At 41.1% G+C, this 57,156-nt stretch carries 62 protein-coding genes (2 of these 62 cut by a window edge); 37 read left to right on the top strand and 25 right to left on the bottom strand.

From position 1 onward, the window contains the following. Together GPM24_RS16470 and GPM24_RS16475 are read left to right on the top strand one after the other, a co-directional pair. Positions 1-1,269 carry the 3' end of an efflux RND transporter permease subunit gene (locus tag GPM24_RS16470; RefSeq protein WP_158828146.1) on the top strand. The gene continues 1,998 nt to the left of window position 1, outside the view, so 1,269 of the gene's 3,267 nt are visible here — the last part of the coding sequence; its start codon lies beyond the left edge, outside the window; it ends in the stop codon at positions 1,267-1,269. A gap of 61 nt (positions 1,270-1,330) precedes the next feature. Further along, complete coding sequence (locus GPM24_RS16475; RefSeq protein ID WP_158828148.1) at positions 1,331-2,491, top strand: efflux RND transporter periplasmic adaptor subunit; 1,161 nt, start codon at positions 1,331-1,333, stop codon at positions 2,489-2,491. A gap of 132 nt (positions 2,492-2,623) precedes the next feature. Here GPM24_RS16475 and GPM24_RS16480 read toward each other — a convergent pair whose 3' ends face one another. The 4 genes from GPM24_RS16480 to rpsA form a co-directional block, all read right to left on the bottom strand. After that, entirely contained in the window at positions 2,624-2,905 is a 282-nt protein-coding gene (locus GPM24_RS16480; RefSeq protein ID WP_158828150.1) for a hypothetical protein, read from the bottom strand. An 11-nt stretch (positions 2,906-2,916) separates the two neighbouring features. Beyond that, a complete protein-coding gene (locus GPM24_RS16485; RefSeq protein WP_158828152.1) occupies positions 2,917-3,840 on the bottom strand; it encodes an aspartate carbamoyltransferase catalytic subunit in 924 nt (307 codons plus the stop codon). 72 nt (positions 3,841-3,912) lie between these two features. Continuing rightward, a complete protein-coding gene (gene pyrR / locus GPM24_RS16490) occupies positions 3,913-4,455 on the bottom strand; it encodes a bifunctional pyr operon transcriptional regulator/uracil phosphoribosyltransferase PyrR (RefSeq protein ID WP_158828642.1) in 543 nt (180 codons plus the stop codon). A gap of 181 nt (positions 4,456-4,636) precedes the next feature. Then, positions 4,637-6,583: a 30S ribosomal protein S1 gene (gene rpsA, locus GPM24_RS16495; RefSeq protein WP_158828154.1), complete on the bottom strand. Its 1,947-nt coding sequence runs from the start codon at positions 6,581-6,583 to the stop codon at positions 4,637-4,639. Positions 6,584-6,886: 303 nt separating this feature from the next. On the opposite strand from rpsA, the gene GPM24_RS16500 reads away from it, so the two are divergent. The 4 genes from GPM24_RS16500 (at position 6,887) to GPM24_RS16515 (ending at position 12,419) form a co-directional block, all read left to right on the top strand. Next, on the top strand, positions 6,887-8,149 hold the full coding sequence (locus tag GPM24_RS16500; RefSeq protein WP_158828156.1) for an MFS transporter: 1,263 nt from the start codon (positions 6,887-6,889) through the stop codon (positions 8,147-8,149). Between the two features lie 557 nt (positions 8,150-8,706). Beyond that, positions 8,707-9,087 (top strand): PH domain-containing protein, encoded by a 381-nt coding sequence (locus GPM24_RS16505; protein WP_158828158.1) that lies wholly within the window; start codon positions 8,707-8,709, stop codon positions 9,085-9,087. 236 nt (positions 9,088-9,323) lie between these two features. Next, positions 9,324-11,933: a DNA mismatch repair protein MutS gene (mutS, locus tag GPM24_RS16510; protein WP_158828160.1), complete on the top strand. Its 2,610-nt coding sequence runs from the start codon at positions 9,324-9,326 to the stop codon at positions 11,931-11,933. Between the two features lie 93 nt (positions 11,934-12,026). After that, positions 12,027-12,419 (top strand): group III truncated hemoglobin, encoded by a 393-nt coding sequence (locus tag GPM24_RS16515; protein WP_158828162.1) that lies wholly within the window; start codon positions 12,027-12,029, stop codon positions 12,417-12,419. Here GPM24_RS16515 and GPM24_RS16520 read toward each other — a convergent pair whose 3' ends face one another. From GPM24_RS16520 to epsC, 3 genes are all read right to left on the bottom strand, one after another. Further along, positions 12,420-14,522, bottom strand: coding sequence for a PAS domain-containing sensor histidine kinase (locus tag GPM24_RS16520; protein ID WP_158828165.1), 2,103 nt, complete (start codon positions 14,520-14,522; stop codon positions 12,420-12,422). A gap of 137 nt (positions 14,523-14,659) precedes the next feature. Then, a complete protein-coding gene (cysM, locus tag GPM24_RS16525; protein ID WP_158828167.1) occupies positions 14,660-15,532 on the bottom strand; it encodes a cysteine synthase CysM in 873 nt (290 codons plus the stop codon). A gap of 8 nt (positions 15,533-15,540) precedes the next feature. Beyond that, on the bottom strand, positions 15,541-16,353 hold the full coding sequence (epsC, locus tag GPM24_RS16530; RefSeq protein WP_158828169.1) for a serine O-acetyltransferase EpsC: 813 nt from the start codon (positions 16,351-16,353) through the stop codon (positions 15,541-15,543). 207 nt (positions 16,354-16,560) lie between these two features. Here epsC and GPM24_RS16535 point away from each other — a divergent pair, with 207 nt between their 5' ends. The 5 genes from GPM24_RS16535 (at position 16,561) to GPM24_RS16555 (ending at position 19,521) form a co-directional block, all read left to right on the top strand. Further along, on the top strand, positions 16,561-17,124 hold the full coding sequence (locus tag GPM24_RS16535; protein WP_158828171.1) for an acyl-CoA thioesterase: 564 nt from the start codon (positions 16,561-16,563) through the stop codon (positions 17,122-17,124). A gap of 63 nt (positions 17,125-17,187) precedes the next feature. Next, positions 17,188-17,667 (top strand): hypothetical protein, encoded by a 480-nt coding sequence (locus GPM24_RS16540; RefSeq protein ID WP_158828173.1) that lies wholly within the window; start codon positions 17,188-17,190, stop codon positions 17,665-17,667. A 58-nt stretch (positions 17,668-17,725) separates the two neighbouring features. Beyond that, positions 17,726-18,226, top strand: a complete 501-nt coding sequence (locus GPM24_RS16545) for a DinB family protein (RefSeq protein WP_158828175.1) — start codon at positions 17,726-17,728, stop codon at positions 18,224-18,226. A gap of 146 nt (positions 18,227-18,372) precedes the next feature. Next, positions 18,373-18,942, top strand: a complete 570-nt coding sequence (locus tag GPM24_RS16550; protein ID WP_158828177.1) for an NUDIX hydrolase — start codon at positions 18,373-18,375, stop codon at positions 18,940-18,942. A 33-nt stretch (positions 18,943-18,975) separates the two neighbouring features. Next, on the top strand, positions 18,976-19,521 hold the full coding sequence (locus tag GPM24_RS16555; protein WP_158828179.1) for an RNA 2'-phosphotransferase: 546 nt from the start codon (positions 18,976-18,978) through the stop codon (positions 19,519-19,521). 87 nt (positions 19,522-19,608) lie between these two features. Here the strand turns inward: GPM24_RS16555 and GPM24_RS16560 are convergent, their stop codons facing one another. The 4 genes from GPM24_RS16560 to GPM24_RS16575 form a co-directional block, all read right to left on the bottom strand. Continuing rightward, a complete protein-coding gene (locus GPM24_RS16560; protein WP_158828181.1) occupies positions 19,609-20,349 on the bottom strand; it encodes a pseudouridine synthase in 741 nt (246 codons plus the stop codon). Between the two features lie 454 nt (positions 20,350-20,803). After that, complete coding sequence (locus GPM24_RS16565) at positions 20,804-21,184, bottom strand: single-stranded DNA-binding protein (protein WP_158828183.1); 381 nt, start codon at positions 21,182-21,184, stop codon at positions 20,804-20,806. Between the two features lie 140 nt (positions 21,185-21,324). Further along, positions 21,325-21,708, bottom strand: coding sequence for a response regulator (locus tag GPM24_RS16570; RefSeq protein ID WP_158828185.1), 384 nt, complete (start codon positions 21,706-21,708; stop codon positions 21,325-21,327). A gap of 269 nt (positions 21,709-21,977) precedes the next feature. Further along, positions 21,978-22,634, bottom strand: a complete 657-nt coding sequence (locus GPM24_RS16575) for a response regulator transcription factor (RefSeq protein ID WP_158828188.1) — start codon at positions 22,632-22,634, stop codon at positions 21,978-21,980. A gap of 532 nt (positions 22,635-23,166) precedes the next feature. On the opposite strand from GPM24_RS16575, the gene GPM24_RS16580 reads away from it, so the two are divergent. The 3 genes from GPM24_RS16580 (at position 23,167) to GPM24_RS16590 (ending at position 24,481) form a co-directional block, all read left to right on the top strand. Continuing rightward, positions 23,167-23,532 (top strand): response regulator, encoded by a 366-nt coding sequence (locus tag GPM24_RS16580; protein ID WP_158828190.1) that lies wholly within the window; start codon positions 23,167-23,169, stop codon positions 23,530-23,532. Positions 23,533-23,818: 286 nt separating this feature from the next. Beyond that, the gene (locus GPM24_RS16585) at positions 23,819-23,968 is read left to right on the top strand and encodes a hypothetical protein (RefSeq protein ID WP_158828192.1); all 150 of its coding nucleotides are present in this window, start codon (positions 23,819-23,821) and stop codon (positions 23,966-23,968) included. Positions 23,969-24,127: 159 nt separating this feature from the next. Next, a complete protein-coding gene (locus GPM24_RS16590; protein WP_158828194.1) occupies positions 24,128-24,481 on the top strand; it encodes a PleD family two-component system response regulator in 354 nt (117 codons plus the stop codon). A 16-nt stretch (positions 24,482-24,497) separates the two neighbouring features. Here GPM24_RS16590 and GPM24_RS16595 read toward each other — a convergent pair whose 3' ends face one another. After that, complete coding sequence (locus GPM24_RS16595; RefSeq protein ID WP_158828196.1) at positions 24,498-24,719, bottom strand: PspC domain-containing protein; 222 nt, start codon at positions 24,717-24,719, stop codon at positions 24,498-24,500. 1 nt (position 24,720) lies between these two features. Further along, on the bottom strand, positions 24,721-26,007 hold the full coding sequence (locus GPM24_RS16600; protein ID WP_158828198.1) for a DUF2851 family protein: 1,287 nt from the start codon (positions 26,005-26,007) through the stop codon (positions 24,721-24,723). Between the two features lie 285 nt (positions 26,008-26,292). On the opposite strand from GPM24_RS16600, the gene GPM24_RS16605 reads away from it, so the two are divergent. The 7 genes from GPM24_RS16605 to GPM24_RS16635 all read left to right on the top strand — a co-directional run bounded on the left by GPM24_RS16605 (position 26,293) and on the right by GPM24_RS16635 (position 32,610). Continuing rightward, the gene (locus tag GPM24_RS16605; RefSeq protein WP_158828200.1) at positions 26,293-27,420 is read left to right on the top strand and encodes a GAF domain-containing protein; all 1,128 of its coding nucleotides are present in this window, start codon (positions 26,293-26,295) and stop codon (positions 27,418-27,420) included. 72 nt (positions 27,421-27,492) lie between these two features. Then, positions 27,493-28,803: an MFS transporter gene (locus tag GPM24_RS16610; RefSeq protein ID WP_158828202.1), complete on the top strand. Its 1,311-nt coding sequence runs from the start codon at positions 27,493-27,495 to the stop codon at positions 28,801-28,803. Positions 28,804-28,954: 151 nt separating this feature from the next. Beyond that, the gene (locus GPM24_RS16615) at positions 28,955-29,383 is read left to right on the top strand and encodes a helix-turn-helix domain-containing protein (RefSeq protein ID WP_158828204.1); all 429 of its coding nucleotides are present in this window, start codon (positions 28,955-28,957) and stop codon (positions 29,381-29,383) included. A gap of 70 nt (positions 29,384-29,453) precedes the next feature. Further along, positions 29,454-30,215, top strand: coding sequence for an SDR family NAD(P)-dependent oxidoreductase (locus GPM24_RS16620; RefSeq protein WP_158828206.1), 762 nt, complete (start codon positions 29,454-29,456; stop codon positions 30,213-30,215). Between the two features lie 92 nt (positions 30,216-30,307). Further along, positions 30,308-31,645 carry an argininosuccinate lyase gene (gene argH / locus GPM24_RS16625; protein ID WP_158828208.1) on the top strand — a complete coding sequence of 446 codons (1,338 nt, stop codon included), beginning with the start codon at positions 30,308-30,310 and terminating at the stop codon, positions 31,643-31,645. A gap of 11 nt (positions 31,646-31,656) precedes the next feature. Beyond that, positions 31,657-31,860 carry a YwbE family protein gene (locus tag GPM24_RS16630; protein ID WP_158828643.1) on the top strand — a complete coding sequence of 68 codons (204 nt, stop codon included), beginning with the start codon at positions 31,657-31,659 and terminating at the stop codon, positions 31,858-31,860. Between the two features lie 48 nt (positions 31,861-31,908). After that, complete coding sequence (locus GPM24_RS16635; protein WP_158828210.1) at positions 31,909-32,610, top strand: DUF1345 domain-containing protein; 702 nt, start codon at positions 31,909-31,911, stop codon at positions 32,608-32,610. A 28-nt stretch (positions 32,611-32,638) separates the two neighbouring features. Here the strand turns inward: GPM24_RS16635 and GPM24_RS16640 are convergent, their stop codons facing one another. From GPM24_RS16640 to GPM24_RS16655, 4 genes are read right to left on the bottom strand one after another with little or no spacing between them, the layout of a single operon-like run. Beyond that, positions 32,639-33,160, bottom strand: a complete 522-nt coding sequence (locus tag GPM24_RS16640) for a GNAT family N-acetyltransferase (RefSeq protein ID WP_158828211.1) — start codon at positions 33,158-33,160, stop codon at positions 32,639-32,641. Positions 33,161-33,183: 23 nt separating this feature from the next. Next, the gene (locus GPM24_RS16645) at positions 33,184-33,774 is read right to left on the bottom strand and encodes a hypothetical protein (protein WP_158828224.1); all 591 of its coding nucleotides are present in this window, start codon (positions 33,772-33,774) and stop codon (positions 33,184-33,186) included. Further along, on the bottom strand, positions 33,761-34,258 hold the full coding sequence (locus GPM24_RS16650; RefSeq protein WP_158828226.1) for an RNA polymerase sigma factor: 498 nt from the start codon (positions 34,256-34,258) through the stop codon (positions 33,761-33,763). The genes GPM24_RS16645 and GPM24_RS16650 overlap by 14 nt, the downstream gene beginning before the upstream one ends. Positions 34,259-34,304: 46 nt before the next feature. Then, positions 34,305-34,829, bottom strand: coding sequence for a hypothetical protein (locus GPM24_RS16655; protein WP_158828228.1), 525 nt, complete (start codon positions 34,827-34,829; stop codon positions 34,305-34,307). Positions 34,830-34,891: 62 nt separating this feature from the next. Between GPM24_RS16655 and GPM24_RS16660 the strand changes: the two genes are divergently transcribed. The 4 genes from GPM24_RS16660 to rpmA all read left to right on the top strand — a co-directional run bounded on the left by GPM24_RS16660 (position 34,892) and on the right by rpmA (position 37,747). Beyond that, positions 34,892-36,265: a dicarboxylate/amino acid:cation symporter gene (locus GPM24_RS16660; RefSeq protein WP_158828230.1), complete on the top strand. Its 1,374-nt coding sequence runs from the start codon at positions 34,892-34,894 to the stop codon at positions 36,263-36,265. 87 nt (positions 36,266-36,352) lie between these two features. Next, positions 36,353-36,868, top strand: a complete 516-nt coding sequence (locus tag GPM24_RS16665) for a hypothetical protein (RefSeq protein WP_158828233.1) — start codon at positions 36,353-36,355, stop codon at positions 36,866-36,868. A gap of 101 nt (positions 36,869-36,969) precedes the next feature. Then, positions 36,970-37,278, top strand: coding sequence for a 50S ribosomal protein L21 (rplU, locus tag GPM24_RS16670; RefSeq protein WP_158828235.1), 309 nt, complete (start codon positions 36,970-36,972; stop codon positions 37,276-37,278). A gap of 52 nt (positions 37,279-37,330) precedes the next feature. Then, the gene (rpmA, locus tag GPM24_RS16675) at positions 37,331-37,747 is read left to right on the top strand and encodes a 50S ribosomal protein L27 (RefSeq protein WP_158828237.1); all 417 of its coding nucleotides are present in this window, start codon (positions 37,331-37,333) and stop codon (positions 37,745-37,747) included. 58 nt (positions 37,748-37,805) lie between these two features. Here rpmA and GPM24_RS16680 read toward each other — a convergent pair whose 3' ends face one another. From GPM24_RS16680 to GPM24_RS16700, 5 genes are all read right to left on the bottom strand, one after another. After that, a complete protein-coding gene (locus GPM24_RS16680; protein WP_158828239.1) occupies positions 37,806-38,216 on the bottom strand; it encodes an energy transducer TonB family protein in 411 nt (136 codons plus the stop codon). 22 nt (positions 38,217-38,238) lie between these two features. Further along, positions 38,239-39,213: a polyprenyl synthetase family protein gene (locus GPM24_RS16685; RefSeq protein ID WP_158828241.1), complete on the bottom strand. Its 975-nt coding sequence runs from the start codon at positions 39,211-39,213 to the stop codon at positions 38,239-38,241. Positions 39,214-39,241: 28 nt separating this feature from the next. Beyond that, a complete protein-coding gene (gene rnr / locus GPM24_RS16690) occupies positions 39,242-41,380 on the bottom strand; it encodes a ribonuclease R (RefSeq protein ID WP_158828243.1) in 2,139 nt (712 codons plus the stop codon). A gap of 129 nt (positions 41,381-41,509) precedes the next feature. Then, positions 41,510-43,243, bottom strand: a complete 1,734-nt coding sequence (locus tag GPM24_RS16695; protein WP_158828244.1) for an ABC transporter ATP-binding protein — start codon at positions 43,241-43,243, stop codon at positions 41,510-41,512. A gap of 79 nt (positions 43,244-43,322) precedes the next feature. Then, the gene (locus GPM24_RS16700) at positions 43,323-44,027 is read right to left on the bottom strand and encodes a 3'-5' exonuclease (RefSeq protein ID WP_158828245.1); all 705 of its coding nucleotides are present in this window, start codon (positions 44,025-44,027) and stop codon (positions 43,323-43,325) included. A 222-nt stretch (positions 44,028-44,249) separates the two neighbouring features. Here GPM24_RS16700 and GPM24_RS16705 point away from each other — a divergent pair, with 222 nt between their 5' ends. Then, positions 44,250-44,975 (top strand): glycosyltransferase family 2 protein, encoded by a 726-nt coding sequence (locus GPM24_RS16705; protein ID WP_158828246.1) that lies wholly within the window; start codon positions 44,250-44,252, stop codon positions 44,973-44,975. A gap of 15 nt (positions 44,976-44,990) precedes the next feature. Here GPM24_RS16705 and GPM24_RS16710 read toward each other — a convergent pair whose 3' ends face one another. Next, on the bottom strand, positions 44,991-45,776 hold the full coding sequence (locus tag GPM24_RS16710) for a helix-turn-helix domain-containing protein (RefSeq protein WP_158828247.1): 786 nt from the start codon (positions 45,774-45,776) through the stop codon (positions 44,991-44,993). 130 nt (positions 45,777-45,906) lie between these two features. Between GPM24_RS16710 and GPM24_RS16715 the strand changes: the two genes are divergently transcribed. The 4 genes from GPM24_RS16715 to GPM24_RS16730 all read left to right on the top strand — a co-directional run bounded on the left by GPM24_RS16715 (position 45,907) and on the right by GPM24_RS16730 (position 50,838). Continuing rightward, positions 45,907-47,211: a TolC family protein gene (locus GPM24_RS16715; protein WP_233268884.1), complete on the top strand. Its 1,305-nt coding sequence runs from the start codon at positions 45,907-45,909 to the stop codon at positions 47,209-47,211. A gap of 6 nt (positions 47,212-47,217) precedes the next feature. Further along, complete coding sequence (locus GPM24_RS16720; protein WP_158828249.1) at positions 47,218-48,300, top strand: HlyD family secretion protein; 1,083 nt, start codon at positions 47,218-47,220, stop codon at positions 48,298-48,300. Beyond that, positions 48,290-49,888 carry an MFS transporter gene (locus GPM24_RS16725; RefSeq protein WP_158828250.1) on the top strand — a complete coding sequence of 533 codons (1,599 nt, stop codon included), beginning with the start codon at positions 48,290-48,292 and terminating at the stop codon, positions 49,886-49,888. The genes GPM24_RS16720 and GPM24_RS16725 overlap by 11 nt, the downstream gene beginning before the upstream one ends. Positions 49,889-49,971: 83 nt before the next feature. Beyond that, positions 49,972-50,838, top strand: a complete 867-nt coding sequence (locus tag GPM24_RS16730; protein WP_158828251.1) for a DMT family transporter — start codon at positions 49,972-49,974, stop codon at positions 50,836-50,838. Here the strand turns inward: GPM24_RS16730 and GPM24_RS16735 are convergent. Together GPM24_RS16735 and GPM24_RS16740 are read right to left on the bottom strand one after the other, a co-directional pair. Then, on the bottom strand, positions 50,835-51,083 hold the full coding sequence (locus GPM24_RS16735) for a hypothetical protein (protein ID WP_158828252.1): 249 nt from the start codon (positions 51,081-51,083) through the stop codon (positions 50,835-50,837). The genes GPM24_RS16730 and GPM24_RS16735 overlap by 4 nt on opposite strands. Beyond that, positions 51,080-51,790 carry a DUF3291 domain-containing protein gene (locus GPM24_RS16740; protein WP_158828253.1) on the bottom strand — a complete coding sequence of 237 codons (711 nt, stop codon included), beginning with the start codon at positions 51,788-51,790 and terminating at the stop codon, positions 51,080-51,082. The genes GPM24_RS16735 and GPM24_RS16740 overlap by 4 nt, the downstream gene beginning before the upstream one ends. Before the next feature lie 75 nt (positions 51,791-51,865). Here GPM24_RS16740 and GPM24_RS16745 point away from each other — a divergent pair, with 75 nt between their 5' ends. The 7 genes from GPM24_RS16745 to GPM24_RS16775 all read left to right on the top strand — a co-directional run. Then, on the top strand, positions 51,866-52,342 hold the full coding sequence (locus tag GPM24_RS16745; RefSeq protein WP_158828254.1) for a free L-methionine (R)-S-oxide reductase MsrC: 477 nt from the start codon (positions 51,866-51,868) through the stop codon (positions 52,340-52,342). Between the two features lie 203 nt (positions 52,343-52,545). Beyond that, positions 52,546-53,001, top strand: a complete 456-nt coding sequence (locus GPM24_RS16750; protein ID WP_158828255.1) for a hypothetical protein — start codon at positions 52,546-52,548, stop codon at positions 52,999-53,001. Then, positions 52,988-53,590 carry a DNA-3-methyladenine glycosylase gene (locus GPM24_RS16755; RefSeq protein WP_158828256.1) on the top strand — a complete coding sequence of 201 codons (603 nt, stop codon included), beginning with the start codon at positions 52,988-52,990 and terminating at the stop codon, positions 53,588-53,590. Before GPM24_RS16750 ends, GPM24_RS16755 begins: the two co-directional genes overlap by 14 nt. A 62-nt stretch (positions 53,591-53,652) precedes the next feature. Next, the gene (locus tag GPM24_RS16760; RefSeq protein WP_158828257.1) at positions 53,653-54,159 is read left to right on the top strand and encodes a pyridoxamine 5'-phosphate oxidase family protein; all 507 of its coding nucleotides are present in this window, start codon (positions 53,653-53,655) and stop codon (positions 54,157-54,159) included. A 63-nt stretch (positions 54,160-54,222) separates the two neighbouring features. Beyond that, a complete protein-coding gene (kynU, locus tag GPM24_RS16765) occupies positions 54,223-55,506 on the top strand; it encodes a kynureninase (RefSeq protein ID WP_158828258.1) in 1,284 nt (427 codons plus the stop codon). A gap of 3 nt (positions 55,507-55,509) precedes the next feature. Beyond that, the gene (locus GPM24_RS16770; RefSeq protein ID WP_158828259.1) at positions 55,510-56,370 is read left to right on the top strand and encodes a bestrophin family protein; all 861 of its coding nucleotides are present in this window, start codon (positions 55,510-55,512) and stop codon (positions 56,368-56,370) included. A gap of 17 nt (positions 56,371-56,387) precedes the next feature. Continuing rightward, on the top strand, positions 56,388-57,156 hold the 5' portion of the coding sequence (locus GPM24_RS16775) for a histone deacetylase family protein (protein ID WP_158828260.1). Its footprint extends 134 nt past the window's final position; only the first 769 of its 903 coding nucleotides appear in the window; the start codon lies at positions 56,388-56,390; its stop codon lies beyond the right edge, outside the window.

Here is a 57,156-nt window from a genome sequence, read left to right on the forward strand (position 1 = left end):
TTCAGAATTAGAATGCGCAAAGCTTTGCCTAACGTTAAGCTGTCTTTTGAGCCGATTGAATTAACCGATAAAATTTTGAGCCAGGGATCGCCTACACCAATAGAAATAGCTATATCTGGTAAAAATAAAAAGCAAAATGTAGTTTATGCCTTTAAGGTACTTGAAAAGTTAAAGAAGATAGATTACCTACGCGATGCACAGATAGCCCAATCATTCCGTTACCCTGCGGTAAATATTTATATTGACAGGGTGCGTGCAGCGCAACTGGGCGTTGGCTTGAGTGATATTTCTCGTTCGCTTACGGCATCTACATCATCATCACGCTTTACTGAAAAGAACGTTTGGCTGGATGAAAAAGTTGGCCTGAGTTATAGTGTGCAAGTACAAGTGCCCGAATATCAAATGGCAAGTGTAAACGATATCAAAGAAATTCCAATTACAGCTAATCAGCGCCGCCCCGTGCTAGGCGACGTTGCAGATGTTAAGGTAGATACCACCTATGGGGAAAACGATAATATCGGTGCCATCCCAACTATTTCAGTAACAGCTAACCTGCACAAAAAAGATTTGGGTACGGCAACTGATGATGTAAGAGAAGCCATCAAATCGTTAGGTGAATTGCCGAGGGGCTTAACTATTGAGCCACGTGGCTTGGGCCAAACGCTAACCGATACTTTAGGTAGCTTACAATCTGGATTGATGATCGCCATTTTGGTGATATACCTCATGCTGGCGGCTAACTTCCAATCATTTAAAATGTCGTTTGTGGTATTATCAACTGTTCCGGCCGTAATTTTTGGTTCGCTGTTATTAGTAATGGCAACCGGTGCTACGCTCAACCTGCAATCGTATATGGGTATGATCATGTCAGTAGGTGTGTCTATCTCTAATGCGGTGCTGTTAATAACCAATGCCGAAGAATTGCGTAAATTCAACGGAGATGCATTAAAATCTGCCCGCGAGGCCGTTGCACTGCGTTTGCGTCCAATTTTAATGACCAGTTTAGCCATGATTGTAGGTATGATTCCAATGGCATCTGGTTTAGGTGAAGGTGGCGATCAAACGTCACCGCTGGGCCGTGCAGTAATCGGCGGACTGTTGTTTTCCACTTTTGCATCCCTGCTTATATTGCCGCTGGTGTTTGCATGGGTACAAGGTAATACTACCACACAATCCGTGTCACTCGACCCAGAAGATGAGGAAAGCAAATACTTTGTACCGGCACATCATGGTTCAACCGCAAAAGCACTGCAACCAGCCGGAAATTAATTTGAAAGGATAATCACTAACAAGAAAGAATTCACTCAACGAACAATAATTAAACAAGAAGATGAAAATTCTGAACCCTACATATATCTGTTCTGTGTTCCTGGCTGCAGCCACGCTGAGCCTGTCGGCCTGCCATTCAGATGAAAAAGAAAAGGCGGAGCGGCAAGAGGCTCAGCGCCAGCAGCAGGATATTGAAGTGCCGCCTGTTGAGGCGGTTACCTTAACTAAAGGCAAGCTATCATCAAGCCTGCAAGTACCTGGCGAATTAATGCCATATCAGCAAGTAAGCTTATATGCCAAAGTAAACAGTTATGTAAAGCAATACGTGGTAGACGTAGGTTCGGAGGTGCACAAAGGCCAGTTGCTTATACAACTGGAGGCACCCGAAATGAATTCGCAGCTAAATTCAGCTAAGGCACGTATTCGCCAGCAAGAGGCCATCTATCTGGCCAGCAAAGCTACTTATGACCGCCTATTCAACACTGCTAAAACACCGGGTACAATTGCCCAAAACGATTTGGAACAAGCTGATGCCCGACGCAAGGCTGATTTAGCAAATATGGAGGCGGCTAAATCGGCTTATCAGGAAGTAGCGTCAAACCTGGCTTATCTGCAAATACGCGCGCCGTTTGACGGCGTGGTTTCTGAACGTAACGCTAGTTTGGGTGCATATGTTGGTCCGGCAGGGCAGGGGTCGGCTACGCCGTTACTGGTTATTCAGCAGCAACGTAAGTTGCGTTTGGTAATTTCGGTTCCCGAGGTAAATACGGGTGGTTTAAGCAATCGCGAGTCTGTGAACTTTACCGTCAGAGCTTTACCAAACCAAAACTTTACCGCCCGCATTAAACGCTTGGCCGGTGCCTTAGATCCGCGCCTGCGTTCAGAACGTTTAGAAATGGACGTTGATAACAGCACTAAAAAGTTACTGCCCGGCATGTATGCCGAGGTTAATGTACCTATGCAGTCAAAAGACAGCACGTTTGTTATTCCAACAACCGCGTTGGTACAATCTACGGAAAAAGTATTTGTTATTCGCATTGATGCCAATCACCATGCGCAATGGGTAGATGTGCAAAAAGGTTTGCAAGGAAAGGATGGCGTCGAAATATATGGTAAAGGCCTGAACCCAGGCGACAAGTTGGTTAAAACAGCTACCGACGAAATCAGAGACGGTCAGCCGGTAAAAGAAACTCCTGCAAAAAAAGACGAAACGAAAATTTAAACGAATTGATTGTTTAATATTAAGCTAAAAAGGGAAGCTGCAAATAGCTTCCCTTTTTAGCTTAATATCGGTTGATAAGACTTTATAGAATAATTATAGCATCGTTTTACTCAATAGTGTGGGTATAGCTTCTTATAAGTTATTCATACCCTCTTGAAATATCCGCGCCTCAATAGTGCCAATAATATCGCCATTGATGTAAACACTGATGGCATTTTTAGTTTTGCTTAGTTGCAAACGACCTTTAAACAAGCGGCCATCACCGCCATATATAAAATCGAATAATGGGTTCAGGCTTTCCTTACGGCATACCAGTTCTTTGCCCAGCTGTTTAACAATCAGCCTTACCTTATTTGGTTTTTCTTTTTCAGGTTCAACTTTTAAGATATAATCATGATGCAATCTAAATTCCATACGGGGTGGTATTAATTTTGTCCGGCCAACAGATACAATACCGCCATACGCACGGCCACACCATTTTCTACCTGATCCAGGATAATGGATTGCTTGCTGTCGGCCACATCACTGGTAATTTCCACACCTCGATTAATAGGGCCAGGGTGCATAATGGTAATCTCTTTTTCCAGGTTATCTAGAATCTGTTTATTTAGCCCATACAACATGGTATACTCACGTAAAGACGGGAAGTACTTAATGTCCTGGCGTTCTAACTGGATGCGTAGCATATTAGCTACATCACACCAATTTAGTGCTTTAATTAAGTCGTGTTCTACCTTAACACCCAAAGAGCCAATGTATTTAGGAATCAATGTGGTGGGGCCGCATACCATCACTTCTGCACCCAGTTGTTTCAAGCAAAGGATGTTAGAAAGAGCTACACGTGAGTGCAATACATCGCCCACAATTACTACTTTTTTACCAGCTACATCACCATATTTTTCGCGAATGGAAAAGGCATCCAACAGCGCCTGGGTGGGGTGCTCATGTGCGCCATCGCCGGCGTTTACTATCTGAGACTTTACATGTTTTGACAAGAATACACCAGCACCTGCATACGGATGGCGCATTACTACCATGTCCACTTTCATGGCCAATATATTGTTCACCGTATCAATCAGTGTTTCGCCTTTGCTTACTGAGGATGAAGAGGCAGCAAAGTTTAGCGTATCTGCTGATAGACGGCGTTCGGCCAATTCAAAAGACAGGCGGGTTCGGGTAGAGTTTTCGAAGAAAATATTAGCAATAGTTACATCGCGCAATGATGGTACTTTTTTGATGGGGCGGTTAATAACAGATTTGAAGTTATCTGCCGTTTCAAAAATCAATTCAATATCATTGCGGTTTAAATCTTTAATCCCTAATAAGTGTCGTGTGCTTAGCCCTGCCATTTGTTATATTTCGGATATCGATTACTCGATTGCGTATTGTATTATGTTGATTAATTTGATTTAGGTAAAAGTTCAGACAGCTTCAGATAATAAAATAATCTTATCCTCGCCATCAGTTTCTTTCCAGCTTACTACCACCTTTTGCGATGCGATGGAGTCAACCTCAATACCGGTGTAATCGGCAGTAACGGGTATGTGGCGCGAATAGCGGCGGTCAACCAGCGTTAACAGCTCTACTTTGCCTGGTCGGCCAAAAGCCAACATCGCGTCCATAGCAGCACGTATAGTACGGCCGGTCCACAATACATCGTCCATTAGTATTACTTTTTTACCTTCAATAATGAAGTCGATTCGGGTTTGATTAGGCACCAGTGGTGTTTCGCGACGGCGGAAGTCATCACGGTAAAAGGTAATATCAAGGTCGCCTTGTAGTATCGGTTTATTTAATATCTGTCTAAGTTCTTCAGCTACACGGCGGGCCAGGTAAATGCCGCGGGGTTGTATGCCAATAATTACGGAATCCGAAAAATCGTTATGGTTTTCGATCAGCTGCCGGCAAAGGCGCTGTATAGTGATCTGAAATTTCTGACCGTCAAGCAACGTTAAGTTTTGCATCGTTTCGGTAGGTTTTGGCAAAGGTATAAAAAATATCATAACCGTGCCTGTCGTTTTGTAAACACTAGTTGGGCGAGTAGGCATTTTAGTTGGCAATGTGCTCATTTACAAAATGTTACGTAAACAAAAAAGCCCCGTACCGTTATGGTACAGGGCTTAAAAAGAGGAATTTATTTAATGACTATTTGTTTTCGTCGTTAGATTTGCGTGCTTTGTTTTCAGCACCTTCCATCTGCTCTTTCAGTTGAGCTAATACGCTCAAATCACCTAGGGTTGATTTTTCAACTGATTCTTTCACTTTTTTCACAGCACTGTTAGCAGCTTTTGCTTCTTTTTTGCGGTTTTCAAAGTCCTGAACTCTTGCTTCAGCACGTTGATCTTCCCAGATGCGTGAGTGAGAGATAACGATACGTTTGTTGTCTTTACCAAACTCAATGATTTTAAATTCAGCAGTTTCGTCAGCTTTTAACGATTTGCCGTCTTCTTTCACCAGGTGTTTAGTAGGCGCAAAGCCTTCAACACCGTAAGGTAACGCTACAACTGCACCTTTATCAGTTACTTTCAGGATAGTACCTTCATGAACTGAATCAACGGTGAAGATAGTTTCGAAAGTATCCCAAGGGTTTTCTTCCAGTTGTTTGTGACCTAAGCTCAGTTTGCGGTTTTCGATATCCAGCTCTAAAACAACCACGTTTAATTTTTCACCAACTTTGGTAAATTCATTAGGGTGGTTAACTTTTTTAGACCATGAAAGGTCAGAGATGTGGATCAAGCCGTCAATACCGTCTTCCAGTTCAACAAACACACCAAAGTTGGTCATGTTTTTAACGGTGGCTACGTGTTGTGTACCAACAGCGTATTTTTCGCCAGCGTTTTGCCATGGATCAGGCGTTAATTGTTTAATACCCAATGACATTTTGCGCTCTTCGCGATCTAAAGTTAAAACTTGTGCTTCAACTTCATCGCCAACTTTCAGGAATTCCTGAGGGTTGCGCAGGTTTTGTGACCATGACATTTCTGATACGTGGATCAAACCTTCAACACCAGGGGTTATTTCAAGGAATGCGCCATAATCAGCAACGGTAACAATTTTACCTTTAACGTGTGAACCTACTTGGATAGCCTCATCAAGGTTTTGCCAAGGGTGTGGTGTTAATTGTTTTAAGCCCAGAGCAATACGTTTTTTCTCGTCATCAAAGTCAAGCACAACAACGTTGATTTTTTGATCCAATGCCAATACTTCTTTCGGATGCTCGATACGGCCCCATGAAATGTCGGTAATGTGCAGTAAGCCGTCAACGCCACCCAAGTCGATGAATACACCGAAATCGGTAATGTTTTTAACGGTACCTTCCAGTACCTGACCTTTTTCAAGGCGTGCAACAATTTCAATTTTTTGGTTTTCCAAATCGTCTTCAATCAGCACTTTGTGTGATACCACTACGTTTTTAAACTCGTGGTTGATTTTAACAACTTTGAACTCCATAGTTTTGCCCACATAGATATCATAATCACGGATAGGTTTGATATCAATTTGTGAACCCGGTAAGAAGGCTTCAACGCCCATTATATCTACAATCAAACCACCTTTAGTACGGCTTTTCACAAAACCGGTGATGATCTCATCGTTAGTTAATGCATCATTAATGCGCTCCCATGATTTTTGAGTTTTAGCACGTTTGCGGGAAAGTACTAACTGACCGTTAACATCTTCCTGAGATTCTACAAACACGTCAACCTCGTCGCCGATTTTCAGATCAGGCGTATCACGGAATTCAGACAATGATACCATACCATCAGATTTAAAGCCGATGTTTAATACCACGTCTTTGTTATTGATGTTTACTACAGTACCAGTGATGATTTCGCCTTGGTTGATAGAACTGAAAGTGCCATCAATCATTGCTTCAAATTTCTCACGTTCAGCATCGCTGTAGTTGCCAAATTTTTTCTCGTCAGCGTCCCAGTCAAAGTCATTGCTGTTAGCTGCGATTTTAGATTTGATTTCATCAATAGAAATTGAATCAGCTTCTGACTCAATAGTTTCTTTTTCTGTTGATGCTGTAACTGTTCCCAGTTCAGCCTCTTTAGATTTTAATTCTTTTTCTGCTTCTTGTTTTTTTGCCATTAAATAAATTTTCTCCTTTTCCCAATACTATTGGGACTGCAAAGGTACGTAATTAATTTTAGTAAATAAAAATAAAAAGTTTGTTAATGGCTGATTGTGAAGTTGTTTTGTAAACTGTTAGCTGTACCTGCTTTGTTCTGATTTACAAATGACAAATAATATGCAATGAGTGCTGTCATACAATCGTTACCATAACGTACCTTTTGAGGTATCTATCTTTGTCTTTCATTCATCTGCAATGCTGCCTCGTAAGCATTTGCACATCATGGCAAACAGTTTAACTGTTAGCTGCTTAAATACATTATGGCGTCTTTTTCCGAAACATTCCGTTCATTAAAATATCATAATTACCGGCTTTATTTTGTAGGTCAGTCTATATCCTTAATAGGTACTTGGATGGAACGCATAGCCATCAACTGGTTGGTATACACCACTACGCACTCCGCGCTGATGCTGGGTATCGTTAACTTTGCAGGTCAAATTCCAACCCTATTGTTGTCGCCTTACGGCGGGGCTATTTCCGACAGGCATAATCGATATAAAATATTGCTTACCACGCAAATATCCGCCATGGTGCAGGCCAGTATTATGGCTACGCTAGTACTCACTCACACCTATAATATATATTGGATCATTGGGCTGAGCATTGTGCTGGGCATTATCAATGCCTTTGATACGCCGTCGCGCCAGTCGTTAATGATACGGTTAATTGAGGATAAGCGTGATTTACAAAACGCCATCGCCTTAAATTCTTCAATGGTAAATTTAGCACGTTTGCTGGGTCCGGCGGTTGCTGGTGTACTGCTTACTACCGTAGGCACAGGTATATGCTTTTTACTAAACGCCATCAGTTTTATAGCCGTGATTATTTCATTGCTGCTCATGAAGCTGCCAGCTATGGATGTTAAAAAAACTACCGAAAGCGTGTGGCAAAACTTACAGCAAGGATACGCTTATCTTCAAGAAACCACCAATCTGAAATTAATGATATTGCTGATGGCATGTACCAGTTTATGTGTGATGCCCTACAGTACCATGATGCCGGTATTTGCTAAGGATGTTTTTAAAGGCAATGCGGCTACTTATTCTGCATTAAATAGTGTATCTGGGCTTGGGTCGCTTGTTGGGGCTATTTATATGGCGGGTTTTAAAAGCACCAAAAATATACGTAAGGTTACGGTATATGCCTGCGGGTTGTTTGGTTTGGGGGTAGCAATATTTGCGTGGTGCAGTAATTTGTGGCTTGCATTGCTTTTTATAATGATGGCCGGGGCTGGTACCATGGTACAAATTGCCGGCACCAACACTTATGTACAAACCAATGTACGGGATGATATGCGCGGACGTGTTATTAGTTATTATGTTATGGCCTTTATGGGGATGCAACCGCTTGGTGCATTCTTGGTAGGGCTGGGGGCACACCACGCCAGTCCGCAATTAATTTTATTTATTGAAGGCATTTTAGGTTTAATCATCGCAATCGTATTTGGTGCGCTATTTAAAAGGGATGCCGAAAGAAGAATAAAAATATCAGAAAAAGAACCGGTGGCAGGATTGGAAAATTAGGTTTCTATACAAAAGTACGTTGTACTATACAGTCTAATGAAAATCGGTTCTTCAACTGAATTATCAATATTGAAAGCGTTTTAACTTAAGTTTAATAATTTGTTTAAAAGAAATTCAATTAACTGAAATTGTACTAAATTTTCTTTAAGAGGATAATTAGGTGTATGGTTTGTATATCTTTATGTACCAATTATAAACCACAATTACTTGTCAAATATAACAAAGGCAGGTAGTTGTTTTAACTAACCAATTAAGCGTTTAAAATATGAGAACGTGTATGTTATTTATCGAAACTTCTGCTATGTTGCTATGGGAGTACATGACTAATAAAGAACTAAACAAGCCTACGCAATAGTTAGCTTTAGTTACAAACAGTTTACAATAAAAGGTTGGTGCATGCGCCAACCTTTTATTGTATTTAGGCAAAACGTAAGTATGTCTATGCTGATGTTATTGCGGTTTGTTTATTTTTATAAATCATGACGGGTGTTGACAGGATATTTGCTTCATCTAACATTTATCCTACTTTTATAGCTTTAATTTAAACAAATCTTATCATGAGTCTTTTCTCAAAACTATTGGGTAATGCCGGTGTGGCTAATCCGCAGGAACTACAAAAAGATTACGCCTTTCTTTTATCCGACACCGAAACAATTGAAATTGGTTTTAAACTAATTCGTGATGTATTCATTTTTACAAACAAGCGCTTGATATTGGTTGACAAGCAGGGTATCACTGGTAGTAAAGTTGAATACTTGTCTGTAGGATACAAAAGCATTTCACGCTTCAGCATTGTTACCGCTGGTCATCTGGATTTGGATGCCGAGCTTAGGATCTGGATATCAAGTGAAGTGACACCAAGCATCGAAAAGAAGTTTAACAAGCAAGTAAACGTGTATGATTTACAGCGCATTTTGGCGCAGCACGTTTTAGGATAACATTTTTGCGGGTAGTTTATCTGTTATAGAACAGTTTACCTTTATAGCTATTTATTAAAAAAGGTCAATTCTAAGGTTGACCTTTTTACATTTTAGATGCAACGCAACAATTTGTATGCTGCTTATCTTATGTTGCCCTAACGCATTAAATAAGCAGCATACTTAAATTTTCCACAAAAACCGCTAAATGCACCGCAAACGTTTAAATTTACACCCTTAATTAAAAAGGATAACGCTTGAGCAAAACCGCTACTAAAGAAACGCCGCTAATGCAGCAGTACAACCAGATCAAGGCCAAGTATCCTGGCGCCTTACTGTTGTTTCGTGTGGGCGATTTTTACGAAACGTTTGGGGAAGATGCTGTGAAAACAGCGGGCATTTTAGGTATTGTGCTCACCAAAAGAGCTAACGGCTCAGCATCGCATATTGAATTGGCCGGTTTTCCTCACCATTCGCTCGAAACTTATCTGCCAAAACTGGTACGTGCCGGTCAGCGGGTTGCTATATGCGATCAGCTTGAGGATCCTAAAACCACTAAAACCATTGTAAAGCGCGGTGTAACCGAACTGGTTACGCCTGGTGTAGCAGTAAACGACAATATACTACAGCAAAAAAGTAATAACTATTTGGCTTCGTTATATTTCGAGAAAAATAGCGTTGGCATTGCATTAATAGATATTTCCACCGGCGAGTTTCTGACAGCACAAGGAAATACGGGTTATATCGACAAGCTGTTGCAGTCTTTCATTCCCAGCGAAGTTATCTATCCTAAAAGCTGCAAGCGCGATTTTATAGAAGAGTTTGGCGACCGTTATTATACCTACACGCTAGACGAGTGGCCCTATAGCGGCGATTATGCACAAGAAACGCTATTGAAGCATTTCGGCGTAAAATCATTAAAAGGTTTTGGTATCGAAAAACTGAATTTAGGTATTGTGGCCGCCGGTGTGGCGTTGCATTATTTAAATGAAACCGAGCATCGTAACCTTCAGCATATCAGTGCAATCAGCAGAATTGAAGAAGATCGTTATTTATGGCTTGACCGTTTCAGTATCCGCAACCTGGAGTTGGTAGGTTCAGCTAACGAAAACGCCCTGACGCTGGTTGATGTGCTTGACCATACCTGCTCACCCATGGGCGCACGCTTATTGCGCCGCTGGATTGTAATGCCACTTAAAGAACTGAAACCTATTCAGGATCGTTTGAATGTGGTTGAGCATTTGATTGCGAACGAAGATTTGCGCAATGAATTACAGGCTTGCATCCGTCAGGTGGGGGATTTGGAACGGCTCATTAGTAAAATTGGTTTGCAAAAAGCCAACCCACGCGAAGTGTGTCAGCTACGTAAAGCATTGCAGGCTATCGGCAATATTAAGTTGTTAAGTACCCAGGCAAATAATGAGGCTTTACAAACTATTGGCAGTCAGCTAAACCCATGCGATTACATTTGTGATAAAATAGGCAAGGAATTAAATGCCGAGCCACCGGTGCAAATTGTTAAAGGCGGCGTGATGGCTGAAGGGATTCATGACGAATTAGACCGCCTGCGTAAAATTGCATTTGGGGGTAAAGGGTATCTGCTTGAAATACAGAAGCGGGAAGCGGAACAAACCGGCATACCATCACTCAAAGTGGCATTTAACAATGTGTTCGGTTACTATTTGGAAGTAACCCATTCACATAGAGATAAAGTGCCAACTGACTGGATACGCAAGCAAACCTTGGTAAACGCCGAACGATACATCACCCCCGAGTTAAAAGAATACGAAGAGCAAATATTAGGTGCCGAAGAAAAAATACTGGCGCTGGAAACGCAGTTGTACAACGATTTGCTGTATGCTTTAACCGAATATATTAAACCGGTACAGCTGAATGCACAATTAATAGCACGTTTGGATGTGCTGCTCAACTTTGCCACCATTTCTATCAAAAATTACTACGTAAAACCGCAAATAAACGACGGCTTGCTAATTGACATTAAAGGCGGACGGCACCCGGTAATTGAAAAGAATTTGCCGCCAGGCGAAGAGTATATTACCAATGATGTTTACCTGGATTCGGAAAGCCAGCAAATTATCATCATTACAGGACCCAATATGGCGGGTAAATCGGCCTTGCTGCGGCAAACTGGCTTGATTGTTTTAATGGCTCAAATGGGGTGCTTCGTGCCGGCTAAGCAAGCAGTAGTGGGTTTGGTTGATAAAATATTTACCAGGGTAGGAGCTTCGGATAACTTATCATCGGGCGAATCAACCTTTATGGTCGAAATGAATGAAACGGCCAGTATCCTTAACAACTTAAGTAACCGAAGTTTGATACTGCTTGATGAAATTGGTCGTGGAACCAGTACTTATGACGGTATCTCCATAGCCTGGGCTATTACCGAATATTTACACAATCACCCCTCGGCTAAAGCCAAAACGCTATTTGCTACGCATTACCACGAATTAAATGAGTTAACCAATACTTTCAACCGTATCAAAAACTACAATGTAACGGTTAAAGAGGTGGGCAATCAAATTATATTTTTGCGCAAGCTGGTTCCTGGCGGTAGCGAGCACAGTTTCGGTATCCATGTAGCGAAGCTGGCGGGTATGCCGCCAAAAGTGCTGGCGCGTGCCAATGATATCCTTAAAAAGCTGGAAGCCGAGCGCACCGGCGGCGAGAATATCAAAGAGAGTATCAAAAAGGTACAAAAGCAGGCACTGCAGCTACAGATGTTTTCTATTGATGATCCAGTTTTAGTTAAAATTCGGGATATGTTGAATAACTTGGATGTAAACACTTTGACACCTGTAGAGGCACTGATGAAGCTTGACGAAATTCAGCGGCTAATTAAAAGCTAGCAAACCGGCTCGAGTTTACCAATTGTAAATTAATAACCTTGATGTGTTATGCTGATGGCATATGCTTAACTTTGTGTCTGCAAAAGTGTGCTTATGCAAAAGAATCATGATATACTTACGCTTGCCGACATAAAACTGCTGGTAAATACCTTTTACAAGACGGTGGCAGGCAATGCAATGCTTGGCCCTGTTTTTAAAGCACGCATTGGTGATAACTGGCAACCACATTTGGAAAAGATGTACACTTTTTGGCAAACGGTATTGCTGGAAGAGTACACCTACTTTGGTCGCCCGTTTCCGCCACATGCCCAACTACCGGTTGGTGCCGAACATTTTGATGAGTGGCTAAACTTGTTTACCCAAACGGTTGACGAATTGTTTGATGGTGATAAAGCCACAGAGGCCAAATGGCGGGCCGGCAAAATGGCTCAAATGTTTCAGCATAAAATTGCTTATATCAAAGCCAACCCATTAAATATCCAGTAATCAGTTTTGAGTTTGTTCTAACCAAGCAATAGCTTCGTCTTTAGCGGTGAAAAACTGCGCCCTTATGCGGTCAAAAAATATGTCAACGCTTTTGTGAGCGGCCATACGGGCAAAGGTACTGGGCGAATAAATCCAGGCAAAATCCTTCAGGCCACCATCTTGCATAGCCGGGAACCAAAACTCAGAACCCCAATCCGATGCCTCTGACCAATTGCCTTTTACCCCACTGTTGTCATTTAAAACCTTGCTGCAATTGTTCTTTTTGAGCAAGTCGAGCATTATCAGGCAACCTTTTTGTACTGATTCCAGATTTTGATAGCCCAGCCAGTCGGCTTCTATCCAATGCTTTTCGGCATTGTATCGCAGTGTAATGAAATTGCCAATGTAATAGGTCTGACCATCCGTTTCTATGTCTCTAAATTCGCGTTTACCGTTTATGGGTAACAAGAAACTAAACGTAGATCCTTTGCCCAATTCACTTTCTACCCAAAAACTGCCGTTATGATCTTTAATAATGGTTGACGAGATATAAAGGCCTAAACCCAATCCCTGATATTGCATAGAGGTGTTATCGACACGATAAAAGCGGTCAAACAGGTTGACCAAGTTTTCTGGCGCAATGCCAATACCAAAGTCTTGAACGGATACAACCACGTTATCTTGCTCCACTTCCGAACGGATGATGATGGGCTTAGATGGAGCTGAATATTTAATGGCGTTGGTCAAAAAATTGTTCATAACCTGCTCTAAGCGCAGGCGGTCGCCTTTTATTACAACCTGATCATTTTTTTCAATGATGATGGAGTGCTGTTCCGATATTAATTCAACTACATCCCAGCTTTCGTTGATAACGTCGGCGAAATTAAATTCGGCAAAATTATAAGTTAATTTACCAGCGTTTATTTTAGATACATCCAGGAGGTCTGATATCAGCCCTTGCAGCTTGTTGAATTGTTGTGATGCTTTTTTTACAAACTGTGCAACTTTGATTGTAGGGTCCAGGCTTTTCTCCAGTACCTGCATGTAAGCCTTTAAGCTGGTAAGAGGCGTTTTAAGCTCGTGGCTGGCCACACTTATAAATTCATCTTTTTGAGTGAGCAATTCTTGCATGCTTTCAACCCGCACGCGCTCGTGATTAAGCGTTTGGGTAACCGAGTATTTGTTAAGAATGTAGTTGCTACACAGGGTAAAAAACCTGATGTAACGATCGTCTAGAGCTAATCGGGCACTTACACCATATACAACTACAAGGTCAGGATGGCGGCTACCGGCTAAACTGATGGGAGATAGAACTAATTCGCGCGGTTGCTCATTCCACGGATTATTAATAAACGAGGGGTTTCCTCCAAAAAAGGTCTCGGTTTGCAAAACAACATCTTTACGGCTCAATAAGCTTTCAGATTGCTCATTATTTAAAACTGACAAGTCGCTTGGTATAGTAACCGCATTGCCGATTCCAAAATGATAGTTCAGTCTATATACGCGCGTATCTGGATCAAAACTGTAAAGTAAAGAGTAAGGAATATCTTTGCTATCAGATGCTAGTTTTTGATGGCTAGTTTTCAAAATATCATCATCATTCGAATTAATTACTTCGCCGGCTAAATTGGCTAAAGTTTCCATCCGACGTTCGTTCAGTACCCTGTCGGTGGTTTCGATGCAGCTTGTAAACACGCCGCCAACCGTGCCATCATCGTTATGAATGGGACTGTATGAAAAGTCAAAATAAGCCTCTTCCAGATAACCGCTCCGTTCCAGAAAAAGGTTGAAGCCCGGAAAGCCGAAAGTTTCACCTTTCATTACTTTTCGAAACATCGGGCCAATCACCGGCCAAATTTCATCCCATGTGTCATATGTACTTCTACCTATAGGTTCGGGATCTTTTTTTATGCCTAATATGGGGCGGTAGGCATCGTTGTAAAACTGTACAAATTCATCGCCCCAAGCTACATACATAGGTATCTTTGCCTCAAGCATCATACTTACGGCTGTGTACAAGTTGGTGGGCCAGTTTGCCATGTCGCCAACAGGGGTAGCCGACCAGTTGTGGGCGAGTATCTTACCGGCCATTTCACTGTGGCTCGCCGTTATTTGACGTATCATTTATATGCTTAAGAAGTTACTTCAAATATAATAACAGCCCGTTCATTTGTCCACATATGTCAGTAATTGTATGATAGCTATATTGAAATTTGTTATTTATCAGTAATATACACATTAATCTGTTTGCCGGATTTTGACTATCCAAAAAGCTCGCTGCTCAAATAGCGGTCGCCGCGGTCGCAGGCTATGAATACAATAGTACCTTGGTCCAATTCCTGGGCCAGGCGTAAGGCGGCTGAGCAAGCACCGCCGGTACTCATCCCAGCAAAGATGCCCTCAGTTTTAGCTAATTGCCGAGCCATCTCGGTAGCTTCAGCTTCGCTGATATCCATGATACGGTCAACGCGACTGGGGTCGTATATCTTAGGCAAATAAGCCTCGGGCCAGCGGCGTATGCCGGGAATAGAAGAACCTTCCGATGGCTGGCAACCAATAATTTGTATATCGCTGTTTTTTTCTTTTAAATAACGCGATGTACCCATAATGGTACCAGTAGTACCCATGGCACTTACAAAATGTGTAATCTGCCCGTCGGTATCATGCCATATTTCTGGTCCGGTGGTTTTATAATGGGCCATGTAATTATCACTATTGGCAAACTGATTAAGCAAAAAGTAATTGTCAGATTTTCCTTTATCCTCTGCATAATCACGGCAAACCTCAATGTTTTCCAACAGGGTTACTTTAGCACCAAAAGCTTCCATGGTAAGTGTACGCTCACGCGTGGAATTGGCTGGCATTACCAACTCAATATCCAGATTAAACAGGCGGGCAATCATAGCTAATGCAATACCGGTGTTACCACTTGTTGCTTCAATCAATTTAACGCCCGGTTTAATTTCGCCGCGTTCTATGGCACTGCGTATCATGTTTAATGAAGCACGGTCCTTAACGCTGCCTCCCGGATTATTACCTTCCAGTTTGGCATATATCTTTACGTTAGCGTTGGTATTAAGCTTTTTTATTTCTGCTAAAGGCGTGTTGCCTATTAAGTCTATAAGTTCTGCCATGATAAAAACTACAATTTTTCGTTTAGCTTGTTTACGCTAATTGATGGTGTATGATAAACGGTAGAATATGGGTCTATGCTATGTATCAGCCAAACATTTCCGCCAACAATGCTATCGTGCCCAATAACGGTTTCGCCGCCTAAAATAGTTGCCCCCGAATAAATAACTACCCGGTCTTGCACTGTAGGATGACGCTTGCTGCCCGCCATATGTTTACTTACACTTAATGCGCCCAAAGTTACCCCCTGGTACATTTTTACATAATTACCGATCACACTGGTTTCACCTATAACAATGCCGGTTCCATGATCTATATGAAAATACTCGCCAATTTGCGCCGCCGGGTGTATATCTATGCCAGTGGTAGAGTGGGCGTGCTCCGTTAAGATACGCGGCAACAGCGGAACATCATAACTAAACAATTGATGAGCTATGCGGTAGTAGCATATGGCATAAAAGCCGGGATAAGTACGTATTACCTCAAATTCAGTTCGTGCAGCTGGGTCGCCTTTGTAAATGGCTTGAATATCTGTGTTTAAAACGCGGTATAACTCAGGTAATTCGTCAAAAAAACGGCGGGCTAGCTGGGGGCAATTGCAGTTGCTGCAATTGCTGCTGGCGCTAATGATTTCAATTAGTTCTTGCTGTAAATTTAACGCTTCCAGCTTTAAGGCATCAACCGAACTATAGGTTTGCCTGGATTGCTCCGGAAAAAGCAAGTAAATAACTTTAAGCGCCCAGTTAGCTATTACGTTATTGGGCGGTATAGCTTCCGTTTGCCGTTGCTTTTCAAATAATTGCTTGTAAAAAAAATCCTCCATGAATGAGTTGTTCCCTTGAATAAAGCTCTGCTTACACAGCGCAATTGTATGCAAATTAACCTGCTTTTTAAGGAAATATAAAATCAGATTAATAAGATGAGTACTAAATGACGAATTGTAAGCTCTTACATAATAGCATTGATAGCAATTTATACATATTTAATGTATTACTTTTTATATTTCACGAAATTTTTGGCATACACACATATGGAAGATTTTAAAACCGTAACGAGTTCACAAACCGTGTTAACCGAGTTAATGATTCCGTCGTACTCTAACTTCGGGGGTAAAATACACGGTGGTATCATATTGGGCCTTATGGATAAAGTTGCGTACGCCTGCGCCGCTAAGCATGCAGGCAATTATTGCGTAACAGTTTCTATTGATACGGTGAATTTTTTACAACCCGTTGAGGTTGGCGAACTAGTATCGTTGATGGCTTCGGTTAACTATGTGGGCAAATCATCTATGGTGGTAGGCATACGGGTGCAAAGTGAAAATATAAAAACGCAGGAAATTAAACATACTAACTCCAGTTATTTCACCATGGTGGCCATAGGCGATGAGCATAAACCGGCAACCGTACCCGGACTTATTTTACAATCGCATTTGGAAGTGCAACGATTTTATCAGGCTTATCATCGAAAAGAGCTTAACCGCTATTATAAACAGGAAGCAGATCGTATTAAAACACCCATGGAAATTGCCGAATCGATAGAGCTGATTAAAACGGAACGTTGCATTGTTGATTTACCTTCAGATAAATTATAATTCAATTTAAAGGTTATAAATATTGTACGAATTGAAATTTTGTTAAATTAGCATTAACCAATTATGCCTGTATACAAACGTTATCTTCCGGGTTTTAAAACTACCTGCTTGTCGGTTTGCGTGCTATATGTACTGATAGCCGGCAGTTTACTTGTTAAAGGCCTTATGAAAAGTATGGCGCAATACCATCAAGTACCTAGCCATTTGCTAACGTCGCCACATTATTACGATGCAGTTTTGTGGATGTATATGCACATGTTGGTAATTGGACTTATTATAGGTGCATTAGGCTGGTATAGCAAAAATGTTGTTTTTCAGAAGCAAATGTCGCGCGTGCTTTTTGCGGCACATTTAATATACACATATCTCGATTTCCGCTCGTCCGATTTTATTTGGGGAAATGGTTTATACCACGGTCTGGTTTCGGTAGTGCCGGCAGTTGTAAGCTTGGTGGTTACTTTGCTGTTTTTAAATTTGGGCTTTGGCGCACGCCGTGCTTTTCATCCTGGGCAACCCGTTGCTTACCGGGGTAATTATCGTTAGCCGTTAATTGGATGTTCAGATAATTTGTTCATTTTAGCTATTCAAATCTAAACATCATATGTATCATCACATTGCTGATTTTGTGGCCGACTGGCAAGTAATGACCGGTTACACAGTAACTTTATTTGAAAAAATAACCGACGAAGCCAAAGGAATAAAAGTTCATGAAAATGTGCGTACGCTAGAACGTCTGGCTTGGCACATTACCGAAACCCTTCCTGAAATGGGAACCCAAGCCGGTTTGTTTGACCACAATGAATTGGAACATATACCTGTACCGGCTACCATGGCACAACTTATTAATACTTATCAAACTTACAGTCAAAAGCTAATTGACGCTGTAAAATCGCGTTGGACAGACGAGCAATTGAATGACGACGTGAACATGTATGGCCAAACCTGGACTAAAGGTATGGTTCTATCAGTTTTTATAGGGCATGAGGCACATCACCGTAGCCAAATGACGGTTGTGATGCGCCTGGTTGGCTTGCCAGTGCCCGGCTTATTCGGTCCGGCAAAAGAGGAGTGGGCTCAAATGGGTTTGCCGGTTATGGAATAACACAATTTATATAATAAAAAGCCTGCTTACTTACTATAAGCGGGCTTTTTATTATATAGCCACATTTACCAAAAATGGTTATAGAAGATGAGATGCTGTTTTAACCTTGGGTTGCTTAACTTAGCAGCTTAAACATCAGTATAGACATGGCTAACATAATTAAGAAATGGACCATATTAAAAGAGGAGGATGTATCTCCTAGTCCATGGTTTCCAATACTGAAACATACTGTGCAGTTGGCTAACGGAAAGGTTGTAGATGACTATTACTTTTCACCACTAGGCGATGTGGTACAAGTGCTTGCCTTAACGCCGCAAAACGAAGTGGTGCTAGTAAAGCAGTATAAGCACGGATTAAATGAAATTTTAATGGAGCTGCCGGGCGGAATGCGACAAAAAAATACCAGCATTATACAATCGGCCTTAAATGAGTTGGAAGAAGAAACCGGCATCAAGGCTACGTCCGGGCAATTGATCTCGTTGGGGAAAATTGCCGTTAATCCTACCAAAGCACATCAAATTACTTACGGCTTTATTTTATTTAATGCCGAATTCAATTCAGTACAAAAGCTGGATGAAACCGAATTAATTCAAGTATTAACCTTGCCGGCTCCACAAGTATTGCAATTAGTAAAAGAGGGAGAAATTTGGGTAACCGATTCGATGAACTTTATTTTGATGGCAGCATTACGCTATCCGGAAGTTTTTGGTTTATAGCTTTAAAAGCGTTCTTTTTAATAAAAACAAAGGATGACGGAAGAAGAATTAAAAAAAACAAGCAAATTTATTAGTTATGTACTAAGGCACTATCCGGAATCGGCTGGGTTAGTGTTGGACTCTAATGGCTGGGCTGATATAGATGCCTTAATTGCTGGTGCGCAACGCAATGGCCTAAATCTGGATAGATCTTCCTTAATGCATATAGTGGCTACTAACAACAAAAAGCGATTTGCCATTAACGAAACCCAAACTCTTATAAGAGCAAGCCAGGGGCATTCTGTTGTGGTGGAATTGGGTTTGATACCACAAGCGCCGCCTTTTATATTATACCATGGCACCAGCACACGCTTTCTGGATTCAATTTTGCAGCAAGGATTGTTAAAGGGTAATAGATTGCATGTACACTTAAGTGCAGATAGTGCTACCGCAAAACAAGTGGGTATGCGGCATGGTAAGGTAGTAATACTGGAAGTAGCAGCCGGTCAAATGGCCAAGGATGGATATGTATTTTATATGTCTGAAAACAGCGTCTGGCTCACAGATCAAGTTGATCCCGGTTATCTAAAAATAATCTGATTTAGATATAGGCTTGTTGTGCACATGTTTTAATGACAAATGCATTTGTTGCATAAATTGCCTGTCCGTTTTAATAATCCTAATAGTTTACGAAGTTGCTTCGTAGGTATTGCTTTGCACGATACCATTAAGTAGTTGTATATAAACCTGTTGCCAGTTCATTAAATTAATCATTCTGTCGAATTCGGGTTGTATAGAGGCGCTGATAGTAACCGGTTGTTGCGAAATAGGATGAATAAACGACAACTGTAAAGCATGTAGTAGCATTGTGTTCATGTCCCAATTATCGGTAAAAAACTTGTTTTGTTTATTGCAACCGTGTGTGCGGTCGCCAATAATGGGGTGAAAGATGTGGCTAAAATGTTTGCGTAATTGGTGCATGCGCCCGGTGGTGGGTTTGGCCATCACTAATGAGTAGCGGGATGTTGGATGTTTGCCAAATGCAACAGGCAATTCGGTTTGGGCAAGGGTTGTATAGGCTGTAAAGGCATCCTGCAAGGTGCCATTTTCTTTTTTAAGCGGGTAGTTAATCTCGCCGCTAATGGGCGCAAAGCCACGCAGAATTGTAAGATAGCTTTTACGCACGGCGTTGTTCATAAATTGTTGCTGCATGGCCGTTTCGGTGGTCTTGTCTAAAGCAAACAATAATACGCCGCCCGTTTTGCGGTCGAGCCGGTGAGTAGGGTATACGTGGCGGTTTAACTGATCACGTAGTATTTGCAGCGCAAATTCTTCTGCATCAGCCGCTATGGATGAACGGTGAACCAACAACCCATGCGGCTTATTAACCGCTACCAAATGCTCATCAGCAAATAAAATGTCCAACATACAGCACGAAGGTAAGAGTTTTTGTTAAGCAGATAAATTGTTGAGCAGTGGAATGGTTGATAAGTAAAACAACAGGATATGAGTATAATTAAATTTAATCAATCATTTTTAAGTGACCTGTTGGGTACTAATGAGTTTTAAGGTTCCCGACGTATCTATAATCCATTATAGATGGATATCTTTAAATGAGTGTTGAGTTTGCTGATTTAATACCTTAACTAACGGTTTTTGCAATAGTTTAATAATAGGAGATTAAGCCTTGAAACCGAAAGTCAACAAAAGACGGCGTAATAAGGATATGCGTTATCGTAACCAACAAAAGTAGTTCATGGCTGTAACGTCGAAGTAGAAGTTATCCTTGAAATTAAAAAGAAAATGCAAATCTTGCTGTATCGCTTGCAAAATTTGCATTATGTAAGTCATTTGTAAATTGATGGATTTCTGAAACCGTTGGTTAAACAGCTTGCTCTAATGGCTGAAAAACAGGAACCTGCATAGCCTGGCTGTTCAGCATTTTAAAGCTTATAGCTATTATTTCAGCTTTGTAGCGTTTCACGCCAGCCTCATCTACAAACGAACGGGTTTTAATCTTTCCCTCCAGATAAATAAGCTGGCCTTTTTCCAATTGCGCTACGTTATCAAAACTGGATGCAACCGGTATTTTAATTTGATGCCATTCTATATGCTCTGTGTTTTGGCCCTCTTTTTTGATAAATTCCGTAGTAACAAGCGGAAAGCAATAAAAGCTTTGTCCATCTGGCTGCGCATGTAAGCGTGGAGCTTTGCCTACATGACCTACTAAAAATACTTTGTTAATGCCGGCGTTGTTAAACATGGTAATGTAGATTTTATAATTGATAAAATACGTCTAGATGTCTTATTTATAACTGTATGCAATATTATGAGTTATCAAATTGAGTATACAGGTATTAATACGCGGATTTTCGTTGTGGTAAATACGTGTTTTAATAATAGTTAATAAACAGGGCTGTTAAATTCGTGTCCAGACAGGACAGTTATTTTTTCAACAAAGTCATTAAGTTCAAAGGGCTTAGCTATAAACACATCACAACCATATAAACCTAATGATAAAAGAACGCGTGAGTAAGCTGATATAATGACCACAGGTATTTCTGATGTCGACGGATTTTTTTTGATCTGTGCGCAAAGCTCGCCGCCATTAATGCCATCTAGTAAATAATCAAGCATCACCAAGTCTGGTTTGTAATCAGTAATGTTTTTAAAAATGTTATCAGTGTCAGAAATAGCTTTAACTTCGAATCCTTCGTAATGCAAAATGTCCTGCATTACATCTAAAATCCCCGGATCGTTGTCTAAAATTAAAATTCGCTTACTCATTATTAATCGAAAATTAAATTAACCTATCATCAAAGGGCTTTATAATTGTTGTAAATGCAATTTGTAAAGTTGATTATAGAATATTTTTTAATTATAAGTAAAGTTAGCAATAGCGTTTTGAATACAATGAGTACTAATACCTATTTAAGAACTAATAAATACGTATTTGTCAGTTGTTAAATAGGAATTTGCTAAGTGTGGCCGAATTATATAAGAAAACGGGAAAGAAGACAACTAAAGGCGGTACTAAAAGCTCGAAAAGGGGATATTTAGCTGATAATGTTGTTTTGTATGGCAAAACGAATTAAAGCTGCTGTGTTACGGGCACCTGTTTTGTCTATCAAATTTTGGCGGTGACCTTCAATTGTACGTTTGCTGGTGAAAAGTTTTTCGGCTATCTCGTTATTTGTAAAACCTTCGGCTATCAACGCCAGTACTTCAATCTCACGTTTAGATAGGTCAATTTCAGGCAAGTGATCTGGCATTTGTGGTTCTGGCGCGTGCATAACTCTGTCAAGTAATCTTAAACTTAGTTCGTTGCACACATAACGCTCATTGGTTTGACAAATATGCCTAATAGCAAATGTAAGTTCGTTGGCACTTACATTTTTTAATACGTATCCCCACGCCCCAGCCTTAAAAGCTTGTATCATGTATCGCTCATGGTCTAGCATCGATAACACAATGGTTTTGATGTTTGGGTAATCCGTTTTTAAAAGGCCAATCAACTCAATGCCGCTCATCTCTGGCATATTGATATCTGTAAGTATTAAATCAGGACGGTAATCTTGGTTTCGTAACAACCCAAGTACTTGTTTGCCGTTCGTTGCTTCGGCAATAACCTGCATGTCCGGTTCTTTTTCCAATAGCGATCGGATTCCATTACGCACAATGTTGTGGTCTTCCGTTAATATAATTTTGATCATGATTTAGTGCTTGCAGGGCTTTATAAATGTATAAAAATTTTTTAAGCCCAAATATCTACGCCTATATAATGTATGTCAGTATGTAATTTGCCTTTGTTAAATTGGTTTGTGTGTTAGTTTTTTAATCAAAATAAGTAATATGCCAATATGGTTTTAAATTAAGCATTTAATACACGTTCATAATTCACTTGAATTAGGGGCGCATATAGCGTTTAAAATCAAATTATGAATTTTTTTGATGCTTACGTTCATGACAGGTGTCCAAAAGAGCTTATTGAAGTTCAGAATATTTACTTATGTTCAACTCCATTTAGATAGACAAGCACATAACAACTAACTGAAAAAGCACTTGGCATAGTTTCATTCCCATTAATTTTACAATTGCGTTTCAAATAGCTGGCTACTTAACCGAAAAGTAATTAGTATTTTTGTATTGATAAAGCAGTTGGTGTAAGCCGGCTGCTTACAGACAGCGGATAAAGTGATTGTGAAAATTATCTAATATTAGTTGCCTGCTCAATAATTTAAACAGATGCCCAAACGAATATTAGTACTGGATGATAACCGGGATATACTTGAAATAGTAAATGAAGTATTATCTTACGAAAACTTTGATGTACATGCCACATCTACCAGTAATGGTATCATTGAAGTAGCTAAAAACTACAATCCAGATTTAGTTATTTTAGATTATCTACTTTCTGATGGTAACGGCGGCGATATCTGCAAACAGATAAAAGCTGATGAAAAGCTGCGCCATATTCCGGTTATTATTTTTTCGGCCTATATACACCGTGATGTAGATTATCCGGCCTTTGGCTGTGAAGCTGTTATTGCTAAACCGTTTGATTTGAATGAACTGGTAGATAAAGTGAACAGCTTAATTGTAAAAAATTAAATTTCATTGTTGCCTATATTTAGGCTTTCATCTTATAAGCTTCCGCCCCCATCTCAATGAAACATGTGCTGTGTTTGGAGGCTTTGCTTGTTTTGATACATGTGTGCGTTCATTTAGGTCGATATTATAGTGTCTATAGCACATCATTTTGTATGTAAAAAAATACAAACTCCAATCAATACGTGCTATTTCTATTTCAGAAATCCCTTTTGCGCAATTAATTTATCGAGTAAGCAAATTATGGCATACAATTGGCATTTGTATCTGCAACAAAATAAACTGACACATGAAAACATTAAATACTTCAACCCAACTACTGCTTAAAGCAATTGACATTGAATTGAAAGCCTTATTGCAACAGGATTTGAAAGCGTACCATGTGTCGCAATTAAGGAAAAAAGGCATCAACCAAGGCGCTACAAAACAGGCTGCCTAACCACATATATTTAATCTACCCTATGAGATAAAAGAGTTTTTGCCTTACCGCTTAAACTCTTTTTTATTTCTAACCGCTTTTAAATAATAATAAAACGGATAGGTTGTTAAATAATCTGATGGCATGTAAATTGAATATAATATATAAAGCCTAAAAATAATGAGTAAGCGTATACTGTTGGTAGAAGAAGATGTGATGGGGTTGAATATGCTATCGCAATTGCTTATTTGCAAGGGGTATGATGTATTCGCACTTCATCGCAGCGAGCGCATATTTGCAGAAATTCCGAAATGCCATCCTGATTTAATAATGTTAGACAGCGATTTACAGGGCATCAGTAGCCAAGTACTTCAGGGTGCTTTGAAGGCGGTTGAAACTGTAAGCAAAATACCTGTTATGCTCATTTCGGGTAAGGCCTATAACACCGAGTTGCTTCAAAGAGATGATCTCCATAGTAACTCTTTATCTATCGATGCTCTTGTATTTGAAATTGAACGAAAGCTTGCAGCTTGAGTACGTATAAAATATTTTACCAATCGCTAACACGTGTGTGCATACGTTTAACGTACCGACGTATATCGAGCACTATGCCCGCGCAAAAATAAAACATTAACGGGAAGCCTACCGCCAGAAACGACGAGTAGATAAAAAACAACCGGATTTTGGCAATCGAGATGTTAAAGCGTTCACCCAAATATGTGCATACGCCAAATGAGTACCGCTCAAAAAAGGTTAAAAATCGCTGTAACATATTACGTAATGTTTAATATTTGGTTGCCCACACCGCAAGTCAGACATTTTTTATGATTGCAGTAACTATTTTTAAGTTCCAATAAGGCCTGTGATTCAAAAGCGGTTTTAACTTTTATACCTAAAGCCTCAAAGTCAGTCACCACGTGGTTGCTTTCAACAGGTAAATCTTCCAGTAATTGCATACCCCGGTCAATATAACGCTGTAATTGATGATGATTGCCGTAGCTAAACAAAAATACAGCAACAGTATTCATCAGTAACAAGTCAATTGAGCCTTGCCCTAAGTTTTTAGTAGCAGGTTTAGATTCAGCATCAAAACGGTAATGACTCTCCCAGTATACGTTAACACTAATGGAGGTAAAAAGTTCTCTTAGCTGTTCTATTTCTTTAATTTCTAATATTTTTGAAAACAGGTGATTGGATTGTACAATTAAAGCAGCAAACTGTGCTAGCCGTATGGTTGGAAAGTTTTGCGGCCGCAGTCGCATAAATTTCCACAGGTGTTTTTCAATTGGCGACAGACCATACTTTTTGCGTAGGTATTGGTATTCTGATCTCAGTTTATTAGGATAGTCATCTTTGAAATCTTCTTCTAAAAATCCGGCCTGCCCAAAAATCAGCGCTTCAATCTGCATCGGGTTGTTTTTATTTTTAGCCAGTAAATTTTGCGGCAAAGATTTGGCCATCAATTCAAAAGGTAACGCATTTACTTTAAATCCAAAATTGGCGGCCAGGTGCTGGTAAAATGTTTCTTCCCAGTCGCCGCGGTTATTTTGTAAAGTGGCAATCACAGAATCCGATTTTTTTTCTAACCTTTCTACCAACACGCGGGTAAGCCAGTTATGAAGCGATAACGAGCTGACTGTTTTGATAGTACCTTCACAAGGTATGATGCGTTGGTTGCCATATGCCAGCTGATGGTAACGGCTATATAAATCGGCCGCAATCCGTCCTTTCAATATTAACGTAGGTAACCTACGCCCGTCGGGTAAAGTAATTTGCTCATCGTTTTCATAAACCACATGTAAAACTACATTGTGGTATGCGCCATCGTTGGTATGGTGGTGCTTATGCCAGTCAGAAGACGCCAGGTGTATTTCCACATTGCCGGCCCAAATCGTATCACCGATGCTTAAACGGGCGTTTTGAAAGTCGGGACCAGAATGGGTGTTGTGCAAGCCCGGAGAAGTTATGTGTAAAGTTTCGTTGTCGGTTGTTTGCAATGCGTTATGGTCAAACAGCCTGAACTTCCATACGTAATGCAAAAAGTCTTCGGTGAAAAGCATGGGGTTAAGATACGCAGATATCAAGCACAATACAAACGCTGCTTATAGGTAATATACATAAATATTATTACGTGCTGGTTGAATTGTTATAGCGATGATTTAGTGACTTAATTAATATTTTATAATTGTTTTTGCTCTGTCAATTTAGTAAGTTTTAACATGGATAAGCCTCAACAAGTTGATACTTTTGCAGTTAAACGCAATAAATATAACTTCTTGGATAGCCCGAGGCCCCGCGGTTAAAAAAGGAATGAATACATGAAATTTTTTATACTGCAAAATTAAATGCCCCTACAGGAACTTAGGCGCTTACAAGCCATTAATCGTTTTTTAAAACTCGAAATCAGCAAAGAACAGGAGCTGAACAGCATACTTAAGCTAGCCGCCGAAATTTGCGGAACGCCAACATCCTTAATTACCATTTTAGACGATGAGCTGGCACATTTTAAGTATAAATTGGGCTCCTCTTTACATGTTGTAGACAGTGAAATAGCATTTTGCAGCTATGCCGTTCGTGATGATAATGTAATGGAAGTGCCGGATACAGTGCTCGACGAACGGTTTATGCATAACCCACTGGTCACTAATGAAAATAGCGTCCGATTTTATGCGGGTGCACCGCTTACCACACACGATGGTCAAAAAATTGGAACCTTGTGTGTGCTCGATCAGCAACCCAAGCAACTGAGCCATCACCAAAAACAAATGCTGCAGGTATTGGCCAGACAGGTTATTCATATCATGGAATTTGAGCTAAGTTTAAACGTTTTAAAAGAGCAGTTTATTGAAGCTAAGAAGTCGGAAATCAAGCTGCGTTCTTTTTTTGAAAGCTCACAATCCAGTCATGTTTTAATGGGGCAAGATATGGCTGTGTTAGCTTATAATAAGGTATTTGACGATTTCATTCGGAATTTGTACGGTATAGATGTAGAAATAGGCATTAAAGCTACCGACTATATCGACAGGCTATATATACACGATTTTGTGAGCAACTTTAACCTGGCTTTAACAGGTAAAACAATTCAGCACGAGCGGCAACTGCGCTTTAGCGATCAGATGGCTATCTGGTGTCAAATTACTTACAACCCTTCATATGATAACGACGGTAATATTATTGGCATATCCTTTAACGTTAACGACGTTACCGAACGTAAAAAACACGAACAGCAAATTATAGAGCAGAATACCGTGTTGCGTCAGATTGCTCATTTTCAATCGCATGAATTGCGTAAACCGGTGGCATCTATACTGGGCTTAATGGAAGTGGTAAGATTGGATGGTTACGGGCATAACGAAGAAAGCCTGACCATGATGGAAGAAGCCGTAAAGGAATTGGATGGCGTAATACGAAATATTGTTGATAGCACAGAACCCATGGCCGGCGATGAAGGCTTGGCTTTGAGTTATTCCTAACGTCTTTTGTGATGCTAATCACTTTGTAAGCTTTGCAGTGTATATATTTGTTGCAACTGCAAACTTACGTACATGAATAATTCCGAAAATTCCAGTTATCAGCCAACGGTTGCCCAGCGTATTAAATCTATCATCGGCGGCTCATTAGGCAATTTGGTTGAGTGGTATGATTGGTATATTTACTCGGCATTCTCGCTTTATTTTGCTGGTTATTTTTTTCCGTCGCAAAATCCCACAGCTGAATTATTGAATACTGCCGGCATCTTTGCCATTGGCTTTTTAATGCGCCCCATAGGTGGTTGGCTAATGGGTACCTATGCAGACAAGCATGGCCGAAAAAAAGCGCTCACTTTATCTATTATGCTTATGAGTTTCGGCTCGCTCATTATTGCCTTTGTGCCGGGGTATAACCAAATTGGTATCGCAGCACCAGCACTTTTGGTATTGGCACGTATTATACAGGGCCTAAGCGTAGGTGGCGAGTACGGAACCAGCGCTACTTACCTAAGCGAAATGGCCGCCCGTAAGCATCGTGGCTTCTATTCTAGCTTTCAGTACGTGACCTTAATTATGGGGCAGTTGGTAGCCCTGGGCGTGCTGGTTTTACTGCAAAGAGTATTTCTAACCGAACGGGAATTGCATGCTTGGGGTTGGCGAATCCCTTTTATAATTGGTGCAGTGCTGGCCATCACGGTAATGTATCTGCGACGCAGTTTGCATGAGTCGGCCACACTGGTACAAAAAGGGACACAGCAGGAGCGAGGTACATTGCGTGCGCTGGCACGTCACCCTAAAGCAGTACTAACCGTTATCGGTTTAACCGTTGGTGGTACAGTTGCATTTTATACTTATACCACATACATGCAGAAGTTTTTGGTGAATACATCTGGATTTTCAAAAGCCGATGCTACAATTATATCAACCATCACTTCGGTTGTTTTTATGCTGTTACAACCGCTGTTTGGCTTATGGTCTGACAGAATAGGCCGACGTCCATTGCTGATCGGTTTTGGTATTTTAGGGACGTTAAGCACTATACCAATAATGACCGCACTGGGGCATACCCATAATTTATGGGAGGCAGTAGGTTTAATACTGTTGGCGTTAACAATTGTAAGCGGTTACACCTCTATTAACGCGGTGGTAAAAGCCGAGCTGTTTCCTGCCGAGGTGCGGGCATTGGGCGTTGGTTTTCCCTATGCTATAGCCGTTTCCATATTTGGCGGTACTGCCGAATATATTGCTTTGTGGTTTAAACAGGCCGGTTACGCCGGTTGGTTCAATTATTATGTTACCGGCTGCATACTGATATCGCTTATTATTTATGTGTTTATGAATGATACGCACAAGCACTCAAAAATTGAAGATGTGCACGATGCCTAAATTGCAAGCAGCTAATAAAATGCCCTAGATTTAATTAATGTAATTGCGGCCACTAAGCTTAAGGCAAGTCATAACAGCTACTACGACTCTTACTTATCCATGGCAATTGTTTTCTTATTTCCGTTTATATTTGGTGAAGCATCAACCACTTATGCAAATTGAAATTAAGCTTCCCAAAAAGATTATGCTTCGCCAACGTGAAATTACTGCCGATTATATGGTGGCATTGGACAAGCATTTGGATGATATATTGACTGGCCGCGCTTTAGACATGTTTGAGATACGTGACTTTGCCGACCAAATGCATATTGATGCACGCCACCTAAGCAACACCATAAAACTGGTAACAGGCAAAGCGCCCTGCTATTTTTACGAGCATAAAATTATGGACATTGCCCGGCGCGAGTTACAGGAAACCGATGCGTCCGTTTCGGAAATTGCCGTGCGTTTAACTTACGATCCGTCTAACTTCGTAAAATTTTTTAAACGTTATCAAGGGGTAACTCCAAAGCAATACCGTGAACAAATACGGGCTTCTTCGTTTACAAACGATACAAAAACTGAAACTCTCACCATTTAAACTGAAGCTATCACCATAATTTCTGAACAGCCGCTGCATAATTTTGTATCATACTTAAACAAAATAAGATATGAGTACAAACAAAATAGCCCTGATAACCGGCGGTAGCCGCGGATTGGGCAAAAACATGGCCCTTCACATTGCCAAAAAAGGAATTAATGTAGTTATTACTTACAACAGCAATAAAGAGGAGGCCGACAAAGTAGTAGCCGAAATTGAACAAGCCGGCCAAAAAGCCGCAGCTTTACAGCTGAATACCGGTGATGTAAAAACTTTTGATGCCTTTATTACTTCACTGACCGGATTATTGCAAAACACCTTCGGTACTGATAAGATCAACTTTTTAGTGAACAATGCAGGTATAGGTATCCATGCCTCGTTTGCCGAAACAACAGAAGAGCAGTTTGATGAATTGATGAATATCCATTTTAAAGGTACATTTTTTTTAACTCAAAAAGCTCTGCCTGTTATTGCCGACGGTGGCCGCATCATCAACATATCTTCTGGCTTAGCGCGTTTTAGTACACCCGGTTATGCAGCTTATGCCAGCATGAAAGGCGCTATGGAAACTTTAACTAAATATCAGGCAAAAGAATTGGGGGCCCGTGGTATTGCCGTTAATATTGTGGCACCCGGCGCTATTGAAACTGACTTTGGCGGTGGTATGGTGCGCGATAATGAGCAGGTAAACAAAGGGATTGCGTCACAAACTGCATTAGGACGTGTGGGTTTGCCTGATGACATTGGCGGTGTTGTGGCATTTTTATGTACCGAAGAAGCTCGATGGATAAATGCGCAACGCATAGAGGCTTCAGGCGGTATGTTTGTGTAAAACATTATACTATAGAAATATCAAAGCCGGGTTTATCCCGGCTTTGATATTTCTACCTGTTTCAATACGCATTTTTTTACATCTTTGCACCCATGAGCAAACTGTGGCAAAAAACTACCAACGTTGACGAACTGGTTGAAAGTTTTACCGTTGGACGCGATCGCGAATTTGACCGCCAGATGGCAGCTTTCGACGTATTGGGTTCATTAGCACATACTCAAATGCTGCAAACCATCGGACTGTTAAATGATGATGACCTGCAACTGGTGCAACGCGAACTGAAAAGCATTTACCGGGACATTGAAAATAACAATTTTGAGATTGAAGCCGGCGTAGAAGATGTGCATTCGCAAGTAGAATTGTTATTAACCCGCCGCATTGGTGATGCTGGTAAAAAAATTCACAGCGGCCGTTCACGTAATGATCAGGTGCTGGTTGACTTGAAATTGTTTTTCCGCCATGAACTGCAACAGGTAGTTAATGAAGTACAGCAGTTATTTACTTTGCTCATCAGCTTAAGTGAAAAGTATAAACAAGTGTTGTTGCCTGGTTACACACATTTACAGGTAGCTATGCCATCGTCTTTTGGTTTGTGGTTTGGCGCTTATGCCGAAAGCTTGATAGATGATTTGGAACTTTTGCTGGCTGCTTATAAAATAACTAACAAAAACCCTCTGGGTTCAGCAGCGGGCTATGGCTCATCATTTCCGTTAAATCGTACGTTAACAACGCAATTATTGGGTTTTGAAAGCTTAAATTATAATGTGGTTTATGCTCAAATGGGTAGGGGCAAAACCGAGCGTATTATTGCGCAGGCATTATCGTCAATTGCGGCAACCCTCGGAAAAATGGCTATGGATCAGTGCCTGTACTTAAGCCAAAATTTCACCTTCGTTAGTTATGCCGAAAATTTAACCACCGGCAGCAGCATCATGCCGCATAAGAAGAACCCAGATGTTTGGGAGATTATGCGTGGCAAGTGTAACCGTATGCAAGCTTTGCCTAACGATATTGCTATGATGACTAGCAATCTGCCATCAGGTTATCATCGTGAAATGCAGCTGTTGAAGGAGCTGTTGTTTCCTGCATTTACCGAACTAAAAAGCTGTTTGCACATGGCCAATTTCATGCTGCAGCATGTTGAGGTAAAAAACAACATTTTGGAAGACCCTAAATATGCCTACCTGTTCAGCGTTGAGGAAGTGAACCGCCAGGTGCTGGAAGGTGTGCCTTTTCGCGATGCTTATAAGCAGGTAGGACTGGCTATTGAACAAGGTAACTTCAATCCCGATAAAGAAGTACATCACACTCATGAAGGTAGCATTGGCAATTTATGCAATGAGCAAATTACTACTGCTATGAATAGTGTTTTGCAGCAGTTTAATTTCGATAAAACAGAAGTTGCTATCAGTAAATTAGTAACGGAGTAAAAGAAAAGATGATGAACGGCCAGAACCGAAAAGACATATACCCCGGATTGGAGGTTGATATTATTTTAAAGAAAGATCAGCGCTCGGGCACGTTAACACGAGGCATCGTTAAAAATTTACTTACCAGCGCAGCCTACCATTCTCGTGGTATAAAGGTTAGGTTGGAAGACGGACAGATTGGGCGCGTTGCTTATATTGTGGGCGACGAAGATTAAATTGGTATACCAGTTAGCTTTTGCTACCTTGCATTGCTACCATCTTTCATGACGCCAGATAAACGCCGCCGAAGCCTAACAGACAACTTGATTTACTTAGATGCCCATCATAGGTTAATCATTTCGTTTGTACTTAGTGTTATCGGTTTCTTTTTTAGTCATAACAAACTACCTGTAACCGAAGTAGTATTGATTACCTGGATGTGCTTTGCATTCAGCCTAATTGTATTACAATGGTTGGTAATTTTGTTTTCTCATCCTAAAGATATGGGCCATTTGGCGGGGATAGAAGATTCGAGCCGCACGTTTATCTTTTTGTTTGTTGTGGCCGCCTCATTAATCAGTTTGCTAGCCATTGTATTTTTACTAAAGTCGGGAAAAGACGCTTCTGCTTCTGATATTAGCAGGCATGTATTCCTGACTACAGGATCAGTAATTACATCTTGGTGGTTGGTGCATACCGTGTTTACGTTGCGCTATGCACATATCTACTATGATACTACTACCGACCAAGGTGGTGTAAAACCTGCCTGCGGTCTGCAATTCCCGGCCGAACCTGAACCCGATTACATGGATTTTGTTTATTTTTCGTTTGTGATAGGGATGACTTTTCAGGTATCCGATGTGGAAATTTCCTCCCGCAGAATGCGCCGCTTGGCCTGGATGCATGGTTTAATATCATTTGCCTTTAATACTGCTATAGTGGCTTTGAGTATTAATATCATCTCAGGGTTAGTATCACAAAAGTAAGCGCTTAACGTACTAAATTTCAGGGCTTTTATTTTAGGTTCTTTCTTAACAATATATCAGTCTGCTTATCATTGCCCAACATAAAATCATGCTTACCACAATATTCAAATCCTATACGTTCATAAAAGCGGATAGCGTTACGGTTGTGTTCCCATACGCCTAACCATACAAAATCGTGTTGGTTTTGATGGGCTACTTCAAATGCGAAGGTTAACATTTGCTCGCCAAATCGTTTTCCTTGATGTTTAGCCAGCACGTATAATCTTTCCACTTCTAAACTGTTCTGATCTTTATATTCGTTTTGGGCCTCTTGAATATTTAATTTTATAAAGCCAACGGTTTCGCCATTCAATTGGGCAAAATAAAAAGTAGAGCCGTTGGTGTTAATCTCAGCTTCCAGCTTTTGGCGAGTGAAGGATTGGGCAGCATAGGTCTCCATATCTTCTGCACGATTCTGGTCATAAAAAGCCTTGAAGAATGTTTCTCTGCTTAATTTTACCAGTTCATCTAGATCTGCTAAACCTACTTTTCTCAACTCAATAAAAGACACTTTTAAAGCAATTTTAAAATTGATTACTCGAACTGGTTTTGCAAACGTGTTAAACGCTCTATCATTAAGTTTAACTTTTCCTGTTCACGTTTAAATATTCTGTCTTTTAGGTAAAACGTAATAAACAACAACCAAGCAATATTCCCGGTATACGCAATAATTTTAGCTTTGGGCGATAGGGCACTTAATACCTCAAAAAAGTAGAGGGATAAGCCGATGCTGAGCATTAATGTAAATATATAATAAATCCAGCCATACATCCGTGCCCGCCCACGCTGGTATTCTTGCAGGCTTTGCAAGTATTCGCCTGGTGCTATGGTTACATCGTGTTTAGTTAATATGCGGTAATCTCTTATCATTAAACAGGTGCATATAATTACAGCTAATATAATTGTGAAGCCGCCAGCATACGTAGTCCAGTACTCAAAAGGCAAAAACAAAATAATGGCTAGTAATATTCCTGTGGTAGTAAGCATACCAGTAATATTCCACATCAGTTTTCGGCTCAAGTCGCCGGTACCTTTTTTTACCTGTTTTAGTACGCGGTCAACTTCCAGCTTATCAGGTTTGGGTTGTGCTTGCCAAACCGATAGTAAATGATCAAAGTCTTTCATAGTGGTTATATAGATCGGTTAGCTTTTGTTTTATACGATAAATTTTTACCCGCAGATTGCCCTCGGATATACCCGAAATTTCTGCAATTTCAGGATAAGGCATCTCGTCCAGTACCATAGTAATTATAATCCTTTCTGATTCTTCGAGCTTGGCTATACACTTGTACAGCAAGGCTACCTGTTCATTTTTTTCTGAAAACTCTTCGCGATGTGTTTCGGCCATTTGAGGGGTCAGCTCTTCTTTAGCTTGTCGTTTTTCCGACCGTAAGTATGTTAAGCAGGTGTTTACCGCAATACGATAAATCCATGTTGATATCATGGCCTTGTTCCTGAACTTATCCAGGTTTTGCCAAACTTTTACAAACGTTTCCTGCAGCAGGTCGTTGGCGGCGTCTTCATCTCCGGTGTAACCGTAGCACAAACGATATATTTTCTTGGAATTCGATTCAAATATTTGCCTGAAGGCATCGTCTTTAGCAGCCACTTGTAATTTAGTTTTTGGATGTTAGATGCAAATATGATTGCGTTTGTTACACAAAATCCCGCTTATCTATCCAACTTATCTTTTCGTCGGCCTGTTGTACAACGCTTTCAAACTCGTGCCGATGGTCAAATTGCAAGTCTTCGTGCAGCGCGCCAATGAGTTTGCTAGTTTTTTCTAATTGTTTAATGAGAAGCTGTCTGAGCGGTTTGTATCCTGTACGCAGGTCTACATGTTGTATATAATTTCGGCAATAATGAATTAACAACTCAATTTCGGCCGGTTTCGATGCCATAAACTTCACATGCTTATTAATTAGCTTCAAAATTTTTCGTAGCCCTTTGGCCGCATAATAGCTGTGTTTAAGCAAACTGCCAAACATACCATCTACTTCCTGCTTCACGTTTTCTGTGTAAACCGTGTCATTGTCAGCTTCGAACATTAAGTAGGAAAGCAGCTCTTTGTTTTCTTTCTTATACTTAGCAAGGCGTAGGCACAGGTCGGCCATTTGCGGGCCACTCAGGTGCTGCAGTTCTTTTTTTATAGCTTGTAAGTTGTAGGTATTAACACCCATGCATTCATCAAAAATTTCAGCAAAATAGCAAATTGTTGTAGTTTAGCCATTCAAACTGTTACATGAAAAAAAATAAACTCACGCTTTATATTTTTATTGCTCTCATTTTAGGCATTGTTGCCGGCTATATATATAACCAACAGGTAATTAATGATTACAACAAAAAGATTGAAGTAGCCGATAAAACCTTAAAAAAAATAGACGATCAAATAATAAAATTAAAAGATACCACTTCTGCACCTTTCCAAACATTGAAAGCTGAGCGCGTTGCTCAGTTGAAGTTGAAAAAAGAAGCGGATATCAAGCGTGAGGATAAACTGGTTTGGTTCAGCATTTTAAGCGATATATTTTTACGTCTTATTAAAATGATTGTTGCCCCCCTGGTATTTACCACACTGGTAGTTGGTGTAGCCAAGGTTGGCGACATTAAAGCAGTTGGCCGCATTGGTGGCAAAACCATGCTTTGGTTTTTGAGTGCTACATTGGTTTCCTTATTGTTAGGGATGGTACTGGTTAACTTTTTTAGACCGGGCGAAAACATGCATATTCCGTTGCCTGATAGTCATTTAAGTACTGGTATACAAAAATCGGCTTTATCACTGCGCGACTTTGTGAGCCACGTATTTCCTAAAAGCTTCATTGAGTCGATGGCCAATAATGAAATATTACAGATTGTGGTATTTGCGCTATTTTTTGGCGTAGCCACCGCTGCCATCGGCGAAAAGGGCGACATCGTTATTAAAGCGATGGATGCTTTTGCGCATGTTATCCTTAAAATAACCGGCTATGTGATGCAACTGGCGCCATTGGCCGTGTTTGGTGCCATAACCGCTGTTATTGCAAAACAGGGATTGGGTATTATATCTACCTATGCCATTTTTATAGGTGAGTTTTATTTCTCGTTAGTAATGTTGTGGCTGGTTATTTTGCTGGCTGGCTTTTTTGTTTTAGGTAAAAGAGCTTTTACTTTAATTAACCGAATTAAGGATGCGATGCTTATTGCTTTCAGTACCTCAACCAGTGAGGCCGCTTATCCCCGTATTTTAATGGAGCTGGAACGGTTTGGCTGTAATAATAAAATTGTAAGTTTTGTGTTACCGCTGGGTTACTCGTTTAACCTGGATGGCTCAATGATGTACATGACTTTTGCTTCGTTGTTCCTGGCACAATCATACGGTATCCATCTTTCTTTTGAGCAGCAACTGTCGATGCTGTTGGTACTGATGCTTACCAGTAAGGGCGTTGCTGGTGTGCCACGTGCTTCGCTGGTGGTAATTGCCGGTACTATAGCTATGTTTAATATCCCTGAAGCCGGATTGGCTTTACTGATTGGCATAGACCCGTTATTAGATATGGGCCGCTCGGCTACCAACGTTTTAGGTAACGCCATGGCTACTGCAGTGGTTAGTAAATGGGAGGGGGAGCTGCAAAAGTAATTTTGCATGACGTAAGGATTGTGTAATACCTGCAATCGCCGTTGTACAATCTGTATATTTGTACCCTTATTTAACAATTAAACCCTCATGTCCGACAAATCAAAAAAAATGTTTCTGATTGCCAGTGTGGTAGTGCCGCTGTTATTGTATTGCGTGTATTATTACGGTATGATGATCAAGAATGCGCCTTATCGTTTTTCTGACTTTCAATACCTGCGCTTTGAATATGGTAACGGCGATAGCTTAATTAATAAATACAATTCTAAAACCGGAGCTTATCAATATCTGAATAACCATGACGAATTGAAAGTTACCAAATTGAAATTAAATAAAGACGACCTGTTGTATCTGCATCGTAAAGCAGCCGACTTAGGTTTCTGGAATTTCCCAACTGTAGAGGAAAACTCATCTAAGAAATCGCCTTCCGAAAAAACGCCCCATTACCTCATGGAATTTGTTTATAAAAACAAAACCAAGAAAGTGATTTTTGATGCCGCTTATGATGGTGACCGTTCTTTAAAAGATGCTAACGAAAGGCTGATTAAAGAAATTCAGAAAAAACTGGAAGAAGCAGAAGTCCGTTCAAAAAGGGCGGCACAATAAGCTGATTTAATAGTTAGCTTATTTGTACTTATGGCGTTGCTTTTATAAATAAGTATTTTTATATTTGCACCTCAAATTTTTAAACAATTAAATAACAAACAATGTACGCAATAGTAGATATAGCCGGACAGCAATTTAAAGTTGCAAAAGACCAGCACCTCTTTGTACACCGCCTACAAGGAGATGAGGGCGCTAGTATTGAATTTGACAAAGTATTGTTAGCTGAAAACGAAGGTAAATTCACCTTAGGTAGCGCTTTACAAGGTGCTAAAGTATCGGCCACAATCGTGTCTCATGTAAAAGGTGAAAAAGTTCTTATTTTCAAAAAGAAAAGAAGAAAAGGCTACAAAAAGAAAAATGGCCACCGTCAGCAATTCACTAAAATTAGCATTACTGGTATTACATTATAATTTAAGGTTTAACGCCGAAGCTGTTTTTGCAGTTTCATAACAATATTAAAACATGGCACACAAAAAAGGAGCGGGTAGTTCCAAGAACGGCCGCGAATCGCATAGTAAACGTCTAGGTATCAAAATTTTCGGTGGTCAGCCTGCAATTGCTGGTAATATCATCGTTCGTCAGCGTGGTACCCGCCATAATCCAGGTCAAAACGTAGGTATCGGTCGTGACCATACTTTATTTGCTTTGATCGACGGTCAGGTAGTTTTCAAAAAGAAAGCTGATAACCGTTCATATGTATCAGTATTACCTTTCGAAACTGCTGACGTTGCCGTAGCAACCAAACCAGTTGTAAACGTAAACACTGAAGCTGCTGCTGTTGCTGCTCCAACTAATGGTAAAGCTAAAAACGCTGTTGTAACTGAAGAAGCACCACAAGCAGAAACTGCTACTGAAGGTGAAGAAGTTGTAGCTGAGTAATTTCTCAGTCAACTAATAACATAAAAAAGCCCGTATCAAATGATACGGGCTTTTTAGTTTATCTGTTTTTTAAAGAAACTGGTAATTGAATAGGAATAGTAACAACAGTTTTTTGCGTATTGTTGGAATCAATAAGTCCGCTTATTGGCTTTTTTCGCGCAAACAATTTCACAACTCGCAGTACTTCTGCATCACCATCAGAAGATAAACTTTTGCTTATCCTTACAGCCGTTATTTTTCCGTCTGGTTCAACTTCAAGTTGCACAACTATTTCGGCTGTTGTTCCATCAATAGTTACTTGTTTCAGCGGCTTTAAGTTCTTGTTTAAAAATTTGTTAAATTTCGATACCCAATCTGCGGAAGGATATATTTTATCAGCATACAGATAAACATCTCCAAATATATCGGTTTGTGCTTTTGCTCCAAAAGTACTTACAATGAATGCTAAAGAAATTAAAAGCTTTTTCAACCAGCTATCTTTTAAAGTTTAACTAATTTTCTCTCATCATTAGTCCTTCTGCAAAGTCATGAAGTTGCTGCTTTTGTTCAAAAGGTAGCTTTATCTTATGTAAGGCTTCAAAAGCTTTATTAATAAATTCATGCATGGCTTGCTCAGCATATTGTCTTACCTGCAATTGATTGTATATGTTGGTAACAGCGGTAATCTTTTTAAGGTTGTCGCAATTATCATTATTAAGCCACATAAGCAATTCCAGCGCTTGTTGGCCTTGGGCCAGTTCAATGGCTTTAATAAGTAGATAAGTTTTCTTGTTAGAAATAATGTCGCCACCTACCTGCTTGCCAAATTTATCCGGGTCGCCATACACATCTAAAATATCATCTTGCAATTGGAAGGCAATACCTAATTGCTCGCCAAAAGTATAAAGCAATTCAGCATCCTGCGCAGCAGCACCACCAATCAGAGCACCAATTTTTAATGCACCACCTAGCAGCACCGCTGTTTTTAAGCGAATCATATTCAGGTAGGCATCAATTTGTACATCAGTTTGACGCTCAAAGTTCATGTCAAACTGCTGCCCTTCGCAAACGCCTACTGCTGTAGTGTTAAAGATATCAAGCACATCCCTAAGTATGCTATTCTCAACCTGCATTATTAGCTTGTAGGCCTCTACCAGCATGACGTCACCGGATAAGATGCCTACGTTGGTATTCCACTTTTCGTGTACGGTAGCACGGCCGCGGCGCAAGGGCGCATTGTCCATGATATCATCGTGCACCAAGGTAAAGTTGTGAAATACTTCAATAGCTAAGGCTGGTGGCACAGCTGATGTTGTATCACCACCAAACATATCGCAAGCCATCAACAACAGGGCAGGGCGCAAGCGTTTACCGCCTAATGCTAATATGTAGGTAATCGGCTCATATAGTTCAGCTGGTTGTAACGGGAATTTTAAATCGTTAACACCTTTCTCTATCAGTAGCTGCAAGTTTTTTAATGTATTCATAAATGATTAGGGGCGCTGTAATAGAAAATTAATCCAGCACCAACGTAAAATCTATTTGTCTTTTTACCAGATCTACGTTTTTTACTTTTATCCGGACTTCATCGCCCAGTTGATAAACTTTCTTTTTGCGTTGCCCTATAATGGCGTAGTTTTTCTCGTCTAAGGTATAAAAGTCATCTGATATATCGCGCAGCCTGATCATACCTTCGCAGTTATTTTCGATAATTTGCACATACATACCCCATTCAGTTACGCCGGAAATTACGCCGTTAAACATTGAACCTATATTATCCTGCAAGTATTCGGCCTGTTTGTATTTCACCGAAGCGCGTTCGGCATCAGCCGCTTTCTTTTCCATTTCAGAACTGTGCTTACACAACACCTCATAATGTTCGGCATTGGCCGATTGCCCTCCGTTCAAATAGTGAAATAATAAACGGTGAGACATCACGTCCGGGTAACGGCGTATTGGCGAGGTAAAGTGTGTATAATGGTCAAATGCTAATCCGTAGTGGCTGCTGCTTTTGGTAGTATAAATAGCTTTAGCCATTGACCGGATGGCCAATTGTGTTAATACATTCTGTTCTTTTTTGCCTTCCACATCCTTCATCAGGTGGTTTAACGACTTGGCAATTTCCCTGTCCGATTTCATGTTAATTCGGTACCCGAAGCGGGCCGCAAACTGTGCAAAGTTACCCAAGGTTTCGGGATTAGGCGCGTCGTGGGCACGGTATACAAAGGCATATTTCTTTTTACCTTTTCCTTTTTTGCTTACAAACTCGGCTACTTTTCGATTGGCCAGCAACATGAAATCTTCAATCAGTTTGTGAGCATCCTTACGTTCTTTAACATACACGCCTATAGGTTTACCCTGTTCATCCAGTTTAAATTTAACTTCCGTACTTTCAAAGCTGATGGCACCATGCTTAAATTTTTGCTCGCGCAGTTTGTAGGCTATTTCATTCAATTGTTTTATTTCTTGAGCGTAGTCACCTTCACCGGCTTCAATAATTTCCTGTACCTCTTCGTACGCAAAGCGACGGTTAGAGTGAATAATGGTTTTGCCAAACCATTCTGTTAGTACCCGGCCTTCAGTATCCATTTCAAATACGGCGGCAAAGCAAAGCTTATCTTCGTTAGGCCTCAGCGAGCATAAGCCGTTCGACAGGCGCTCGGGAAGCATGGGTATCACGCGGTCAACCAGGTATACGGAAGTAGCACGTTCATAAGCTTCTTTATCAAGCGCCGAATCGGGAATGATATAATGTGATACATCAGCAATGTGAATACCTATTTCGAAATTTCCATTTTCAAGCGCTTTGAATGACAGGGCATCATCAAAGTCTTTAGCGTCTACCGGGTCAATGGTGAACGTGATGACGTCTCTAAAATCTCGGCGTTTAGCTATTTCCTCTTCGGTAATTTCTTCGGGTATCGCTTCCGATTCGCGTTCTACCTCATCAGGGAAAGATAGTGGGAATCCGTAATCGGCCAAAATCGCGTTCATCTCGGTGTTGTTCTCACCCTGAACACCTAATACATTTTTGATGCGACCTACCGGATTTTTGGCATCAGCTGGCCACTCAGTAATTTCGGCAATCGCCTTCATGCCATTTTTAGCACCGTTCAAATCGCCTAATGGAATAAAAATATCTTGCAACATTTTACGGTCATCGGGAACCAAAAATGCAAAGCGTTCCGACATTTTTACAATGCCGGTAAACTCCATTTTGGATCGCTGCAATATTTCTACCACTTCGCCCTCTTTGCGCTTGCCTTTGCTTTTGGCATAAACATAAATTTTTACACGGTCGCCATGCAAGGCAGTGCGTAATTTACGTGGGGCAACATAAATGTCGTTTTCAAATTCGTCGTCGGTAACAATAAACGCCGAGCCATCGGTTGTCATATCCACCCGGCCTTCAGTAAAGGTTTTGAGTTCCAATAATTGGAATTTACCCGGAGCAACTTCTTTCAAAGTTTCCTTTTTAGTTTCTTCCTTAAGTATCTCCAATATGGTTTTGCGGGATTCTGCATCGTCGATGTTAAGCCGAGATGATACCTGCTTATAGTTTAATATTGCGTTGTCATTCTTTTCAAAAACGTTGATTACTAACTGACTAAGTACGTGTTTTATTGATGATGACGTTGTTTTTTTCTTTGACATAGATAATTGGTGATGGGGCTAATATACATAACCTAAGCTAATTAAGCCGAGTAATAGCCTGTTTACCTAAGCTTAACAACCGAAGTGCAATTTTATTTTAAATAAAAATAAAGTTTGATAAAGGAGACGTTAACGACTCTTTAGGTCTATTTGAGGAATGGATGCAATAAGTTTCCGGGTGTACGCAGTTTGTGGATGGTTGTACAATTGCTCAGTTGGTGCAATTTCTTCAATTTGCCCTTTATTGATTACCATAATTCTGTCGGATATATGTTTAATCACCGACAAATCATGCGATATGAAAATGTAAGTTAGCCCCAAATCTCTTTGTAGTTTGCGCAGCAAATTTAAAATTTGTGCCTGAACAGATACATCTAGCGCAGATACGGATTCATCACAAATGATGAATTTTGGTTCCAGGGCCAGCGCCCGCGCTATCACAATACGTTGCCTTTGCCCGCCCGAAAACTCGTGCGGATAGCGGTTAAAATGTTCTGGCAGCAAATTTACACGTTCCAGTAATTCCAATGCCTTTTGCCGACGCTGATTGTCATTTTGATGCAGGCCATGTACTTGCATAGGTTCCATCAATTGTTGACCAACGGTAAACCGGGGATTTAAAGACGAGTAAGGATCTTGAAATATAATTTGTATTTGCTTACGCATTTTGCGTAGGTCGGTTGCATTCAACTGCAATAGATTCACACCGTTAAATTCAATTTGGCCTGATGTGGGTTCAATTAGCCGCAGTATGCTACGTCCTAAAGTAGTTTTACCCGAACCTGATTCACCAACCAGGCCCAGCGTTTCGCCCGGATAAACTTCAAAGGTAATGTCATTCACTGCTTTGATATAATGTTTTCCAGATGAAAACCAGCCGGATTTAACCGGAAACCAAGTGCATAAATTTTTAATGTTAAGTATTGGTTGATTGCTGTATATCTGCTGTTTATGTTGATTTATCTCAACCCCGGTGTAAGATTGTTGCACCCTGATATCATCAATGGTAACACCTGTGCTGGTTAATTCATCCCGTTCTCCAACTATTAAGAAGTCGGCCAGTACAGGAAGATTCTTCAACTGATGAGAAGGAGAAGGGCGGCTAGCTAGCAAAGCTTTGGTGTAGGGGTGTTGCGGATGGGTAAATAGCGGTTGAACCGGCCCTTGTTCTATAGCTGCGCCTTTATACATCACCAATACTTCATCTGCAATCTGACTAACTACACCTAAATCATGCGATATAAAAAGCAGACTCATATCACGTTCCTGCTTTATTTTAAGCAGCAGGTCTATGATGGTTTTTTGTACAGTAACATCCAACGCGGTAGTTGGTTCATCAGCAATAAGCAGGTCGGGATCACAACTCAGCGCCATGGCAATCATCACCCGCTGGCGTTGGCCACCGGAGAGTTGGTGTGGGTAGCTGTCAAACATACTTTCCGGTCGCGGAAGCTGCACCTCTTTAAAAAAATTAATTGCCGCCTGGCGCGCAGCAGCTTTGCTTAAACGCTGATGCTGGCGTATGGCTTCTGTAATTTGCTTGCCGCAGGTAATTACCGGATTCAGGGAAGTCATCGGTTCCTGAAAAATCATAGCCATCCGGTTGCCGCGCAAATTCCGCATTTCTTTTTCGGTTAACCTGTACAAGTCATTGCCAGCGAATGTAATTTGGCCATTGATAAGGCTGCGTTGTTCGTCGAGCAAACGCATAATAGCTAAAGCTGTTACCGATTTGCCCGATCCCGACTCGCCTACGATACCCAAGGTTTTACCTTTTGGTAAATTAAACGATATACCTTTTACAGCGTCGAATAACCCGGCTTGTGTTTTGAATTGTATGTGTAAATGATTAACTGAAAGCATAGTGCAGATGCACGCTCAATATAAGTGAAATTTGAAGGTTGATGACAGTGTTTATCGAAAAAGGTTTTAAACTGACAGGTTATTGACTAACAATAGTGATGTTATCGTCTTCCAAAAGTTCATCGCCTTTAAAGCGTTTAAGCAATTGCGCGGTTGTTACTACATCTTTTTGGCAGTATGTGCAAATGCGATCCAACTCGTTGTTAATCCAATAAACGTCGGCAACCATGCTGCCGTCAATATCGTCCTTAGGTGTTGGAATACCAAATATAGCAGCCAATAGGCTAAGCGAGGTGTAATTTTTAAAGTCGCCAAACTTCCACATCTCCATGGTGTCCATGTGGCAAATCTCCCATGGCTTCTTACATGAAATATCTAGTTGCTTAGGCAGCTTAATTCGGTTGATAAGCATCCTTCGGCAGATGTAAGGAAAATCAAATTCTTTGGCGTTGTGGCCTACCAGAATCAATTTTTCGGACATGCCGTTTAATAGGTCTGCAAATTTTTGCAGCAGCGAAGCTTCGTCGTGCGATGCAAATGATTTTACCCGTAAGCCGTGGCTGTTGGTAAATATTCCGGCCGATATGCAGATGATTTTGCCGAACTCAGCCAAAATGCCAGCGCATTTATAAAACTCTTCCGGTGTTTCATCATTCCGCTGACGTTTGGTTTTATCTGCCCAAAGCTTTTGCATAGGTGCAGGCAATTGATCGTAACTGCTGTACTGTGGCACAGTTTCGATATCGATTACCATTACATTTTGAAAATCTAAGTTCTCCAGCATCAGGGGCATCCTCAAAAACAGACGCAAAATAACACAATTTAAACGATTTAATATTAACTAAACGGCAATTTGCCTTTGAACCACATTGAAAATAATCTTAAATACCTTGATTTATGCTTGGAGATGGTGCCATTAGGCAATATATTTTCTTTTTTTAAGTTTGCACTATTAATCGTGAGTGACCTTTATACATTACTGGAAACTCGTTTTCAAGCTCAGCCTATGATCATAACAAAGCTATCTATAGTAATACCGGCCTACAACGAAGGCAGAACCATACATCTGATTTTAGATAAAGTAAAGGCCGTTGAGCTGATCAATAATATCCGTAAAGAAATCATCATTGTTAACGACTGCTCTAAAGATGATACCGAAGATGCCATCGCACTTTATAAAGCATCAAACCCCGATATGGATATCCAGTATTTTAAGCACGAGGTGAATAAAGGTAAAGGGGCTGCTTTACATACCGGGATATCTAAAGCAACAGGAGAGTACCTGATTATTCAGGATGCCGACTTGGAATATGACCCGTATGAATATAACGACTTGCTAAAACCGATTGTAAATGGTTTTGCCGATGTGGTTTATGGGTCGCGCTTTATGGGCAGTAATCCCCACCGCATATTATTCTTTTGGCATACCATTGGTAACCGCTGGCTTACGTTTGCTTCGAACATGTTTTCCAACCTAAATCTTACGGATATGGAAACATGCTATAAACTCTTTAATACCAGAATTATTCAGGGTATTGCTTTAACCGAAAAGCGTTTTGGATTTGAGCCCGAAGTGACCCAAAAAATAGCCCGAGTGCCACGTATACGTATTTATGAAGTGGGTATATCCTATTACGGCCGAACTTATGAAGAAGGTAAAAAGATAGGATGGAAAGATGGTTTCAGGGCTATATACTGTATCCTAAAATATGGCTTGTTTAAAGCAAGATAAACCGGGTCTTTCTTCTTATAAAATTGCTTGCTCAAATTCGGAAGGCCGCATTTGGGTAAGCTGATAAAAGGTGTTACTAAATGCCGATAAGCTGTTGTAACCCGTTGCAAATGCAATCTGGCTTAAAGTTAAATCTGCCTGCAGCATCATTTCAACAGCCTTGACCATGCGTAGCTGTTTAAGGTATTGCAAAAAAGAAATGCTCAACGTAGATTGAAACAGCCGGGATAAAGTGCGCTCGCTTAGTCCAAAGTGTGCACTTACACTTTGTAATGATAACGGCTGGGCAATATTATTATGAAGAAAATTTAATATTGGCCGTATGCGCTCATTTACCGTGGTAGGTAATACAATAGGTAAGTGTCTGGCACCGAGCTGCGGTAAGATTGTTTTTATGGCAACTACAAACGAGAATCCATCGTCCGAAGGTTGAATATCGCCATTCCACTGTTCGGTAAATACAATCATTTCATGTAACAGGCTGGTAATAGGGTATATGCCCATACGGCCATAAAACTCATTGCGCCCGTCATCACTACTATAAAAATACAAGTTGCGTATGGCTGTTGCGGTGTGGCGTACCTGTAAAACATGATTTAGCCTGGCAGGTATCCATATAAAATGCCGGGCCGGTATCACATAAGTATTATCGCCAATCTGCACGTAGGCTATACCGCCTTGTACGTAAGTTAATTGGCCTTTTTTGTGGCTGTGCAACGAAAATTTCCTTTCTACCTTTTCGTGCAGAACATATACCGAATCGGGGTTTTTATCTATTAGTATTAAGTTTTCCTCTCTCATAGTTTCCGTTCGTTGGATTGGCCGGAATAATCAAATTTTAGGCAAGTTAGATAAAATTACCCATAAGCCGGATTGGTAATTTTGTGCATTATTCTTTATGTATTATTCTTTCAAAAAAATACTAATCATATTGAGTCTAATAGCTGCTTGGCAAGCAGGTAGGGCTCAGGTAAGCGCCGTTGCAGCACCTCCGGTGCCACTCACTTTACAACAGGTATGGAATCAGGCCGAGCAATACAACAAAAGCATCCAGATGCAACAGTTGAGTGTTCGGGGCAGCGAAGAGGAAATCAAAGATGCCAAAGCCGAGCGTTTACCCGAAATCACGGCCGCCGGCGAGTATGCTTATGTCAGTAATTTGCCAATGTATGAAAATGGCTTATTCCATACACCAACTCAATATCCCGTGCTGCATACTTATTACCGTTTTGGTGGCGATGCCACATTTAACCTATACGCTGGTAATAAAACCAACCTTAAAATTAAAGAGCAGGAAACCATTAAACACCTCAGGGAAGAGCAAAAGCGGTTGACAGTTTCAGAAATAAAGCTCAGAGCCGCACAGTATTTTTTAGAACTGCGCCGGGGTATGATCTTTAAAGGCCTTATGCAAGCCAACATCGCCGAGCAGGAAAAGCAACTGGATCGTATCCGCGTATTACAAAAGAACGGTGTGGTATTAAAAAGCGATGCTTTACGCGCCGAACTTCAACTATCGCGTCAAAGGCTTACGCTAGAGCAGATTGAAAACGATATAGCCATTGCTAATCAAAAGTTGAATATCGTTATAGGTCAGCCTAATGATGCACCTATTAATCCTCTAACCAGTCAGGACAGTACAGGTTTGGTTGTTAAGTCTTATAGCGACTATTTAACCGAGGCCTTTCAAAAATCGTATCAGAATAAAATATCCGAGCAGGAAACTGAACTGCGGCGTTTACAAGTAAAAGATATAAAAGCAAATGTGTCGCCCCGTTTGGGATTGTTTGCTAACTATGCTTACAGCTATCCGCAAATACAGTTTTATCCGTACGGTGCAACCTTATACGGTTTAGGAATGACCGGTGTAAGGGCTAGTTTTCCGATATCTTCCTTTTATCATAACAAGCATAAAGTAAAAGCATCCGAACTGGAGTACCAGCGGCAGGAACTGGAACATCAGGATACACAGGATATGATTCGCCAGCAGGTGAACGAAGCTTACCTGCGGTATAAAGAGGCGTTGGATCGCATCACGGTTGCTCAAAACAATATCCGTCAGGCGACCGAGAATGCCCGGATTGTTAACAATACTTACTTCAATCAACTATCGCTGGTGACTGATCTGTTGCAATCTAACACCGAGGTGTTGCAAACCCAGTTTGATTTGGCATCAGCGCAGATAGCAGCACAATTGCAGTATTATCAATTACAAAAAGTTATAGGCAACCTCTAATTTAACATGAGCACAACCACTTCTAATCAATACACCCGAACCGACCGGCTCATCACCCGCATAAGCGCATGGATTGCCGGTATTATACTGGTAGCACTTATTGTTTGGGGAGTTATTTCCCTTTGGCAATTGTACCTGTATGAAGAAACTAATGATGCACAGGTAGAAGAATACATCAATCCCATTACCTCGCGCGTAAGCGGATACATCCGCGAAATACGTTATGAGGAAAATCAGGACGTTAAAAAAGGGGATACCTTACTTACCATAGATAACAGTGAGTATCAGTTGCAGCAGGAAGAAGCTGAAGCGGCTTTGTTAAATGCCCAGGCGCAATTGAAAGCGTTGGCCAGCAATGTGCAAACTTCTGCCAATGCATCGCAGGTAAACCAGTCGCAAATTGCTGCAGCCAAAGCGAGGTTGTGGCATCAGCAACAAGAGTACGCTCGTTATAAACGTTTGTACGAGGCTGAATCGGCCACTCAGCAACAGTTGGAAAACGTAGAAACAGCTTTGAACGTAGCGCGTTCAGATTACCAATCTGCGCTGGAAAATTATCAAACTTCATTATCTCGTGTTAACGATACCCGTGTGCAACGGGCTGTTTTAGAGGCGGAGATAAAAAGACGCCAGGCTGTGTTGAACCGTAACAAGCTGGATGTGGGTTACACTATTATCCGGGCACCTTACGATGGTAAAATGGGGCGCCGTACTATACAACAAGGTCAGGCTATACAGGCAGGTCAAACGCTGGCATTTATAGTTGACCAAGAAGCCGGTAAATGGGTGATTGCTAATTTTAAAGAAACACAGGTGCGCCACATGCACATAGGGCAGGCAGCCGAAATTGAAACCGATGCTTTTCCCGGTCGCAAGTTTAAAGGCAGTATTATTTCATTATCACCCGCAACCGGCTCCCGGTTCTCGCTACTGCCGCCGGATAATTCGACCGGCAACTTTGTTAAAATTGTGCAACGCATTCCGGTCCGTATCCGGCTCACTGAAGCTCGTGATGTTATAGACCCGTTGCGCGCCGGTATGAATGCAAATGTAATAGTACGGAAAGAGCAGGTAAACAATGGACAATAAACCGACACCGGTTTTCAGATCGTGGGCGCCCGAATGGTTAATTAGGAGCGTTATCTTGTTGGTGGTGGTGCCTTCTATGGCGTTGTTTGGACTGTCTACCGCAAACGGCGCTTCGGCGGCAGGATACTACGGTATTGAGCCAGCGGATGTGCAATATTCTATGGTAGTTTTTTATGCCGCTGTAGCTAGTTTTTTTGCGTTGGAGCGGCGCTTCTTCAGCTTCATTGCGGTAAGGCAGTATCTGATTATCAGTACCCTTGTTCAAATTATCACTTCGTATATTTGTTATTCTGCACATAACCTGCACGAACTCTTTATTTTTCGTTTTATACAGGGAATGGCGAATTGTGCCTCAACCAGTATATGTATCACGCTGATATTTAACCGGCTGCACAACGAGCGAGCGCGTGAGATAGGTTACTCGGTGTTTTATTGCATATTGCTGATGATATCACCCTTAACTACATTATTGACCGCACCGCTACTGGATGCTTATGATTTCAACGTTTTGTATAAAGGCATCATCTTCTTTTATCTGCCGGGTACAATGTTATTGTTTTTAATCATGAACAACGTACGCCTTAATCGCAAGTTCCCGCTGTATCAGGTTGACTGGGCCAGCTTTGTGATTTATGCGCTCGCGTTGTGCCTTATTGGTTATGTGTTGATTTATGGGCAGCAGTACTACTGGCTTCAAGATACACGTATTGCCGTAAGTGTAGTTGCCATCGTGCTTTTACTAGCACTGCATGTGGTAAGGCAGGCTAAATTAAAAAGGCCGTATTTGTCTTTAGAGGTATTCAAATATAAGAATTATATCATCGGCGCCTTTTTAGTGTTTATTTTATACATCTGCCGCGGTGCGCTAAATATCACATCAGCTTACTTTGCCAGTGCCATGGGGTTAGATCCCATACATTTAGGCTATATATTGGCCGCCAATATGGTGGGCATATTATTAGGCGTAATTGTATCTTCCAGGCTAACGGTGATGAAAAAGCCAATGAGATTAATTTGGCTTTACGGTTTTATGTTACTACTGGTGTTCCATTTATGGATGCGCTTTTTATTTGCCTCGCAAGCTAACCCCGAAACTTATATTATTCCGCTATTGATACAAGGCTTGGGTGCCGGCTTGCTCATGACACCGCTAATACTTTTTATGGTTTCATCCGTTCCGGCAAGTTTGGGCGGCACCGCGTCAGCTACCGGGGTGTTTTTTAGATTTACCGGCTTTTGCAGCAGCATTGCGTTAATTAACTACTTTCAGTTAAGAGAGAGTAGTACGCATTTCAATCGCTTTCAGCAGGAACTGTCCGAAGCGAACCCATTGTTTTTGCAGAGGGTAACGGCTTACCGGCAACTGTTAACCAGTAGGGGAATGGCTCCCGATCAGGCCGCACATTTGGCAAAAGGGTTGCTTAACCGTTCGGTAACTGCACAAGCGCAGCTGCGTTATGCAATGGACTATTATTACTTCATCAGCTGGATACTGGTTATTGTTATCTTCATCATCGCGTTATATCCTTACGTTAGCCGCACTGTTGTTAATGTAAGAGTTAACCAACCGGCACCTGCTTCTTATTAATATAAATCAAATCGCATTATAGCAAACACGGTGGAGATGTTGTTACTTTGTGCCCCTGATTATTATAATCGGCCACTACAGATATGGATATAGCCGAAGGTTTATTTTTCGCCGTCTTTTGGGCATCAGCTACGGTGGCAACTAAGTTTGCTGTAAGGTCTGTCGACCCATTTTTGCTGACCTTACTGCGTTTTTTGCTGGTTGCAGTAATCTTGCAGATTTATACTTATGTGATTAAGAAAAGAGACGCGCGGTTTCCTACATGGAATGAAATGGGCAAGCTGTTCATCTTGGGTGTTTTGAATATTACTGTTTACATGACCGGCTATCTCATCGCCATCAAAAATGTATCAGCCGGACTAATTAGTTTGGTGCAGGCAACTAACCCCTTAATTTTGATTGTCTTATCTGCTATATTCCTTAAGAGAAGGCCAACTACTCAGCAGTGGATAGGTATCGTAATTTGTATAGCCGGTTTGGTGCTGGCTGCCAAACCCAACTTACAGGATAGTCATGCCACGTTAAAGGGATTGATTGCGCTAGTTATAGGTACTACAGCGTTATCGGCCGGAAGTATCTGTTTTTCGAAATTCGAGTTGCCTTTGCCTAAAATGGCAGTCAATACCTGGCAAATTACTTTAGGCGGATTGCTGTTTATACCTATCGTTCTGCTTAACAAGGGCGGTAACTATTTAACGCTCAACCTGAACTTCTGGTTGTCATATGCATGGCTGGTTATACCGGTATCGGTTGTAGCCTATGCCTTATGGTTAAATTTACTGCATAAAGATCCGGTTAAAGCCGGTACTTGGTTGTTCCTTACACCGGTTTTAGGTTACCTCATGGCGGTCATTATTCTGCATGAGAAGGTAACCATTTATGGTGTGGCAGGTGCTATTCTGGTTATAACCGGATTGATGTACTCGCGGCGGAAGGTAAAAATAGCCTAGTAGTTATAACGATGGTAAGCATCTTTAAAGTCTTTACGCATATCTATAAACCGGGCACCTACCGTTTTGTAAAATTCTTCATCCAAAATTTCAAAAACGCTGTTTACGCCGTCAGTTAAATCCATGTCGGGTATTTTATAAATTTGCTCTAACGCGCCCTGCTCAATCTTGATAATGAATTTATTATTCATGTTAAGGATAGACACTTTAAATTCAGCGTGTGGTATTTCGGCAATAATTCTCATTGGGTTTCAAATTTAATAAGTCCTTTTAGCGGATCGGCTCCATTTAGCGTACCCCAGGCGGCAATCGGTTTAAAGCGGGCAAATAGCTCTTCGCTGTACCAATTTTCGCTCCGGGTTTTTTTAATGACTTCTGCATGTTCGCGCGAACGGTAAGCAAACGCTTTTACATCATCTACACTTTCCCAAACCGAAAAGGTAGCCTGCCGGTAAACCGGTGCTTCACCTATGCCAACGGAAGTGATAAACCCATGCGATGAAGCCATGTTTGTAGCAGCTTCGTCTACGTGCGACCAAAAGTTTTTTAAACTGTTAAGATGGATGGTGGCTCTTGTTAGCACAGCAACGGGACCGGTGTAGGCTTGTTTATCGGGCTTGCCAAATGGCTCTTTGCCATCCCATAAGCCATGAGCTTGCAGCGGTTCGGCTAAAATTGTCCAGCTTTCGGTAGTTAGTTTTTTCCACCAACCGGCAATAAAAGAGGTTTTATAGAAGTGGTCAAAATCTTCTCTGGTATCCCAGCAAGCCAGTAATCCCCATTGCTGCCAGTCGGGCGTTAGGTCAAAGCTTCCGCGCCGGCCGCAACCCAATAGTTTCCAAAACGTGCAGCCTTTCTGCAAAGCCAGTGGCAGCCTATGCATAGCCATAGCCAGCAGGGCAAAAGGTACAAAAGCTTTACGGTACCGAACTATGGTTAAGCTGACAATCATTTACAGGCGAAATAAAACATTAAATATGAGATTTGCCTTATTTTGTTTTTGCCAAACGTGTTTACATTTGCTGCTATGGCCGAAGATTTAAAAATATTACAAACTACCGATAAAGCTGCGCAATACCAAGCATTGCTACCGCAGATAGAAGCGTTGATTACCGGTGAAACAGATTTAACAGCAAACTTAGCTAACGTTGCCGCTGCGCTTAAAGAGCAGTTTAAATGGTTTTGGGTAGGTTTTTATCTGGTAAAAAATAATGAATTGGTTTTGGGGCCTTTTCAGGGACCGGTTGCTTGTACTCGCATTGGCATGGGCAAAGGTGTTTGCGGCGCATCATGGCAGCAGCAAAAAACATTAATTGTACCTGATGTAGAAGCATTTCCTGGCCACATAGCCTGTAGCTCGCTTTCTAAATCAGAAATTGTAGTGCCTTTGTTTAAAGATGGTCAAGTGTGTGGTGTGTTGGATGTAGATAGCGAGGAGCTTGATCAGTTTGACGAAACAGATGCTCTGTACCTGGAAGAACTAGTGAAGATGTTACAGCTTTGATGGAAAAGCTATTTCTGATTTCCGGCTTAGGAGCCGACCGGCGTTTGTTTGATAACATTAAACTACCAGGTTATGAATATATTCATGTTGACTGAATTGAACCCCAATCGCAGGATACCATCAGTAGCTATGCTAAAAAGCTGATTGATATTTATCAAATTACGGCGGGCTCCATAGTGGCAGGCGTTTCGTTAGGTGGAATTATGACGGTAGAAATCAGTAGCTTAATTCCTTTACGTAAAGCGATTATTATATCCAGCGTCAAGTCGCCAGCCGAGATACCTAAATACTTTGCTTTCTTTAAAAGAGTGCCGGTTTACAAAATATTGCCGTTAAAATTTTATGTAAACATGGGATGGTTAATTAAACCCATATTTGGTAATATGACCAAGTCAGTATGGCGACTCTTTAAAAGTATGCTGAGTGGTACCTCGCCAACATTTATGAAATGGGCCATGCATGCCGTACTGCACTGGGTGCCTAAACCACTTCCTGGTAAAATTTATCATCTGATGGGAACCCGCGATTTTATTTTTCCGCACAAAAACATTGAAGGTGCAGATTATATTATAAAAGGCGGAACCCATGATATGGTTTATAAAAAAGGAGAGCAGGTAAGTGCTGCTCTTCAAGCTATTCTGACGGATGAAACTGCCTGAGTCTTTCTATTTAAATAACAATGTGATAGAGGTTGCCCGCAATTTGCTCGGCAAGTATCTATTTACCCGAATTGATGGTGAAGTTGCCGGCGGATATATAGTTGAAACAGAAGCTTATAATGGTTCGGTAGATAAGGCTTCACATGCATTTGGTAACCGCCTTACGCAACGTACCGAAACCATGTTCAGGCAGGGTGGCGTGGCTTATGTTTACCTGTGTTATGGCATTCACGAAATGTTGAACGTAGTAACTTCTGTAGAAGGGCAACCCCATGCTGTGTTAATTCGGGCTATCAATCCAACTGTTGGATTAGACATTATGCAGTACCGGCGCAACATGGCTGTGGTTAAGCCAAACATTACCGCCGGACCGGGCTCTGTGGGCAAGGCATTAGGCATAAGCCGAAAGCTAAATGGCATCAGTTACCAAAGTGACGAGCTGTGGATAGAAGACCAAGGTTTGAGTTTTCCGGACGAAGCTGTAACTGCTGGCCAGCGCATTGGCGTGGCTTATGCAGGTGATGATGCATTGTTGCCTTACCGTTTTTATGTGAAGGGAAATGTGTATGTAAGCAAACCTAATCGTTAATTTTTGCAATCAAAAAAGGCCTTTGCGGGTTATATAAAATAATCAGCACAAAAAATGGAGTCATGGATTACGAAAACGATTTAAAAAAATTGGAAAATATTGAGAAGCTGCGCGGCATGATTGATAAATCAAAAACAGCTATGCTAACTACTTACACCCTGGATGGTGGCTTTCATAGCCGGCCGATGGGTACAGCACAACTGGATGTAGATGGCAGTCTTTGGTTTTTTACCAAAGAATTTACACCGAAAGTTGCGGAAGTTTCTCACGAAAATAAAGTGAACGTTACTTATTCTAACGCTTCGGCTGATACCTATATCAGCATTAACGGTAAAGCCCAGTTGGTTGAAGATCGCACCAAAATGCGCGACTTATGGGACCCTTACATACAATCGTTTTTTCCAGACGGATTAGAAGATTTAAATCTCATTTTGTTACGTGTGGATATTACCGATGCGGAGTATTGGGACAATAGCGCCGGAACATTAGCAATAGTGTTCAAATGGATACAATCCAAAATTACCGGTAAAGATTTTGAAGAAGGTGAGCATGACAAGGTGCAGCTTTAATCTTTGTTCATTTACGATTATAAGCAGGCAGCGTAAAGGCTGCCTTTTTTGTATTATTGGCTAATGAATTTTGAAAATAGTTTGGCCTTTGCAACGCAGCTGGATGAACAGGATCCGTTAAGCCATTTTCGGAGCCAATTTTTGTTTCCGAAGCATAATGGGAAAGATGCTATTTATTTGTGTGGTAATTCTTTAGGACTTCAACCTAAAGCATTATCGCAGTACATTGCTGAGCAACTACAGGTCTGGCGAGATTATGCGGTAGAGGGATGGTTTCAGGCCGAGCAGCCGTGGTTAACTTACCATCAGCAATTAAAGGCACCCTTGGCCCGTATAGTAGGTGCTTTACCGCAGGAAGTAACGGTAATGAATTCACTTACCGTAAATTTGCATTTGCTCTTGGTAAGTTTCTATCAACCTACCGCAAAAAGGTACAAGATTTTGATGGAAGGCGGTGCTTTTCCGTCAGATCAATATGCGGTAGAGAGTCAGGTACGCTTTCATGGTTATGCGCCCGACGATGCAATTATAGAAGTACATCCCCGACCAGGAGAAGCAACGTTACGTACTCAGGATATAACCGAGGCCATTTCACAGCATGCGAACGAACTGGCACTGGTATTATTTAGCGGCATCAATTACTATACTGGTCAGTTTTTTGATTTAGAAACGATCACAAAAGCCGGCCATCAAGCAGGTGCGTACGTAGGGTTTGATTTAGCACATGCAGCGGGTAACGTGCCACTGGAACTGCATAAGTGGGGTGCCGATTTTGCTAGTTGGTGTTCTTATAAATACATGAACTCCGGTCCGGGGGGTATCAGTGGTGTATTTGTGAATGAAAAACATTTCGACAATACAGAACTGAAACGTTTTGCAGGTTGGTGGGGCTATCACAACGAAAGCCGTTTCCAGATGGAACCTGGTTTCAAACCCGAGTTTGGGGCCGAAGGGTGGCAGGTGAGCACTAGTCCGATATTGCTGATGGCTGCACACAAAGCATCATTAGACATATTTGAACAGGCAGGAAGTGTTAGTGCATTACGCCAAAAAAGTTTAAAGCTTACTGCTTATCTGGCCTTTTTAATACAGCAAATTAATGAACGGCAGGGCGAGGAGTTATTTAAAATAATCACGCCTGACGATGCATCGCAACGTGGCGCACAGTTGTCCGTAATCTGTAAACGTAATGGCAAAGCTATTTTTGATTACTTAGTTACAAAAGGTGTAATAGGTGATTGGCGAGAGCCAGATGTAATACGTTTAAGCCCTGTACCACTGTATAATTCATTTACTGATGTATTTGAGGCTGCAAAAGCATTGACTGAAGCTGCAAGCAATAATTGATGTATGATTAGTTATAATCCAAAAGAATGGTTTACCTTTTTGTTTCGGTTTCATAAATCGGACACTTTGCGTGCACTTTTTCCTTTAATGATTGGTGTAGGTATTTATGCTGCTTTGGTCGACTATCTTCTCATCGACCAGTTGCATATTTCTGATAAAAACGTAGTACATAAAATTAGTTTAGTACATACTACATTAGGCTTTGTATTGTCATTACTGCTGGCATTTCGAATTAATTCGGCTTATGACCGTTGGTGGGAAGGGCGAAAGTTATGGGGAAGCTTAGTGAATAACAGTCGTAATCTGGCCATTAAAATAAAGCATACTTGCAGTGCTGATGATGCAGCATTCTATAATGAAGCCATTCCGTTATACGCTGAAGCATTAAAGAACCATCTCCGGGGCATACAGGATATTGCTTATAATACCACGTCTTTAAAAATTATTACCGGAAAGCATGTTCCCAATCAAATAGCCTCGTTGATGATTAAACGAGCATTTGATTTAAACCGCGAAGGTAAAATTACTACCGAGCAATTGTTGAGCATCAATCCCGAGCTTACATCATTTACCGATATTTGCGGTGCGTGCGAGCGCATACGTAATACGCCCATTCCGTACAATTATGGCGTATTCATTAAAAAGTTTATCTTCTTTTTTGTAATGTCATTGCCATTCACATGGTCGTTTGATTTGTATTACTATACGGTACCGGTTATTGCTTTTGTGTTATATGTGCTGGCCAGCATGGAATTGATTGCAGAAGAGATAGAAGACCCATTTGGTACCGATCCCAATGATTTGCCGCTCGATCAAATTTCAACCAACATCAAAAAACATATCGGCGAAATATTCGAAGACTGATTGGTACTATATATTTTATGTTAAAGATTGCTTTTGATCCCATATATGCCCACCCATTGCCGGAAGGTCACCGTTTTCCAATGCTAAAGTATGAGCTGATTCCGGCTCAGCTGTTGCACGAAGGCATTATCACTAAGGAGAATCTTTTCTCGCCTGAACCTTTGGATGAAACCACCATACTGCTTACACACGAAGATATATATTGGAAACAGCTTCGTGATTTGACTTTATCGCCCAAAGAACAGAGGCGAATTGGCTTTCCATTGACGGCCCGTTTGGTAGAGCGAGAAATTCGCATTGCAAAAGGCACAATAGGCGGTTGTCATTTTGCGATGGAGTATGGCGTTGCATTTAACGTGGCTGGCGGTACGCATCATGCCGGAAGTAACTGGGGCGAAGGTTTCTGTATGTTAAACGACCAAGCCATCGCCGCCAATTATTTATTAAAGCATGGTTTGGCACAGTCTATATTAATTATCGATTTAGACGTGCATCAAGGAAACGGTACAGCTCAAATATTCGAAAACGAACCCCGCGTGTTCACTTTTTCAATGCACGGTGCCAATAATTTTCCTTATCGTAAAGAAAAGTCGGACTTAGACATACCGTTACCTGATGCCATGCAAGACAGCGAATTCCTAGAAATTGTTGAAGACACCGTTCCACGCTTAATTAATCAGCAAAAGCCAGATTTTATATTTTATCTGTCGGGCGTTGATGTCCTGGCATCAGACAAACTGGGCAAACTGTCTCTCAGTAGAGAAGCTTGCAAAGCACGCGACAGGT

The organism is Mucilaginibacter lacusdianchii (assembly GCF_009770985.1).
Lineage (GTDB): Bacteria > Bacteroidota > Bacteroidia > Sphingobacteriales > Sphingobacteriaceae > Mucilaginibacter > Mucilaginibacter lacusdianchii.

Coding starts and splice junctions, on each gene's coding strand:
- GPM24_RS16475 (WP_158828148.1), top strand. CDS start 1,331: ATGAAAATTCTGAACCCTACATATATCTGTTCTGTGTTCCTGGCTGCA.
- GPM24_RS16480 (WP_158828150.1), bottom strand. CDS start 2,905: ATGGAATTTAGATTGCATCATGATTATATCTTAAAAGTTGAACCTGAA.
- GPM24_RS16485 (WP_158828152.1), bottom strand. CDS start 3,840: ATGGCAGGGCTAAGCACACGACACTTATTAGGGATTAAAGATTTAAAC.
- pyrR (WP_158828642.1), bottom strand. CDS start 4,455: ATGCAAAACTTAACGTTGCTTGACGGTCAGAAATTTCAGATCACTATA.
- rpsA (WP_158828154.1), bottom strand. CDS start 6,583: ATGGCAAAAAAACAAGAAGCAGAAAAAGAATTAAAATCTAAAGAGGCT.
- GPM24_RS16500 (WP_158828156.1), top strand. CDS start 6,887: ATGGCGTCTTTTTCCGAAACATTCCGTTCATTAAAATATCATAATTAC.
- GPM24_RS16505 (WP_158828158.1), top strand. CDS start 8,707: ATGAGTCTTTTCTCAAAACTATTGGGTAATGCCGGTGTGGCTAATCCG.
- GPM24_RS16515 (WP_158828162.1), top strand. CDS start 12,027: ATGCAAAAGAATCATGATATACTTACGCTTGCCGACATAAAACTGCTG.
- GPM24_RS16520 (WP_158828165.1), bottom strand. CDS start 14,522: ATGATACGTCAAATAACGGCGAGCCACAGTGAAATGGCCGGTAAGATA.
- cysM (WP_158828167.1), bottom strand. CDS start 15,532: ATGGCAGAACTTATAGACTTAATAGGCAACACGCCTTTAGCAGAAATA.
- epsC (WP_158828169.1), bottom strand. CDS start 16,353: ATGGAGGATTTTTTTTACAAGCAATTATTTGAAAAGCAACGGCAAACG.
- GPM24_RS16535 (WP_158828171.1), top strand. CDS start 16,561: ATGGAAGATTTTAAAACCGTAACGAGTTCACAAACCGTGTTAACCGAG.
- GPM24_RS16540 (WP_158828173.1), top strand. CDS start 17,188: ATGCCTGTATACAAACGTTATCTTCCGGGTTTTAAAACTACCTGCTTG.
- GPM24_RS16545 (WP_158828175.1), top strand. CDS start 17,726: ATGTATCATCACATTGCTGATTTTGTGGCCGACTGGCAAGTAATGACC.
- GPM24_RS16550 (WP_158828177.1), top strand. CDS start 18,373: ATGGCTAACATAATTAAGAAATGGACCATATTAAAAGAGGAGGATGTA.
- GPM24_RS16555 (WP_158828179.1), top strand. CDS start 18,976: ATGACGGAAGAAGAATTAAAAAAAACAAGCAAATTTATTAGTTATGTA.
- GPM24_RS16560 (WP_158828181.1), bottom strand. CDS start 20,349: ATGTTGGACATTTTATTTGCTGATGAGCATTTGGTAGCGGTTAATAAG.
- GPM24_RS16565 (WP_158828183.1), bottom strand. CDS start 21,184: ATGTTTAACAACGCCGGCATTAACAAAGTATTTTTAGTAGGTCATGTA.
- GPM24_RS16570 (WP_158828185.1), bottom strand. CDS start 21,708: ATGAGTAAGCGAATTTTAATTTTAGACAACGATCCGGGGATTTTAGAT.
- GPM24_RS16575 (WP_158828188.1), bottom strand. CDS start 22,634: ATGATCAAAATTATATTAACGGAAGACCACAACATTGTGCGTAATGGA.
- GPM24_RS16580 (WP_158828190.1), top strand. CDS start 23,167: ATGCCCAAACGAATATTAGTACTGGATGATAACCGGGATATACTTGAA.
- GPM24_RS16585 (WP_158828192.1), top strand. CDS start 23,819: ATGAAAACATTAAATACTTCAACCCAACTACTGCTTAAAGCAATTGAC.
- GPM24_RS16590 (WP_158828194.1), top strand. CDS start 24,128: ATGAGTAAGCGTATACTGTTGGTAGAAGAAGATGTGATGGGGTTGAAT.
- GPM24_RS16595 (WP_158828196.1), bottom strand. CDS start 24,719: ATGTTACAGCGATTTTTAACCTTTTTTGAGCGGTACTCATTTGGCGTA.
- GPM24_RS16600 (WP_158828198.1), bottom strand. CDS start 26,007: ATGCTTTTCACCGAAGACTTTTTGCATTACGTATGGAAGTTCAGGCTG.
- GPM24_RS16605 (WP_158828200.1), top strand. CDS start 26,293: ATGCCCCTACAGGAACTTAGGCGCTTACAAGCCATTAATCGTTTTTTA.
- GPM24_RS16610 (WP_158828202.1), top strand. CDS start 27,493: ATGAATAATTCCGAAAATTCCAGTTATCAGCCAACGGTTGCCCAGCGT.
- GPM24_RS16615 (WP_158828204.1), top strand. CDS start 28,955: ATGCAAATTGAAATTAAGCTTCCCAAAAAGATTATGCTTCGCCAACGT.
- GPM24_RS16620 (WP_158828206.1), top strand. CDS start 29,454: ATGAGTACAAACAAAATAGCCCTGATAACCGGCGGTAGCCGCGGATTG.
- argH (WP_158828208.1), top strand. CDS start 30,308: ATGAGCAAACTGTGGCAAAAAACTACCAACGTTGACGAACTGGTTGAA.
- GPM24_RS16630 (WP_158828643.1), top strand. CDS start 31,657: ATGAACGGCCAGAACCGAAAAGACATATACCCCGGATTGGAGGTTGAT.
- GPM24_RS16635 (WP_158828210.1), top strand. CDS start 31,909: ATGACGCCAGATAAACGCCGCCGAAGCCTAACAGACAACTTGATTTAC.
- GPM24_RS16645 (WP_158828224.1), bottom strand. CDS start 33,774: ATGAAAGACTTTGATCATTTACTATCGGTTTGGCAAGCACAACCCAAA.
- GPM24_RS16655 (WP_158828228.1), bottom strand. CDS start 34,829: ATGGGTGTTAATACCTACAACTTACAAGCTATAAAAAAAGAACTGCAG.
- GPM24_RS16660 (WP_158828230.1), top strand. CDS start 34,892: ATGAAAAAAAATAAACTCACGCTTTATATTTTTATTGCTCTCATTTTA.
- GPM24_RS16665 (WP_158828233.1), top strand. CDS start 36,353: ATGTCCGACAAATCAAAAAAAATGTTTCTGATTGCCAGTGTGGTAGTG.
- rplU (WP_158828235.1), top strand. CDS start 36,970: ATGTACGCAATAGTAGATATAGCCGGACAGCAATTTAAAGTTGCAAAA.
- rpmA (WP_158828237.1), top strand. CDS start 37,331: ATGGCACACAAAAAAGGAGCGGGTAGTTCCAAGAACGGCCGCGAATCG.
- GPM24_RS16685 (WP_158828241.1), bottom strand. CDS start 39,213: ATGAATACATTAAAAAACTTGCAGCTACTGATAGAGAAAGGTGTTAAC.
- rnr (WP_158828243.1), bottom strand. CDS start 41,380: ATGTCAAAGAAAAAAACAACGTCATCATCAATAAAACACGTACTTAGT.
- GPM24_RS16695 (WP_158828244.1), bottom strand. CDS start 43,243: ATGCTTTCAGTTAATCATTTACACATACAATTCAAAACACAAGCCGGG.
- GPM24_RS16700 (WP_158828245.1), bottom strand. CDS start 44,027: ATGCTGGAGAACTTAGATTTTCAAAATGTAATGGTAATCGATATCGAA.
- GPM24_RS16705 (WP_158828246.1), top strand. CDS start 44,250: ATGATCATAACAAAGCTATCTATAGTAATACCGGCCTACAACGAAGGC.
- GPM24_RS16710 (WP_158828247.1), bottom strand. CDS start 45,776: ATGAGAGAGGAAAACTTAATACTAATAGATAAAAACCCCGATTCGGTA.
- GPM24_RS16720 (WP_158828249.1), top strand. CDS start 47,218: ATGAGCACAACCACTTCTAATCAATACACCCGAACCGACCGGCTCATC.
- GPM24_RS16725 (WP_158828250.1), top strand. CDS start 48,290: ATGGACAATAAACCGACACCGGTTTTCAGATCGTGGGCGCCCGAATGG.
- GPM24_RS16730 (WP_158828251.1), top strand. CDS start 49,972: ATGGATATAGCCGAAGGTTTATTTTTCGCCGTCTTTTGGGCATCAGCT.
- GPM24_RS16735 (WP_158828252.1), bottom strand. CDS start 51,083: ATGAGAATTATTGCCGAAATACCACACGCTGAATTTAAAGTGTCTATC.
- GPM24_RS16740 (WP_158828253.1), bottom strand. CDS start 51,790: ATGATTGTCAGCTTAACCATAGTTCGGTACCGTAAAGCTTTTGTACCT.
- GPM24_RS16745 (WP_158828254.1), top strand. CDS start 51,866: ATGGCCGAAGATTTAAAAATATTACAAACTACCGATAAAGCTGCGCAA.
- GPM24_RS16750 (WP_158828255.1), top strand. CDS start 52,546: ATGACGGTAGAAATCAGTAGCTTAATTCCTTTACGTAAAGCGATTATT.
- GPM24_RS16755 (WP_158828256.1), top strand. CDS start 52,988: ATGAAACTGCCTGAGTCTTTCTATTTAAATAACAATGTGATAGAGGTT.
- GPM24_RS16760 (WP_158828257.1), top strand. CDS start 53,653: ATGGATTACGAAAACGATTTAAAAAAATTGGAAAATATTGAGAAGCTG.
- kynU (WP_158828258.1), top strand. CDS start 54,223: ATGAATTTTGAAAATAGTTTGGCCTTTGCAACGCAGCTGGATGAACAG.
- GPM24_RS16770 (WP_158828259.1), top strand. CDS start 55,510: ATGATTAGTTATAATCCAAAAGAATGGTTTACCTTTTTGTTTCGGTTT.